Annotated in this window: 57 protein-coding genes and 1 tRNA gene (1 of these 58 only partly in view); 27 read left to right on the top strand and 31 right to left on the bottom strand. The window is 67.0% G+C overall.

Annotated features, from left to right (window positions below):
- The 3 genes in view from GGR40_RS18325 to GGR40_RS18335 are tightly spaced (at most 34 nt apart) and all read left to right on the top strand, a layout consistent with a single transcriptional unit that may run on beyond the window.
- On the top strand, positions 1-120 hold the end of the coding sequence (locus GGR40_RS18325; RefSeq protein WP_429277694.1) for an EF-hand domain-containing protein. The gene continues 504 nt to the left of window position 1, outside the view; 120 of the gene's 624 nt are visible here — the last part of the coding sequence; the start codon falls outside the window, past its left edge; its stop codon occupies positions 118-120.
- A gap of 34 nt (positions 121-154) precedes the next feature.
- Positions 155-898, top strand: a complete 744-nt coding sequence (locus tag GGR40_RS18330) for a response regulator (protein ID WP_429277765.1) — start codon at positions 155-157, stop codon at positions 896-898.
- Positions 898-2334 carry a sensor histidine kinase gene (locus tag GGR40_RS18335; RefSeq protein WP_429277695.1) on the top strand — a complete coding sequence of 479 codons (1437 nt, stop codon included), beginning with the start codon at positions 898-900 and terminating at the stop codon, positions 2332-2334. Before GGR40_RS18330 ends, GGR40_RS18335 begins: the two co-directional genes overlap by 1 nt.
- A gap of 33 nt (positions 2335-2367) precedes the next feature.
- On the opposite strand, the gene GGR40_RS18340 is transcribed toward GGR40_RS18335, so the two are convergent.
- Positions 2368-3966, bottom strand: coding sequence for a helicase HerA-like domain-containing protein (locus GGR40_RS18340; RefSeq protein ID WP_429277696.1), 1599 nt, complete (start codon positions 3964-3966; stop codon positions 2368-2370).
- A 152-nt stretch (positions 3967-4118) separates the two neighbouring features.
- Here GGR40_RS18340 and pabB point away from each other — a divergent pair, with 152 nt between their 5' ends.
- From pabB to arfB, 4 genes are read left to right on the top strand one after another with little or no spacing between them, the layout of a single operon-like run.
- The gene (gene pabB, locus GGR40_RS18345; RefSeq protein WP_429277697.1) at positions 4119-5912 is read left to right on the top strand and encodes an aminodeoxychorismate synthase component I; all 1794 of its coding nucleotides are present in this window, start codon (positions 4119-4121) and stop codon (positions 5910-5912) included.
- 12 nt (positions 5913-5924) lie between these two features.
- A complete protein-coding gene (locus GGR40_RS18350) occupies positions 5925-7091 on the top strand; it encodes a pyridoxal phosphate-dependent aminotransferase (RefSeq protein WP_429277698.1) in 1167 nt (388 codons plus the stop codon).
- 59 nt (positions 7092-7150) lie between these two features.
- Positions 7151-7837 (top strand): RluA family pseudouridine synthase, encoded by a 687-nt coding sequence (locus GGR40_RS18355; RefSeq protein ID WP_429277766.1) that lies wholly within the window; start codon positions 7151-7153, stop codon positions 7835-7837.
- Complete coding sequence (gene arfB, locus GGR40_RS18360) at positions 7834-8250, top strand: alternative ribosome rescue aminoacyl-tRNA hydrolase ArfB (RefSeq protein ID WP_429277699.1); 417 nt, start codon at positions 7834-7836, stop codon at positions 8248-8250. The genes GGR40_RS18355 and arfB overlap by 4 nt, the downstream gene beginning before the upstream one ends.
- Positions 8251-8252: 2 nt before the next feature.
- On the opposite strand, the gene GGR40_RS18365 is transcribed toward arfB, so the two are convergent.
- The 5 genes from GGR40_RS18365 to dksA all read right to left on the bottom strand — a co-directional run bounded on the left by GGR40_RS18365 (position 8253) and on the right by dksA (position 11655).
- Complete coding sequence (locus GGR40_RS18365; protein WP_429277700.1) at positions 8253-8453, bottom strand: hypothetical protein; 201 nt, start codon at positions 8451-8453, stop codon at positions 8253-8255.
- A gap of 25 nt (positions 8454-8478) precedes the next feature.
- Positions 8479-8868 (bottom strand): DUF4112 domain-containing protein, encoded by a 390-nt coding sequence (locus tag GGR40_RS18370; RefSeq protein WP_429277701.1) that lies wholly within the window; start codon positions 8866-8868, stop codon positions 8479-8481.
- 75 nt (positions 8869-8943) lie between these two features.
- Positions 8944-10473, bottom strand: coding sequence for an ABC transporter substrate-binding protein (locus GGR40_RS18375; protein ID WP_429277702.1), 1530 nt, complete (start codon positions 10471-10473; stop codon positions 8944-8946).
- Between the two features lie 87 nt (positions 10474-10560).
- On the bottom strand, positions 10561-11001 hold the full coding sequence (locus GGR40_RS18380; RefSeq protein ID WP_429277703.1) for a PilZ domain-containing protein: 441 nt from the start codon (positions 10999-11001) through the stop codon (positions 10561-10563).
- A gap of 195 nt (positions 11002-11196) precedes the next feature.
- Positions 11197-11655 carry an RNA polymerase-binding protein DksA gene (gene dksA, locus GGR40_RS18385; RefSeq protein WP_103096581.1) on the bottom strand — a complete coding sequence of 153 codons (459 nt, stop codon included), beginning with the start codon at positions 11653-11655 and terminating at the stop codon, positions 11197-11199.
- A gap of 324 nt (positions 11656-11979) precedes the next feature.
- Between dksA and GGR40_RS18390 the strand changes: the two genes are divergently transcribed.
- Positions 11980-12315 (top strand): SEL1-like repeat protein, encoded by a 336-nt coding sequence (locus GGR40_RS18390; RefSeq protein WP_429277704.1) that lies wholly within the window; start codon positions 11980-11982, stop codon positions 12313-12315.
- Positions 12316-13076: 761 nt separating this feature from the next.
- Here GGR40_RS18390 and GGR40_RS18395 read toward each other — a convergent pair.
- The 5 genes from GGR40_RS18395 to GGR40_RS18415 are packed head-to-tail and all read right to left on the bottom strand — an operon-like array spanning position 13077 to position 16409.
- Entirely contained in the window at positions 13077-14213 is a 1137-nt protein-coding gene (locus tag GGR40_RS18395; RefSeq protein WP_429277705.1) for a GNAT family N-acetyltransferase, read from the bottom strand.
- The gene (locus tag GGR40_RS18400) at positions 14210-14992 is read right to left on the bottom strand and encodes a glycerophosphodiester phosphodiesterase family protein (RefSeq protein ID WP_429277706.1); all 783 of its coding nucleotides are present in this window, start codon (positions 14990-14992) and stop codon (positions 14210-14212) included. The genes GGR40_RS18395 and GGR40_RS18400 overlap by 4 nt, the downstream gene beginning before the upstream one ends.
- Entirely contained in the window at positions 14973-15437 is a 465-nt protein-coding gene (locus tag GGR40_RS18405) for a RidA family protein (protein WP_429277707.1), read from the bottom strand. Before GGR40_RS18405 ends, GGR40_RS18400 begins: the two co-directional genes overlap by 20 nt.
- Entirely contained in the window at positions 15421-16071 is a 651-nt protein-coding gene (locus GGR40_RS18410) for an HAD family hydrolase (RefSeq protein ID WP_429277708.1), read from the bottom strand. The genes GGR40_RS18405 and GGR40_RS18410 overlap by 17 nt, the downstream gene beginning before the upstream one ends.
- A complete protein-coding gene (locus tag GGR40_RS18415) occupies positions 16068-16409 on the bottom strand; it encodes a DUF3572 domain-containing protein (protein ID WP_429277709.1) in 342 nt (113 codons plus the stop codon). Before GGR40_RS18415 ends, GGR40_RS18410 begins: the two co-directional genes overlap by 4 nt.
- Between GGR40_RS18415 and GGR40_RS18420 the strand changes: the two genes are divergently transcribed.
- The 4 genes from GGR40_RS18420 (at position 16403) to GGR40_RS18435 (ending at position 20070) form a co-directional block, all read left to right on the top strand.
- Positions 16403-16765: a response regulator gene (locus GGR40_RS18420; protein ID WP_429277710.1), complete on the top strand. Its 363-nt coding sequence runs from the start codon at positions 16403-16405 to the stop codon at positions 16763-16765. The two genes, GGR40_RS18415 and GGR40_RS18420, sit on opposite strands and share 7 nt — an antisense overlap.
- 184 nt (positions 16766-16949) lie before the next feature.
- Complete coding sequence (locus GGR40_RS18425) at positions 16950-17189, top strand: acyl carrier protein (protein ID WP_429277711.1); 240 nt, start codon at positions 16950-16952, stop codon at positions 17187-17189.
- A gap of 5 nt (positions 17190-17194) precedes the next feature.
- Positions 17195-18427, top strand: a complete 1233-nt coding sequence (spt, locus tag GGR40_RS18430; protein WP_429277712.1) for a serine palmitoyltransferase — start codon at positions 17195-17197, stop codon at positions 18425-18427.
- Between the two features lie 158 nt (positions 18428-18585).
- Entirely contained in the window at positions 18586-20070 is a 1485-nt protein-coding gene (locus tag GGR40_RS18435) for a PQQ-dependent sugar dehydrogenase (protein WP_429277713.1), read from the top strand.
- A 101-nt stretch (positions 20071-20171) separates the two neighbouring features.
- On the opposite strand, the gene yihA is transcribed toward GGR40_RS18435, so the two are convergent.
- The 6 genes from yihA to GGR40_RS18465 form a co-directional block, all read right to left on the bottom strand.
- Complete coding sequence (gene yihA, locus GGR40_RS18440) at positions 20172-20813, bottom strand: ribosome biogenesis GTP-binding protein YihA/YsxC (protein WP_429277714.1); 642 nt, start codon at positions 20811-20813, stop codon at positions 20172-20174.
- 11 nt (positions 20814-20824) lie between these two features.
- Positions 20825-22591: a membrane protein insertase YidC gene (yidC, locus tag GGR40_RS18445; RefSeq protein ID WP_429277715.1), complete on the bottom strand. Its 1767-nt coding sequence runs from the start codon at positions 22589-22591 to the stop codon at positions 20825-20827.
- 82 nt (positions 22592-22673) lie between these two features.
- A complete protein-coding gene (yidD, locus tag GGR40_RS18450; protein ID WP_429277716.1) occupies positions 22674-22919 on the bottom strand; it encodes a membrane protein insertion efficiency factor YidD in 246 nt (81 codons plus the stop codon).
- A 14-nt stretch (positions 22920-22933) separates the two neighbouring features.
- Complete coding sequence (rnpA, locus tag GGR40_RS18455) at positions 22934-23323, bottom strand: ribonuclease P protein component (RefSeq protein WP_429277717.1); 390 nt, start codon at positions 23321-23323, stop codon at positions 22934-22936.
- A gap of 145 nt (positions 23324-23468) precedes the next feature.
- Positions 23469-23603, bottom strand: a complete 135-nt coding sequence (gene rpmH / locus GGR40_RS18460; RefSeq protein WP_008831762.1) for a 50S ribosomal protein L34 — start codon at positions 23601-23603, stop codon at positions 23469-23471.
- A gap of 67 nt (positions 23604-23670) precedes the next feature.
- The gene (locus GGR40_RS18465) at positions 23671-24423 is read right to left on the bottom strand and encodes an alpha/beta hydrolase (RefSeq protein WP_429277718.1); all 753 of its coding nucleotides are present in this window, start codon (positions 24421-24423) and stop codon (positions 23671-23673) included.
- Positions 24424-24611: 188 nt separating this feature from the next.
- Between GGR40_RS18465 and GGR40_RS18470 the strand changes: the two genes are divergently transcribed.
- Complete coding sequence (locus GGR40_RS18470; protein ID WP_429277767.1) at positions 24612-26120, top strand: YifB family Mg chelatase-like AAA ATPase; 1509 nt, start codon at positions 24612-24614, stop codon at positions 26118-26120.
- 151 nt (positions 26121-26271) lie between these two features.
- The gene (locus GGR40_RS18475) at positions 26272-27009 is read left to right on the top strand and encodes a hypothetical protein (protein WP_429277719.1); all 738 of its coding nucleotides are present in this window, start codon (positions 26272-26274) and stop codon (positions 27007-27009) included.
- A 22-nt stretch (positions 27010-27031) separates the two neighbouring features.
- Here GGR40_RS18475 and GGR40_RS18480 read toward each other — a convergent pair whose 3' ends face one another.
- The gene (locus tag GGR40_RS18480) at positions 27032-27805 is read right to left on the bottom strand and encodes an esterase/lipase family protein (protein ID WP_429277720.1); all 774 of its coding nucleotides are present in this window, start codon (positions 27803-27805) and stop codon (positions 27032-27034) included.
- Between the two features lie 166 nt (positions 27806-27971).
- On the opposite strand from GGR40_RS18480, the gene uvrB reads away from it, so the two are divergent.
- From uvrB to GGR40_RS18495, 3 genes are all read left to right on the top strand, one after another.
- Positions 27972-30158: an excinuclease ABC subunit UvrB gene (gene uvrB, locus GGR40_RS18485; protein WP_429277721.1), complete on the top strand. Its 2187-nt coding sequence runs from the start codon at positions 27972-27974 to the stop codon at positions 30156-30158.
- A gap of 108 nt (positions 30159-30266) precedes the next feature.
- The gene (locus tag GGR40_RS18490; RefSeq protein ID WP_429277722.1) at positions 30267-30521 is read left to right on the top strand and encodes a type II toxin-antitoxin system HicA family toxin; all 255 of its coding nucleotides are present in this window, start codon (positions 30267-30269) and stop codon (positions 30519-30521) included.
- Positions 30518-30742, top strand: a complete 225-nt coding sequence (locus GGR40_RS18495) for a type II toxin-antitoxin system HicB family antitoxin (RefSeq protein WP_429277723.1) — start codon at positions 30518-30520, stop codon at positions 30740-30742. The genes GGR40_RS18490 and GGR40_RS18495 overlap by 4 nt, the downstream gene beginning before the upstream one ends.
- Positions 30743-30745: 3 nt before the next feature.
- Here the strand turns inward: GGR40_RS18495 and GGR40_RS18500 are convergent, their stop codons facing one another.
- On the bottom strand, positions 30746-32014 hold the full coding sequence (locus tag GGR40_RS18500; RefSeq protein ID WP_429277724.1) for an MFS transporter: 1269 nt from the start codon (positions 32012-32014) through the stop codon (positions 30746-30748).
- Positions 32015-32440: 426 nt separating this feature from the next.
- Positions 32441-32531 (bottom strand) — tRNA-Ser (locus tag GGR40_RS18505).
- A gap of 78 nt (positions 32532-32609) precedes the next feature.
- Here GGR40_RS18505 and GGR40_RS18510 point away from each other — a divergent pair.
- Together GGR40_RS18510 and GGR40_RS18515 are read left to right on the top strand one after the other, a co-directional pair.
- Entirely contained in the window at positions 32610-33557 is a 948-nt protein-coding gene (locus tag GGR40_RS18510; protein WP_429277725.1) for a peptidylprolyl isomerase, read from the top strand.
- Positions 33554-33880: a DUF1905 domain-containing protein gene (locus tag GGR40_RS18515; protein ID WP_429277726.1), complete on the top strand. Its 327-nt coding sequence runs from the start codon at positions 33554-33556 to the stop codon at positions 33878-33880. Before GGR40_RS18510 ends, GGR40_RS18515 begins: the two co-directional genes overlap by 4 nt.
- A gap of 39 nt (positions 33881-33919) precedes the next feature.
- Here the strand turns inward: GGR40_RS18515 and GGR40_RS18520 are convergent, their stop codons facing one another.
- Positions 33920-36013, bottom strand: coding sequence for a RelA/SpoT family protein (locus GGR40_RS18520; protein WP_429277727.1), 2094 nt, complete (start codon positions 36011-36013; stop codon positions 33920-33922).
- Between the two features lie 290 nt (positions 36014-36303).
- Between GGR40_RS18520 and GGR40_RS18525 the strand changes: the two genes are divergently transcribed.
- Both GGR40_RS18525 and GGR40_RS18530 read left to right on the top strand, forming a co-directional pair.
- The gene (locus GGR40_RS18525; protein WP_429277728.1) at positions 36304-36768 is read left to right on the top strand and encodes a PilZ domain-containing protein; all 465 of its coding nucleotides are present in this window, start codon (positions 36304-36306) and stop codon (positions 36766-36768) included.
- A gap of 451 nt (positions 36769-37219) precedes the next feature.
- The gene (locus GGR40_RS18530) at positions 37220-38092 is read left to right on the top strand and encodes a response regulator transcription factor (protein ID WP_429277729.1); all 873 of its coding nucleotides are present in this window, start codon (positions 37220-37222) and stop codon (positions 38090-38092) included.
- Positions 38093-38096: 4 nt separating this feature from the next.
- On the opposite strand, the gene GGR40_RS18535 is transcribed toward GGR40_RS18530, so the two are convergent.
- The 5 genes from GGR40_RS18535 to tsaD form a co-directional block, all read right to left on the bottom strand.
- Positions 38097-38747: a hypothetical protein gene (locus GGR40_RS18535; protein WP_429277768.1), complete on the bottom strand. Its 651-nt coding sequence runs from the start codon at positions 38745-38747 to the stop codon at positions 38097-38099.
- Positions 38748-38888: 141 nt separating this feature from the next.
- Positions 38889-39611, bottom strand: a complete 723-nt coding sequence (locus GGR40_RS18540) for an OmpA family protein (RefSeq protein WP_429277730.1) — start codon at positions 39609-39611, stop codon at positions 38889-38891.
- A gap of 31 nt (positions 39612-39642) precedes the next feature.
- Positions 39643-41211 (bottom strand): lipopolysaccharide biosynthesis protein, encoded by a 1569-nt coding sequence (locus tag GGR40_RS18545; RefSeq protein WP_429277731.1) that lies wholly within the window; start codon positions 41209-41211, stop codon positions 39643-39645.
- A complete protein-coding gene (locus GGR40_RS18550; protein ID WP_429277732.1) occupies positions 41208-42206 on the bottom strand; it encodes an NAD(P)H-dependent glycerol-3-phosphate dehydrogenase in 999 nt (332 codons plus the stop codon). Before GGR40_RS18550 ends, GGR40_RS18545 begins: the two co-directional genes overlap by 4 nt.
- A complete protein-coding gene (gene tsaD, locus GGR40_RS18555) occupies positions 42203-43237 on the bottom strand; it encodes a tRNA (adenosine(37)-N6)-threonylcarbamoyltransferase complex transferase subunit TsaD (protein ID WP_429277733.1) in 1035 nt (344 codons plus the stop codon). Before tsaD ends, GGR40_RS18550 begins: the two co-directional genes overlap by 4 nt.
- A 44-nt stretch (positions 43238-43281) precedes the next feature.
- Here tsaD and hemC point away from each other — a divergent pair, with 44 nt between their 5' ends.
- From hemC to GGR40_RS18570, 3 genes are all read left to right on the top strand, one after another.
- Complete coding sequence (hemC, locus tag GGR40_RS18560; RefSeq protein WP_429277734.1) at positions 43282-44232, top strand: hydroxymethylbilane synthase; 951 nt, start codon at positions 43282-43284, stop codon at positions 44230-44232.
- 11 nt (positions 44233-44243) lie between these two features.
- The gene (locus GGR40_RS18565) at positions 44244-44945 is read left to right on the top strand and encodes a uroporphyrinogen-III synthase (RefSeq protein ID WP_429277735.1); all 702 of its coding nucleotides are present in this window, start codon (positions 44244-44246) and stop codon (positions 44943-44945) included.
- A 96-nt stretch (positions 44946-45041) separates the two neighbouring features.
- Complete coding sequence (locus GGR40_RS18570) at positions 45042-45902, top strand: hypothetical protein (protein ID WP_429277736.1); 861 nt, start codon at positions 45042-45044, stop codon at positions 45900-45902.
- 12 nt (positions 45903-45914) lie between these two features.
- Here GGR40_RS18570 and GGR40_RS18575 read toward each other — a convergent pair whose 3' ends face one another.
- Genes GGR40_RS18575 through GGR40_RS18585 form a run of 3 tightly spaced genes read right to left on the bottom strand, consistent with a single transcriptional unit; the run spans position 45915 to position 50116 of the window.
- Positions 45915-46718, bottom strand: coding sequence for an SPOR domain-containing protein (locus GGR40_RS18575; RefSeq protein WP_429277737.1), 804 nt, complete (start codon positions 46716-46718; stop codon positions 45915-45917).
- Positions 46719-46721: 3 nt separating this feature from the next.
- Complete coding sequence (gene argS / locus GGR40_RS18580; RefSeq protein ID WP_429277738.1) at positions 46722-48470, bottom strand: arginine--tRNA ligase; 1749 nt, start codon at positions 48468-48470, stop codon at positions 46722-46724.
- Between the two features lie 53 nt (positions 48471-48523).
- Positions 48524-50116 (bottom strand): hypothetical protein, encoded by a 1593-nt coding sequence (locus tag GGR40_RS18585; protein WP_429277739.1) that lies wholly within the window; start codon positions 50114-50116, stop codon positions 48524-48526.
- 87 nt (positions 50117-50203) lie between these two features.
- Here GGR40_RS18585 and miaB point away from each other — a divergent pair, with 87 nt between their 5' ends.
- Positions 50204-51553, top strand: coding sequence for a tRNA (N6-isopentenyl adenosine(37)-C2)-methylthiotransferase MiaB (gene miaB, locus GGR40_RS18590; RefSeq protein WP_429277740.1), 1350 nt, complete (start codon positions 50204-50206; stop codon positions 51551-51553).
- Positions 51550-52245, top strand: a complete 696-nt coding sequence (locus tag GGR40_RS18595) for an alpha/beta fold hydrolase (protein WP_429277741.1) — start codon at positions 51550-51552, stop codon at positions 52243-52245. Before miaB ends, GGR40_RS18595 begins: the two co-directional genes overlap by 4 nt.
- A gap of 56 nt (positions 52246-52301) precedes the next feature.
- Here the strand turns inward: GGR40_RS18595 and GGR40_RS18600 are convergent, their stop codons facing one another.
- The gene (locus tag GGR40_RS18600) at positions 52302-52793 is read right to left on the bottom strand and encodes an RcnB family protein (RefSeq protein WP_429277742.1); all 492 of its coding nucleotides are present in this window, start codon (positions 52791-52793) and stop codon (positions 52302-52304) included.
- Between the two features lie 262 nt (positions 52794-53055).
- Here GGR40_RS18600 and GGR40_RS18605 point away from each other — a divergent pair, with 262 nt between their 5' ends.
- Positions 53056-54075: a PhoH family protein gene (locus GGR40_RS18605; RefSeq protein WP_429277743.1), complete on the top strand. Its 1020-nt coding sequence runs from the start codon at positions 53056-53058 to the stop codon at positions 54073-54075.
- A 39-nt stretch (positions 54076-54114) separates the two neighbouring features.
- On the opposite strand, the gene GGR40_RS18610 is transcribed toward GGR40_RS18605, so the two are convergent.
- A complete protein-coding gene (locus GGR40_RS18610; RefSeq protein ID WP_429277744.1) occupies positions 54115-54855 on the bottom strand; it encodes a DUF2059 domain-containing protein in 741 nt (246 codons plus the stop codon).
- Positions 54856-54964: the final 109 nt, after the last annotated feature.

Consider the following 54964-nt stretch of genomic DNA (forward strand, 5'->3'; position numbering starts at 1 on the left):
GCCGAGGCGCTCAAGCGCTTCGATGCTCAGGACGCCAACCACGACGGCAAGGTGACGCCTGAAGAGCGCAAGGCCCGCTGGGAAGCGCGCAAGACGGCTGACAAGAACGCCACGAACTGACAGGAAGGCGCGGATTGACGTCATGGATCCGGAAATGAACGACACCGCGCCTACCCCTGCGCCTCCCAAACTGCTCCTCGTCGATGACGAGGCATCCCTTCGCGAACCCCTGGGCGACTACCTGTCGCGGCAGGGGTTCGCCGTCGTTCAAGCATCCAGCGCCGCAGAGGCCCGCTCGCGCCTGAAGGACGTGGCCTTTGACCTCGTCCTGCTGGACATCATGATGCCGGGCGAGGATGGGTTGTCGCTGTGCCGCCATCTGGTGGAGGCGCAGGATCTGCCGGTGATCTTCCTGACTGCGCGCGGCGAGGCGACCGACCGCATCGTCGGGCTTGAGATCGGGGCGGACGATTACGTCGTGAAGCCGTTCGAGCCGCGCGAACTGGTCGCCCGCATCCGCAGCGTACTGCGCCGTGCCTCGCGCGCCGCGCCCGCCGCCCCGGAAAACGAGGCGTTCGAGTTCGAGGGCTGGCGCCTCGATCCGCTCAAGCGCCGCCTGATCGACAGCGAAGGCGCGGTGGTGGCGATCTCATCGGTCGAATTCCGGCTGCTGATGGCGTTCCTCGAACACCCGCGGCAGGTGCTGAACCGCGATCGCCTGCTCGACATGGTGCAGGGCCGCGAGGCGCACCTGTTCGACCGTGCGGTGGACAATCAGGTCAGCCGCCTGCGCCGCAAGATCGAGCAGGACAGCCGCAACGCGCAGCTGATCCAGACGGTGTGGGGCGGCGGCTACATGCTGGCTGCCGACGTGCGCCGCGTGCCGATCGAGGAATGATGAGCCCGTTTCGCTTGCTGCGCCCTCGCAGCCTGATGGGGCAGACGCTGCTGGCGGTCGCCGTCGCGCTGCTGCTGGTGCAGGGCATCGGCGCCATCCTGGTCTACCGTGCCCAGCGCGAAGGCTACGAAGCAGGCATGACCAACGCCGTCGCCTTCAAGCTGATCGCCGAAACGCGGGGCCGAGGCGCACTGGGACGGCTGCTGCGCAAGGGGGAGCATGATCGCTCGCCGTTCGGCGGCCCGCCGGTGCGCGGCTTTCCGCTGCAGTTCAGCAATACCTCGCCCCAGCAGCCCGGCGAGCGGCGCGACGGCGATACCGAGGACCGGCTGAAACGCACGCTGGTCGATCAGGATTTCCCCACTTCGCAGATCGTCGCCATTCACCGCACCGTCGCCCGCGATTCCTTTGCACGCGCGCATCTGCAAAGCCGTGCCGATCGCGGCCGGCTGGACGGCCCGGACATCCGCGAGATGATGGACGACCATCTGCTGGTGATCGGCCTGAAGCAGCCCGGCAAGCCGAACTGGATGATCGCCCGCGTGCGCAGCCCCCGCGCCTTCGCACTGATGATCCGTCCGCTGATCGTGCAGACGGTCATCATCTACCTCGTCCTGGTTGGCGCGGTGGCGCTTATCCTGCGGCGCATCACCCGTCCGCTGGCCGCGCTCACGCGCCGGGTGGAGCAGTTCGCGTACAGCCCGGGCTCCGCTGGCCAGCTGGCCCCCAGCGGGCCAGAAGACATGCAGCGCCTGATCGTCGCGCACAACGCGATGGAGGCGCGCATCGTCGCCATGCTGGATGAAAAGGACGTGATGCTGGGCGCCATCGGCCACGACCTTAAGACGCCGCTGGCCGCGCTGCGCGTCCGCATCGAATCGGTGGAGGACGATGCCGAGCGCGGGCGCATGGCCGCCACCATCGAGGACATCGTGCGCACGCTGGACGACATTCTCTCCCTCGCCCGCGTCGGTCGGCCCAGCGACCCGCGCGAGCGGACCGAACTCTCCGCCCTCGTCGCCTCGGTGGTGGAAGAGTACGAGGACATGGGCGAGCCGGTGGAGCTTGGCGATACCCGGCGCGTCGTGCTGGAACTGCGCCCCACCTGGCTGCGGCGCGCGCTGCGCAACCTCATCGACAATGCGCTGCGCTATGGCGGCGGCGCGCGGGTGACGCTGGAGAAGGAGGGCGAGCACGCCGTGATCCGCATCGACGACGACGGCCCCGGCATCCCCGAGGAGGAGATCGAGGCGATGACCAACCCCTTCGTGCGCGGCGACCCTTCGCGCAACAAGGCGACGGGCGGTGCAGGCCTCGGCCTTGCGCTGGCCCGCGCCATCGCGGACCAGCACGGCGGCGCACTGGTGCTGGCCAACCGGCTGGCGGCGGACGGGTCGGTGGAAGGGCTGACGGCACGGCTGGAACTGCCCGTCTGACGTCATCCCGGACTTGATCCGGGACGACGGCCCCTACCGCATCAACCCGCCGATCAGATTGCGCGCGAACCGGCCGAGCCCCGGAAAGCCGATGGCCTTGCCCAGCACGTCGCCCACGGTTCCGGCAGCGGCGCTCGCGGCGGAAGCCTTGGGGTCGGCGCGGCTTTTCTTGCCCTGCACCGTCTGGGCCAGGATCGAGCCGGCGCTGGCCGCCGCCGCGCCTGCCGCCGCCTTGGCCACCTTGCCGCCGATGCCGTCCCACAGGCCGGGACTCTTCCGCTCCTGCCTGCCTACTTCCTCGCGCCCTTTTTCTGCCACTTCCTGCGCGGTTGCGGCGGCGTCGGCGGCCTTGGCGGCCAGCACTTCCTCGGCACTTTCGCGGTCCACGCGGGTGTCGTACTTGCCGTCGAACGGGCTGATCGACTGAACGATGGCCCGCTCCTTGTCGGTGATCGGCCCCAGCCGCGACCGGGGCGGCGCCACCAGCGTGCGCTGCACAACCGAGGGCGAACCGTCATCGTTGAGCGTGGAGACGAGCGCCTCGCCCACTTTCAGCTCGGTGATCGCGGCCTCGACGTCCAGTTCGGGGTTGATGCGGAACGTCTCCGCCGCCGCCCGGATCGCCCGCTTGTCGCGCGGGGTGAAGGCGCGCAGGGCATGCTGGACCCGGTTGCCCAACTGCCCGGCAATCTCCTCGGGAATGTCGATGGGGTTCTGCGTCACGAAGTAAACGCCCACGCCCTTGGAACGGACCAGCCGCACCACCTGCTCCACCTTGTCCTGCAGCGCCTTGGGGGCATCGTCGAACAGCAGGTGCGCCTCGTCGAAGAAGAATACCAGTTTCGGCTTTTCCGGATCGCCGATCTCGGGCAGTACCTCGAACAGTTCGGACAGCAGCCACAGCAGGAACGTGGCGTAAAGCTTGGGGCTGCGCATCAGCCGGTCGGCGGCGAGCACGTTGATATAGCCCCGGCCCTGATCGTCCGACCTGATGAAGTCCGCGATTTCCAGCGCCGGTTCACCGAAGAACTGCGCCGCGCCCTGGCTGTCCAGCGCCAGCAGCTGGCGCTGGATCGTGCCGACGCTGGCCTTGGAGATGTTGCCGTACTTCGCGCTGAGGTCCGATGCGTTCTGCGCGGCATGGGCCAGCATCGCCTGCAGGTCTTCAAGGTCCAGCAGCAGCAGGCCCTGTTCGTCGGCATAGCGAAAGACGATGTTGAGCACGCCTTCCTGCGTCTCGTTCAGGTCCATCAGCCGCGCCAGCAGCAGCGGCCCCATTTCCGAGATGGTGGTGCGGATCGGGTGGCCCTGTTCGCCGTAGATGTCCCAGAACACCGCCGGATTGTCGGCATAGGCATAGTCGGCGAGGCCGATTTCCTTCGCCCGCGATTCCAGCACCGCTGCGTTTCTGAACTGCGGGCTGCCCGCCATGCAGATGCCCGAAAGGTCGCCCTTCACGTCGGCCAGGAACACGGGCACCCCGGCGGCGGAGAACTGTTCCGCGATGGTCTGGAGCGTCACGGTCTTGCCGGTGCCGGTCGCGCCCGCGATCAGCCCGTGACGGTTCGCCCGCCCCAGCCGCAGCACCTGCCGTTCGCCATCGCCGCCAAGTCCGAGGAAAATCTCGCTCATGCCACCGTCTCCAAGCCTGCAGGATGAAAGATGTAGCGCCATCGCATTCGATGGCAACATGCGTCGTCGCGGACCCGATCGGGGACCGCTGGCTGTCTTCAGGCGCAAGGTGTACGCCGCAGGCAACACCCGCTAAAGCCCGCCGCGATCCTATGACCGAACCCTTCGTCCTCCTTGATGACGCCCGCAAAAACGGAGCCGATGCGCGCCTGTACCGGGCCCCTCGCGAAATCGTAACGGCGCGGCGTGGCGAGGACGTGGCCCCTGCGCTGGACCGCCTGCAGGCGCTCACCCGCGAAGGGCTGCACGTCGCCGGATACCTGACCTACGAAGCCGGCTTTGCCCTTGAACCGCGCCTTGCCGGGCGCCTGCCAGACACCGGTGCGCCACTGCTGTGGTTCGGCGCGTTCGACGGCTATGAAGGGATCGCGCGCGCGGAAATGCCGCAATGGCTAGCCGCCCACGCCAAACCCGAGCGCCCTGCCATCGGCCCGCTGGAACCGCAGGTCGACCTTGGCGGCTACCAACGGGCCTTCGCCGCGATCCACGGTGCGATCCGGGCGGGCGACATCTATCAGGCCAACCTCACCCTGCCGCTTGCCGGTCCGTGGAGCGGCGATCCGCTGGCGCTGTACGCCGCGCTGCGTCCCCGCGCGGCGGCGGGCTATGGCGCGGTGATTCACGACGGCGCGCGCTGGCACCTCAGCTTCTCGCCCGAACTGTTCTTCACGCTTCACGGACGCGAAGTGGAAGTGCGCCCGATGAAGGGCACCCGCCCGCGCGGCCGCACGGCGGCAGAAGACGCCGCCTTCGCCGCCGACCTCGCCGCCAGCGCCAAGGACCGGGCCGAGAACCTCATGATCCTCGACCTCATGCGCAACGACCTTTCGCGCGTGGCGCAGGCGGGCAGCGTCCGGGTGGAAGATCCTTTCGCCATCGAAAGCTATCCCACCGTCCACCAGATGGTCTCCACCGTGCGCGCCACGCTGCCGCCGGAACGCGGCGCGGTGGACCTGCTGCGCGCGCTGTTTCCCTGCGGTTCGATCACCGGCGCGCCCAAGATCCGGGCCATGGAACTGATCGACGAGGTGGAATTGGCACCGCGTGGGCTCTATTGCGGTTCCATCGGCCATGTCGAACCCTCTGGCGATGCGGCGTTCAATGTGGCAATTCGCACACTTCGACTGGACCGTGACGGGCGTGCAACGTTAGGGGTCGGGTCCGCGGTGGTCGCGGATTCGCAAGCGCTTCCCGAATGGCGGGAATGCCTGGTCAAAGGGGGTTTCGTGCGAGAGTCGCAAGTGCAGGTTGCCGAAAACGTCGTGTCGCCTGCCAGCTTCGATCTGATCGAGACGATGCGCTTCACGCCCGAGGACGGCATCGCGCTTCTCGACCTGCACCTGCAACGCATATCCGCCAGCGCCGCCGCGCTGGGCTTCGGGTTCGACCGGCACGCGGTGCGCAACGCCATCCAGGCCCTGTGCTTCGAGGCGGATGCCCCGTCTAAACTGCGCCTGCTGATCGGGCGCAGTGGCGCCTATTCGCTGGAACTGACCGCGCTTCCCCCGGCGCTGCCCGATCCGGTCACCGTGGCGGTGCTGCCCCTGCCGGTGGACAGCGGCGACTGGCGGCTGGCGCACAAGACCACCGACCGGGGCTTCTACGAGCGTGGCCTTGAAGTGGCCCGCGCGCATGGCGCCGACGAGGCGATCCTGCTGCGCGACGACGGTCTGGTCACCGAAGGCTGCTTCACCAACATCTTCGTCGAGCGCGGCGGTGCCCTGCTGACCCCGCCCGCCACGCTGGGCCTGCTGCCCGGCGTGCTGCGCCGTTCCCTGCTGGAACAGGGCAGCGCGGTGGAAGCGGAGCTGACGCTGGACGATCTGGCCGCCGGGTTCCTCATCGGCAACGCCTTGCGCGGGCTGGTCCCGGCGCGGCTGTTCTAAGGAATCGGCATAATGCACCTGTCCACCGCCCTTGCCCGCATCGCCCCGTCGCAGACCACGGCGATGACCGACCGCGCCACCCAGCTTCGCGAAGCCGGGCGCGACATCATCTCGCTGTCCGTGGGCGAACCCGATTTCGCCACGCCGCCGCATGTGCTGGACGCCGCAAAGGCCGCGCTCGACGGTGGGCAGACGAAGTATACCCCCGTCGGCGGCACCTCGCGCCTGAAGGAAGCCGCCGCGCTGCACTTCGCACGCGATCTGGGCATCGAAACGCCATCGTCGCAGGTCACGGTCAGCGCGGGCGGCAAGCAGGCGATCTTCCACGCGATGCTGGCGACCCTGAGTGACGGCGACGAAGTCATCGTCCCGGCGCCGTGGTGGGTCAGCTACCCCGAAATCGTGCGCTTCGCGGGCGGCAAGGTGGTGCCGCTGCTCACTCGCGCCAAGGACAACTTCCGTTTCACCGCCGCCGACCTCGAGGCGCAGATCGGGCCGCGCACGCTGTGGGTGCTGCTCAATAGCCCCGGCAACCCGACCGGCGCCTGCCTGCCCGCCGAGACGCTGCTGGCCATCGGCGAAGTGCTGCGCCACCACCCGCGCGTAATGGTGCTGTCAGACGATATCTATGCGCCGATCAACTACACAGGCGGCCCTCACGCCACGCTGGGGAACCTGTGCCCGGACCTTGCCGACCGCATCCTGACCGTATCGGGCGTGTCCAAGAGCCATGCGATGACCGGCTTTCGCATCGGTGTGGCCACCGGTCCGGAATGGCTGATCAGGGCGATGGAGCGGCTGCAGTCGCACTCTTCGGGCAACCCCTGCTCGATCAGCCAGGCCGCCGCCGTCGCCGCGTTCGAGGGGCCGCAGGACTTCCTTGCCGACTGGTGCGAACGCTTCCGCGCCCGGCGCGACCTGGTAGTGGCCGCGATCAACGCCATCCCCGGGCTGTCGACGCCGGTGCCGGACGGCGCGTTCTACTGCATGGTCGATGCCGCCCCGCTGATGGACCGCTTCGGCGACGATGCCGCGCTGGCGCTCCACCTGCTGGACCACGGCGTGGCGATCGTGCCCGCATCGGCGTTCGGCAGCCGCGACGGCTTCCGCATCAGCTTTGCAGCGGACGAGGCGAAGCTGGTCGAGGCCTGCTCGCGGATCGCGGCGGCAGTGGCGTAAGCTCGCGCCGGAAAAAACCCGTGTTTGCTGCCCGCAACGGCACGACGAAAGAGATTATGATGCAACTGGAAATCCTCTTCGAAGACGGCGAAGCGCTGGTCATCGACAAGCCCGCCGGCCTTCCGCTGGATCGTCCCCGTGCCGGTGGCCCCTGCCTTGAAGACCGGCTGGACGAACTCAAGCTGGGCTTCCAGCGCGAACCGTTCCCCGTCCACCGCCTTGACCGCGATACGTCGGGCTGCCTGCTGCTGGCGCGCAATCCCAAGGCGCTCAAGCGCTTCGCCTCTGCCTTCGAGGAGCGCGTGGTGGAAAAGCGCTACCTTGGCATCGTGGCCGGTGAAGTCGCGGACGAGGAAGGCACCATCGCGCTCAACCTGTCGAAAGTCAGCACCGTGAAGGACGGCTGGCGCATGATCCCGGCCCGCAAGGGCAAGCCCGCCGTCACCCACTGGCGCAGGCTGGATGTGCGAGGCGGCCTGACGCTGGTGGAGTTCCGCCCCGAAACCGGCCGCACCCACCAGATCCGCGTCCATGCCGCGTCGGGCCTGGGCTTCCCGCTGCTGGGCGATCCGGTGTATGGCAGCAAGAGCGGCGCCCCGCGCACGATGCTCCACGCAGCAGGGCTGACCGTGCCGCGCGGCGAGAAGGAGCCCATCGTTGCCGTGGCACCGCTGCCCCGCGATTTCGCCGCATTCGGCTTCACCGATGCCGCGCCACAGGTCTCGCCCGAATCCCCTGATGAATGAGCGACCTTGAGGCCACGATAAGCCGGGCGCAGGCGCTGGCGAGCGAGAGCTTCATCGCCTCTACCGGCCCAGGCGGCCAGAACGTCAACAAGGTCGCCACGGCGGTGCAGTTGCGCCTCGACGTCTACGCCCTGCGTCTGATCCCGCCGGTCTTCGCGCGGGTGAAGGAACTGGCGGGCAGCCGCATGACGTCGCGCGGGGAACTGGTCCTCACCGCCCGCCGCTTTCGCACGCAGGAAGCCAACCGTGCCGACGCCCGCGAACGGCTGGCCGAACTGCTGACCGAAGCGCACAAGCTGCCGGAAAAACGCGCCAAGAGCCGCCTCAACCGCGTAGGCAAGGAACAGCGCCTGAAGGGCAAGAAGCTGCGCGGCTCGGTCAAGGCCGGGCGCGGCAGGGTCAGCTTCGACTGACGTTACCGCTCCGGCTTCGGCGTGTCCGTCCCCGTCACCGAAGCGGGCGGGCGCCGTTCGTCCAGCATCGCCGCAGCCTGATCCAGCGCGCGCGCTTCGCCCATGGTCACGCCTCCGGGACCGGGCGCGGTATCGGGCTTGGAGCACGCGGTAATGAGCAAAGCGGGCGCCAGCGCCGCAGGGATCAGGATCAGCCTCTTCATCGCCGCCGTCATAGCGCAGCGCGCGTCAGGCGTCGATGATGCGCGTGTGCGGATGGTGCTTGTCCAGATGCTTGCGGATGATCTTCAGGTTGCGGGTGTTCGACCGGAACAGGAAGTCCAGCACGTCACCTGCAATCGGCACCGCGCCCACCAGCGTATCGAACCCGACATTGGCGGTCATCCGCGCCAGCTGCCACTTCGACATGCCCAGGTTGCGCGCTTCCCAGACGAGGTAAAGCCCCAGCGCCGCGCCCACCAGATCGCCCGCCACAGGGACGAGGCCGACGATGGCGTCCAGCCCCACAGGGCGGTTGATGCCGGGTACGGTGACGGCGCGTTCCAGCACGCGCTCCAGCGCTTCCACGCGGCGGCGGATGGCGACGGGGTCGTTGCCCAGCGGCAGATCGTATTCCATGCGTCGCGCGGATTGCGGTCCTGTCGCCACGGCTTGCCCTCTCGTCCAGACGCGGCTCCGATGCGCCGCACTGCCTTATTTGGGAAGCCAGGCCAACGGCATCAAGGGATGCCACCCCCAGGCATTGGGGGAGAATCCGCTGACGCTGCCGCGCACCAGCGACCAGCGGATGGGCGTGCCGAAGGGGATGAAGACGTTGGCCGTCGTCAGCTCCGTTTCCGCCTGCGTCAGCAGCGCGGCGCGTTCCGCTGGCGTGGGGGCGATGGCAGCCGCAGCGACGTGGGCATCCGCCTCCGGCGAGCACAGGCCGTTCCTCCCACTGCATGACAGGCGGTTGAGGTACCAGCCCGCGCGCGGATAACCCGCGACATCGTCGACCAGCACAAGATCCGCCCCCGACTTACCTGCTTCGGGCTTACCCTCCGCCCGGTCCAGCGCGATGCCGATGGCAGCAAAATCCGCCGCCAGCCGGTTGAACAGCACGGTCGAGCCGCCACCCTCAGGCAGCCACAGGCTCAGCCGCACCGGCCCACCCGCATCCGGCCTGCCTTGCCAAGCCCGCACCCGGGCCACGCCGACGGCACGGCGCTGCTCCAGCGTCTGCCCGGCCCAACGCTCGCCGATGGTGCCCAGATCGCCGTCAAGGCTGGGCGTCACCACGCGTGTGGTCGCCTGCCAGCCGCCGACACCGAACGGCGCCATCAGGCCCTCACGGTCGACAGCCATCGCCAGCGCCTCGCGGTTGGCCGGATCGCCAAGGAACCCGTCGCTCCGCATCACGCGCAGGCCGAACAGGCCGACGACCGGGTCGATCTGGATGGTCCCGCGCAGGATGCCTACGGAGCGAGTCAGCGCGAAATCCTGAAGCCGCCCGCCCAGCACCAGATCCACGCTGCCGTCGTTGAACGCGGCCACCGCCCGGCTGCCGGGGAGTTCACGCATTCGTACCGGGCGGGTGCGGCGATCCCAGTTCTCGATCGGCGGCAGGCCCAGCTGTGCAGGATCGATGGCGGAAAGCGTCGCGACGCCTCCGGCTCGCACCACGGTCATCGAGCCGGTCCCCCGCCCCCGGTGGATCAGGCCCAGTTCCGGCTGGGCCAGCAACTGCAGCAAGTAGGGCATGGGGCGGGCGAGGCGAACCTCGATCACCCGACCCGCCATGGCGCGCACTTCGTCGATCCCCTCCAGATCGGCGGCAAGCGCCTGCCGTTCGGGAGAGCGGGAATCGGCGAGCGCCTCGCGCGCGGCGTTGAAGGCACGGCGGGCGGTGTCGGCGGTGATGGGATCGCCATTGGCCCAGTGGCCGTCACGCAGGCGGAAGATGTAGCTCTGGCCGTCATCGGTCACGATCCAGCGGTCGGCCAGCGCGGGGATCACCCGCCCGGCATCGTCGAACGCCACCAGCCCTTCCACCGTGGAGGCGCGCAACAGCATTGCCGCAGTGGCGCGGTCGTCCTTGCCCTGCCCGGTGCTTTCGACGACCGCGACATCGAGGGGAGAATTGTCATAGCGGCTGCAGGACGCCAGCGTGAGCATCAACGCGGGCGCAAGTATCAGGCCGGAGGGGATGGCCGGCAGCCGCATGGCTTTGCGCTTCGACAGCATGACACCGAAGTAGCCGTTTTCACGCCGCCGTCCAGCGCGCCCGGCAAATTTCCGGCTCGCTGACTAACCGCCGACCGGGCCTTGTCGTCAGATCTTGCGCATCACCGACGTGTCTGACGATTGCGCCCCGTAGTTACGCAGGTAATCAGGCGCCGTGTGCTCCACCCTTGCGGCAGGCGCGCCTGGCTGATCGCCGGTCGCGCTACCGGCTTGTCCGCGGGCCATGCGCGGGTCGATGTCTTCGCGGAAGGCGACGCCGAAGCGGTTGTCCTGAACCCAGGCCACCGACCCTTCGACCCAGCCGATATTGCGGATGTTCACGGAAACCACGGTGCCGCGCACGACGCGCACGGTGCCTTCGCCCATCATGCCGCCGGCCGACAGGTTGCGGACCTTGATGCGGAAATCGCCGTCGAGACCGTCCACGCGAAGGTCAGCCATGAGGAACAGGCTGTCGCGCGCGAGCTGCCGATTGTCACCTTGGTTCATGCGATAGTCGTCCGGGCGTTCGTCACTGCACGTCATCATCGTGCCGCCAATGCACGAAAATTACCGTGCCGCGAAAGCGATTCCTAGCCCACAATGGCAAACAAAGGCTTAATGTCCCGGCTCCGGACAGTTTCGCAAAGCCCGCTTGACGCCGATTCAGGCACGGCTCGGCCTGCCCCCGCGCACGATGCGCCGGGACAGGCCAGTCAGTGTCGTCAGCCAGCTAAGCCGGCGTCAGTCGTCGCGGGATACCTTTTCGCGCCGTTCGTGCGCTTCCTGCGCTTCCACCGTCATCGTCGCGATCGGACGGGCTTCCAGCCGGCCCAGGCCGATCGGTTCGCCGGTCACTTCGCAGTAGCCGTATTCGCCCTCTTCGATGCGGCGCATGGCCGAATCGATCTTGGCGATCAGCTTGCGCTGACGGTCGCGGGTGCGCAGTTCGATGCCCCAGTCAGTCTCGCTGGAAGCGCGATCGTTGAGGTCGGGTTCGCGAATCGGACCATCCTGCAGCTGCTGCAACGTACCCGCTGCGGCATCCAGAATGGACTTCTTCCACGCGAGAAGCAGCTTGCGGAAATAATCCTGCTGCGACTCATTCATGTATTCTTCGTTCGGTTCGGAAATGTAGGCGCCGCCAATTGCACGTTTTGCCTTGGCGAGAACATCGATTTCGTCAGCTAGGGCCGTTGCCATCCAGAGAAACTCCGCAGTGCTTCCACGGATCGCCAACGCCCTGCAGTCCCGGATTTTTTCCGGCAACCGTACAACGATCCGCAGTTGACGCGGCCTATAAGTCGGCGCTCTTCACCGCACAAGCGGATAAGCGCGGCCTTCGAAGATTTATGAACGGGTTTGTCGGAAGTGACACAAAGTTAATCCGGGCGCCGGATCTGCGCGCAAGCAGCATTAACCATTTCTTGATCGGCCTGGTCCAGATTCGCCATATCAAACGCACGGGCCATTGCAAACGATTGAGGTCCACGCGGTCACAACCTTTTCAAGGGCACGGGGATTACGATGGAAACTGTCTGCATTAACCAGGATCTGGCCGCACCTGCCGCCGCGAACGACTTTGCCGGAGACATGCTGATCGCCGAAGCGCTGGCATCTGCCGCGCGGGGCGACGCTTCGGCCTACTTCGACCTCGGCGTCGCGTTCTCGACAGGCAGCCATGGCGCGGCCTGCGACCTTGTCGAGGCGCACAAGTGGTTCAACCTTGCCGCCGTAGGCGGGCACGGGGAAGCCGCCGTCTGCCGCGCCGAAGTGGCCGACGACATGACCGCCCGCGAGATAGCCGAAGCCCAGCGCCGCGCGCGCCAGTGGCTGGGCGCGGGCCTGCGCAAGGCGGCCTGACCTTCCGGCTGTGCGGGGGAGTTACGTTTTTCTTCGCTGCGTTGCCGCTTCACCGTTACCCCACACCCCCGTCACCCTGAACTTGTTTCAGAGTACATCGGGCGGTCAGTGCCGGAGTGTGGTGTCACCGGCGGCGCTGTCGGTTTGCTGTTCCACGCTTCGGGTGAGACTGCACAATGGACCCTGAAACAAGTTCAGGGTGACGAAGTATGGCGTGATGGGACAGCGTACCGACGGCACGACCATGCACCCGCTGGCGAGTGCGGGCATAACGCCAGGGGTAAGAACGCGGACGGGTGCGGTCGGCGCGTGTTGGGTCGCCGGCGTCAGGCGACAGTGCCGGGTGCTGCCTTCGTATGCGAATGGTCGAAGGAGGGGCAGACCAGCTTGGATCACTCTTCCGACACGGCCCTTCGGTGCGCGGGGATGATGGTGCGGGCTCGCGTCCTTGCCATCGACCCTGGAGGCATACCTCCGGTTCATCCGCGCATCCGGTAGTGTGGCTTTGTCCGGAGTTCCACGACCGGACGCCGACCGCGTGCGAGGATGAGGAGCATCAGCTACACGCCCTCGCCCCGCCGCTGCTGGAGCATATAACCTAAATGGTTATTAAAGTCAAGGTGCCGGTTCAAACTGCGTCATCCCAGTGACAGCTGGGATCGCTGGCTGTGAACAGCCCACCTCGGGTCAGGGCGTTTTAACGCGGGCTGGGCTTGGCCCGGCCAGCGATCCCGGCTTTCGCCCGGATGACGGCACGGCCATCAATCTTCCCTGAATGGCGAATGCCCGTCGAGATCGGTCTGCTGCTCGGCGATGCCGGCGCGTTCCTGTTCGAGGTAGTCGGCGATGGCGGCGCGCAGGCCGTCGTGGATGATGTAGTGAGCCGAAACTGTGCGCACCGGTTCGTACCCGCGCGCCAGCTTGTGGCCGCCCTGCGCGCCGGCCTCCACGCGCTTCAGGCCCAGCCGGATCGCGGCGTCGATCGCCTGGTAATAGCACAGTTCGAAGTGCAGGAACGGCTTGTCGACCACCGCGCCCCAGTACCGACCGTAAAGCGCCTCATCGCCGATGAAGTTCAGCGCTCCGGCCACCGGCTCCCCGTCGATATAGGCCAGCACCAGCAGGATGCGGTCGGCCATGGTCTGGCCCAGCAGGGTGAACGCCTCACGCGTGAGGTAGGGGCGGCCCCATTTGCGCGCGCCGGTGTCCTGATAGAAGTCCCAGAACGCGTCCCAGTGCGCCTCGGTGATGTCCGCGCCGGTCAGCGAGCGGATATCGACGCCATCTTGCGCCTTCTCACGCTCCTTGCGCAGATCCTTGCGCTTGCGAGACGACAGCGCGCCCAGAAATTCGTCGAAGCTGGCGTAGCCGCGGTTCTCCCAGTGGAACTGGATATCTTCGCGCAGGAGCCATCCGGCCTGTTCGAACACCGGCACCTGCGCGGGTTCGATGAAGGTCGCGTGGGCAGAGGACAGGCCGTTGTCGCGGCACAGCGTCTCTGCCGCGCGCAGCAGGGGCAGCATCAGTTCGGGATGAGGCGTCAGCAGGCGCGGGCCGGTGGCCGGGGTGAAGGGCACCGCGATCTGCAGCTTGGGGTAATATTCGCCCCCCGCCCGGTGCCAGGCATCGGCCCAGGCATGGTCGAAGACGTATTCGCCCTGCGAATGCTGCTTGAGATAGGCCGGAAGCGCGGCGGCAAGAGTGCCGTCGGGTCCGTCGATCACCAGCGGCAGAGGGGTCCAGCCGCTGCGCCCGCCGACGCTGCCCGAACTTTCCATGGCGGTGAGGAAGGCGTGGCTGACGAAGGGATTACCGCCATCTGTCAGCGCATCCCACTGATCGGCGGGCAGGTCGCCCACGGCACCCAGCAGGCGGGCGGTGAATGTGCCCTCGCTCACGCAGTCCCTTCGACGATCTCGAAGATCGCGGCGTCGGCGTGGGCGGCGGCGCGTTCGTCATGCTCGGGTTCGCGCACGGTCCAGGTGGCGACCGGCAGCCCCCGGCGGCGCTGGGCGGCGGCGAAGCGGCTTGGCAGGTCGCGCACGTCGTAGGCGAGGAAATCGGGCCGGGCGTGCCACAGCCACAGGCGGCGGCGGATCTTGCCGGCAAGCGCGCGGTCCTCCCCCTCCGACACGATCAGCCCGCGCACGGTGTGCGGCGAATGGCGCCAGTACCAACGCGAAACGCGCGGGTCGAAGCTCATCACCGCGTGCTGGCCGGTATACCCTTCGAGCACGCGGCGCACCGCCAGGCACAACGCCGCGATGCGCGTCCTGCGATCCGACTTGATCTCTATCAGCACCGGAACTCTGCCGCCGATCTGGGCCAGAACCTGCCGCAGGGTGGGGATCGTCTCGGCGGTGCCGGCCCCTCCTGCAAGTTTCAGGGTGATCGCGCCAAGCTGGGCGGCGCTGCGGCGCTCGGTAGGGCCGGTTTCACCGGTCAGGCGGTCCAGCGTATCGTCGTGGAAGACCACCGGCTGCCCGTCGCTGGAACGCTGCACGTCCAGTTCGATGCCGTTGCCCGCCGCGATCGCCCTTGCAAAGGCCGCGCGCGAGTTCTCCGGCACGCCGGAACCGTGCAGCCCGCGATGGGCATAGTCCTGCGCCCCGATCCACACCACCTTGCGCGGATCGGGTGCAGGCGAACGCCAGCGATCAAGCAGGGCGAACGGCAACGATGGCGTCCACTTCGACGGCGGCGCCCAGCGGCAGGACCGGCACGCCGACCGCGCTGCGCGCATGTTTGCCCGCATCGCCGAACACCGCGACCATCAGTTCGGAAGCGCCGTTGATGACCTTGGGCTGGTCAGTGAAATCGCCGGTCGAGTTGACGAAGCCGCCCAGCTTAACGATCCGCTCCACCCGGTCGAGCGAGCCGAGCGCGGCCTTCAGCTGCGCCAGGATCATCACGCCGCAAGCCTGCGCCGCTTCGGTGCCCGCCTCGATGCTGACGTCTTCTCCCAGACGGCCGGTGACGAGCTTGCCGCCGACGAACGGCAACTGGCCCGAAACGTGCGCAAGGCCGCCCGTCTCTACCACGGCGACATAGGCGGCCACCGGTGCTGCGGCTTCGGGCAGGGTCAGGCCGAGTTCGGCCAGGCGGTCATCGATCTTGCTCATGGAATTCCTTCTCTTCGCAGGTCAGGCTGTTCACCAGCCAGGGAAGCGCGGTCTTCCAATCGTCGATCCGCGCATGGGCGTGGCCAAGCTGGAGGGCGCACTTGATGTTGGGGGCGATCTTCGGTTCGCCGCACAGGTGCAGGCGGCGGACATGGGGCGACACCTCGAAGACGGAGCCGTGGTGCTGCGACAGGTCGTCGATGAAGACGGCGCGGCTGGGCTGGTATTCGTCCAGGATCGCCTGAAGCGCCGGGCCCTTCGGCCCCTGATTGGTGAACACCCGCAGCGGCATGCCGTGTTCGACCAGCTGCGCCTCGCGCGCTTCGCGGCGAAAGTCCATGAGGTTGGTCAGCACCACCACGTCGGCATGTTCGCGGATCGCGGCGATCGCCTCCACCGCGCCCTCGATCGGGGTCTGGCGGTGCATCTGCGAATCGAAGAAGCCGTTGAGCAGCGCCCACATCTCCGCCTGTTCCAGCGGCACGTCGCTGCCGATCCGGCGCATCGCCTTGTAGAACTCGCCGTTCTCGATATCGAAATCGACGCCCTCTTCCTCGGCCAGCCAGTCGCGGAAGTGCTTTATCATGTGCAGCAGCACTTCGTCGCAGTCGGTGATGAGCAGCGGTTTCGTCACGCGCCCAGCCTCCGCCGCGCGGCGACCATGGTCTCGGGCGGCACCCCCAACGCATCGGCGGCGGCCAGAAGGTCCGGCTCGTGCGAGCACAGAAAGTCCAACACCGCCCCCAGCGTGCCCGGTTCGCCCAGCGACGCGCGCAGTTCCTCAGGGGTCAGGCCGGTCAGCGCCAGAAAGCGCTCTGCCCGGTCCTGATCGGCGAGCACCCAGCCCAGCGCGTTGAGGGCCAGGGCCTGCGGGTCGGATGGGGATGAGGGTTCTCGAAGAATTGTAAGTCTCGCTCGGAGGGCATAGGAGGGGTCCAACACCCAGATGGTCATCAGGGCTTCGAATGGCAAAGCGAATCCTCGTTGTCGAGGACAACGATCTCAACCGGAAGCTGTTTTGCGACGTGCTTCGCAGTCAGGGCTATGCGGTGGAGCCCTGCGCCGACGGCCTCGACGCGCTCGACCGGGCGCGGCAGTTCGTGCCCAATCTGGTCATCATGGACATTCAGCTGCCCAACGTCTCGGGCCTCGACCTGATAGAGGCGGCGAAGAACGATCCGGTGCTGCGCTCCATCCCGGTGCTGGCGGTGACCGCCTACGCCGGCAAGGGCGACGAGGAACGCATCCGCGAGGCCGGGGCGGAAGGGTATCTGGCGAAACCAGTGTCGATCGGCCCGTTCATGCAGGCGGTGCGGGCGCTGGTTTAAGCGCAGGCAGAAGGCAGTTCCGCGCGGGCCTCAGCAAGTTGAGGGTGACAGCGGGCAACACCATAACGCTCTCCCCCACCGAGGCGGATTGCGCTACACCCCGCTTGACATGTAGCCCCCGCGCCGCTTTTGCGCCGCAATTCCCGGCCAGAGAGCCGCCCGACGCATTCGGAGACACATACCCATGGACCGCGCAGAGACTTCGGCCCGCATCGCCGCCCTGATCGAACCCTTCAACAAGAAGGGCGTCGAAGTGACGGACGCCACCCGCTTCACCGACGATCTGGAATTCGACAGCCTGACGGTGATGGACTTCGTCGCCGCGATCGAGGACGAATTCGACATCATCATCTCGATGAACCAGCAGGCCGAGATCGAGAACTACGGCCAGCTCGTCGATGCGGTCGTGAAGCTGCAGGCTTGAGCGCGATGACTGAGACCGTCAAAACGACCGAAACTTCCGGCGACCTGTTCAGCAAGTTCGACCCGCTGATCAAGATGCGCGCCGACCTGCTCTCCACCGGCGTGACCGATCCGTTCAACATGGTCATGGAAAAGGTGATCTCGCCCACCGTGGCCCTGTGCAACGGACGCGAGACGATCCTGCTGGGCACCTACAACTACATGGGCATGACCTTCGACCCCGACGTGATCGCGGCGGGCAAGCAGGCGCTTGACGATTTCGGCTCGGGCACCACCGGCAGCCGCGTGCTGAACGGGACGTATGCGGGCCACAAGGCGGTCGAGGAGGCGCTATGCGACTTCTACGACATGAAACACGCCATGGTGTTCTCCACCGGCTATCAAGCCAATCTGGGCATCATCTCCACCATCGCCGGCAAGGGCGACTACATCGTCCTCGACATCGACAGCCACGCCTCCATCTGGGACGGCTGCAAGATGGGCGACGCCGAAGTCGTGCCGTTCAAGCACAACGACATCGAGGCGATGGAAAAGCGCCTGCGCCGTATTCCCGAGGGCGCGGGCAAGCTGGTGATCCTCGAAGGCGTCTATTCCATGCTGGGCGACATTGCCCCGCTGAAGGAAATGGTCGCCGTCGCGAAGAAGTACGGCGCCATGGTGCTGGTGGACGAAGCGCATTCTATGGGCTTCATCGGTCCCAACGGGCGCGGCGTGGCAGAGGAGCAGGGCTGCCTCGACGACGTGGACTTCGTGATCGGCACGTTCTCCAAGTCGGTCGGCACCGTCGGCGGCTTCTGCGTCTCGAACCATCCCAAGTTCGAGATCATGCGCCTTGTCTGCCGCCCCTACGTGTTCACCGCCAGCCTGCCGCCCAGCGTCGTGGCCACCGCGACCACCTCGATCCGCAAGCTGATGAACGCGGGCGAAAAGCGCGCGCACCTGTGGGAAAGCTCGCGCACGCTGCACAAGGGGCTGACGGACGCCGGCTTCCAGCTGGGCACCACCGAGCCGCAGAGCGCGATCATCTCGGTCATCATGCCCGATCTGGAACGCGGCGCGATGATGTGGGAAGCGCTGCTGCGCGAAGGGCTCTACGTCAACCTGGCCCGCCCGCCGGCAACCCCGGCCAACATGACCCTGCTGCGCTGCTCGCTGTGCGCCGAGCATTCGGCAGAACAGGTCCAGCAGATCATCGGCATGTTCACGCGCGCGGGAACCGCGGTCGGCATCATCGGCTGACGGTTCGGCACTGCCGGACAGGCATCAAGGGCGCGTCGCTTCGGCGGCGCGCCTTTTTCATGACTGTCATCAAACCGTCATGGTAGCGCGCCAGCACTGACCCCGAGCATCTTTTAAAACGGGGCAATTACAATATGTTAACATGGGGAGCTCGCGGCGTGCTGCGTCGTGGCTTGGGGATGGCCGCGTCGTCGGTCCTGCCGGTCGCACTGGCAGCATGTGGCGGCGGCGATGGCGATTCCGGCAATTCCGGTACCGCCAACAGCGCGCCGGTGTTTTCCTCGTCGGCCAGCGCGTCCGTTGCCGAGAACACCACTGCCGCATACCAGGCAGGCGCCAGCGATGCGCAGGGCGATGCGGTGACCTATTCCATCGCGGGTGGCGCCGATGCCGCCGCCTTCGCCATGGGCACCGGGGGCGCGCTGACGTTCGTGACCGCACCCAATTACGACCTGCCGACCGACGCCAACGGCGATAACGTCTATCAGGTCACGCTGCAGGCCAGCGACGGCAAGGCAAGCAGCACGCTGGCGGTATCGATCACTGTCACCAACAGCCGCGAAGGCATTCGCGTCCAGCGCATGGCGCAGATGGACGGAGCTGTCGCCATCGCCAGCTTCGAGGAAGCGGGCATCGAAGGCTCTCCCAACATGCTGGTCGCTTTTCAGAACGGCGCCATCTTTCATCTGGATCGCGCTGACGGATCGCTGTCGAGCTACGCCCGCATCACCGGTTTCTCGGAGAATTTCAAGGTTCTGGGAATGACGCGCGCCCGCGCGACTGCGGCAGGATCGCGGATGGCCACCTACGTCCTGGCGCAAGACCGAACACAGGTCTGGATGCTGTGCCTGGGGTGTCTCAACAGCCCGACGGCGTCCATCTCGGGGAGAGTGGCCAACATCACTGATGGCAGCCCGGTGGCCATCGGCACCGGACCCGACGGTTTCGCCTATGTCGCCATCGGCGATCTTACCGGCACACATGCGCAGACCGTGCAGAACGACGACCGGCAGGGGAAGCTCTACCGCTACTCGATGGATCCCGATCCCTACGCCGGCGCATCCTTGCCCGAAGACTTCTTCATCCGGCGGCTCATCGGGCTGGGCCTGCGGGCGCCAACCGGTATCGCCGCGATGCCGGGCAGAAGGATGCTGATCTCGGATCGCGGCGAAAGCGGTTTCGATGAGGTATCCCTGGTGTGGCCACAGGAACCGCTCAACTTCGGCTGGCCTTACTACGAAGGTCGGCAGGAGCGCCGCGCCGGCAGTGCCGGACTTTCCGGAATGGTCAGCCCCCAACTGGTCATCGCACACGGATCGGGCCAGCGCCAGAGCCGGGGCATCGTCGGCGGCGTAGCATACGGCGGACCGATCGCAGGCATACGCAACCACTACGTGTTCGCCGACAAGGAGGGCCGCATCTGGTCCATCCCGATCGACAAGCTGATGGCAGCGCCGCTCGATTCGGCTGCGCTGGAAGTGCGCGACGAGGACTTCGCTCCCGATACCGGCAAGATCGATCATCCCATTGCGATGACCGTCGATGCCATGGGTCGCCTCTACATCCTCGATGCCGATGGAGACCTTTTCCAGGTACAGACCGCCGAACAGGGCAGTGTCGTGATCGTTTCACCGAAGCCGTAAGCGCCCGAATCCGATCCCTCGAAAACAAAGGGCCTCGCCGGAATGCCGGAGAGGCCCTTTGTTCATTGTCACCCCGGATCAGGTCCGGTCTGACGGCATTCTCAAAGCTCCGAATCGCCCAGCACGGCGGCGCGCAGTTCCTCGATCCCCATGCCCTTTTCCGAGCTGGTGACGTGGACCACCGGGAAGGCCGCCGGGTGCTTGCGCGCTTCTGCGATGGTGGCGGAGTGGACTGCTTCCAGTTCGCTTGCCTTGATCTTGTCCGCCTTGGTCAGGACAAGGCGATAGCCCACGGCGGCCTGATCCAGCATCTCCATCATGTCCAGATCGACCTGCTTCACGCCGTGGCGCGAATCGATCAGCACCAGCGTGCGCTTGAGCACCACGCGGCCGCGCAGGTAATCGCGCACCAGCCGCCGCCACGTTTCCACCACTTTGGGCGGGGCCTTGGCGAAGCCGTAGCCCGGCATGTCGACAAGCCGGAACTTCAGCGGATCGGCCACGTCGAAGAAGTTCAGCTCCTGCGTGCGGCCCGGCGTCACCGATGCGCGCGCGATGGCCTTGCGGCCCACCAGCGCGTTCACCAGCGACGACTTGCCGACGTTGGACCGGCCCGCGAACGCGATCTCCGGCGCGTCGGGGTCGGGCAGGAACTGCAGCGCGGGGGCCGATTTCAGGAACGTCACCGGTCCGGAAAACAGCTTGCGCGCGCGTTCGGTCAGGTCTTCGATATTTTCGCTCACTCTATCATCACTCACTTGGGACGCGCCGTCGCCCGCGCCTTGTCCGCCGCGTCCTTCTCGGCCTGGGCCTTGAGCTGCGGGTGTCGGCTGTAGAGGAACTTCTGCTGAGCGATCGTCAGCAGGTTCGACGTGATCCAGTAGACCAGCAGGCCCGACGCGAAGGGTGCCATGACGAACATCATGAACCATGGCATCAGCTTGAACACCTGCTGCTGGGCGGGGTCCATCTGCGCGGGATTCAGCTGGAACTGCAGGTACATGGTGATGCCCAGCAGCAGCGCCAGCACGCCGATCGCCAGGAAGCTGGGCGGATCGAAGGGCAGCAGGCCGAACAGGTTCAGGATGTGCAGCGGATCGGGCGCGGACAGATCCTTGATCCACAGCACAAACGGCTGGTGGCGCATCTCGATCGCCAGGATCAGCGTCTTGTAGAGCGCGAAAAACACCGGGATCTGCAGGAACATCGGCAAACAGCCCGCCAGCGGATTTACCTTCTCCTGCTTGTAGAGGGCCATGATCTCCTGCTGCTGCTTCTGCTTGTCGTCCTTGTAGCGTTCCTGGATCGCCTTCATCTTCGGCTGGATAGCGCGCATCGCAGCCATCGAGGCGAACTGGCGCTGGGCGACCGGGAACATGATGCCGCGCACGATCAGCGTCAGCAGGATGATCGCGACGCCGAAGTTGCCGACGAGGCTGAACAGCTTGGTCAGCAGCCAGAAGATCGGCTTCTCGAACCAGCGGAACCAGCCCCAGTCGATGGCGAGGCCGAAGTTGGCGATGCCCTGCGCTTCGTAGGCGTCGAGCACGCCGTGCTCCTTGGCACCGGCAAAGATGCGGGTCGTCACGCTCTGCTGAGTGCGCGGCTGGACGATAGCCTGATCGTAGACGACATCGGCACGGAAGATCTGGTTGCCCAGCGAGCGGAACGTGCTGGTCGCCTTCGCACCCGAGGGGATCAGCGCCGACATCCAGTAGACGTCGGTGAAGCCGATCCAGTCGGTGTTGCCCGCTTCGTTGACGGTGCCGGTCTCGGCCACGTCCTTGTAATTGGTGGCGAAAGTCACCGAACCGTCGAACGCGCCGATCGGACCGGAATGCACGTTCCAGGTGTCGAGGCTAGCGGTCTTCTCGGTCCGGTTGACGACCGCGAAGGGCTTGACCGACACCGCATTGCCGCCTGCATTCGCAACGGTCTGCCTGGCCGTGATGAGGTAGTTCTGGTCGATGGAATAGGTGATGCCGAAGCGCTGGCCGGTGGGATTGGTCCAAGTCAGCGTGACCGGCGTGGTCGGCGTCAGCACCGCGTTGGCGGGCGCAGTCCAGACACGCGGGTTGTTGGTGTCCGGCGTCTCGATGCCCTGCCCGACCCAGCCCAGCTGCGTGAACTGCTGCGCGGGCGTGCCATAAGGCGAGAAGATGCGGACCGGCCCGGAATTCTTCTCCACCGTTTCGCGGTGGCGGTTGATGACCAGATCGTCGATGATCGCGCCGTTCAGGCTGATCGAGCCCGAAAGGCCCGGCGCCTTGATCTTCACACGGCCGGCGGCGGCCAGTTCGGTCGCCAGATCCTTTGCCTCAAGCGAGCGGTCGGCAGCGTCGATCAGCCCGCCTTCACGCGTGGGTTTGCCGGGCTTGGTCGCGTTTTCCGCGCCGCCCGCCGCGACGGTCTGCGTCGGCGTCTTGGCTTGCGGATAGAAATAGCCGACCCCGGCCTCCCAGCCGAAAAGCACGAGCGCGGTCAACAGGACCGCGAGGATGATGTTACGCTGGTTTTCCACGAAAGCCTGTTTCCTGCTCGTATTCCGGTCGGCGGCGGCCATGGGCGGCCACCGGTTTCACTTCGCTAGTCTGGTCTGGCGGTCAGTCCGGCACGGGATCGTGCCCGTGCCCACCCCACGGATTGCAGCGCAATAGACGCCACAGCGCCAGCAATCCACCCTTGATCGCACCATGCCGGCGCACCGCGACGATCGCGTACTGCGAACAGGACGGGGAATAGCGGCAGGTGGGGGGCATGATCGCCGAGGGGCCGATCTGCCAGAGCCGGGCAATGCCGATGATCGCCAGTCCCGGCAAGGAGACGAGGAAGGCGCCAATTCGCTTCATGCGCCCGTTGCGCGTCACTTACGCGGCCCGCGTCGGCGATTCGGCGGGCGGGGCGCATCGCCCTTGCCGTCGCGCGCCCGGCCCAGTGCCGCGACCAGTTCGCTGCGCAGCAGGGCAAAGTCGCGCTCCACCCCGCCTTCGCGGCCGATCAGCACATGGTCGGTATCGGGCAGGCCGTGTTCGGGCAGCAGTTCACGCAGGAGCGCGCGGAACCGGCGCTTCATGCGGTTGCGCACCACGGCATTGCCGATCTTCTTGGTCACCGTGATCCCGGCGCGCCGCCCCAGCCCGTCATTGCGATTGGCCAGCAGCACGAACCCGGCACGCGCGACTCGCAGGCCGCGATTGGCAGCCAGAAAATCCGAGCGTTTGCTCAGGACCGTATAGGCGTCAGCCTGATTCATGGCAGCATCGGCCTGGGGCAATGGCGAATCACGAAACAAATCACGCCAAAGCAAAACGGCGCCAGCCCATGCCCTCGCGCAAGGCGAAAGCGTGGGCTGGCGCCGCTTATGGCAGGAGCGTGTCGCCCCTGCCGATCCCGGCAGATCAGGCCGAGAGCTTGGCGCGGCCGCGGGCGCGGCGGGCACGCAGAACCTTGCGGCCACCGACGGTCGCGGTGCGGGCACGGAAACCGTGGCGACGGGCGCGAACAAGGTTGCTCGGCTGGAAAGTGCGCTTCATGTCAGTCCTCGAAATCTAACAAAAAGGGCCGCCCGAACCGGACGACCATGTAAATCGTTGGCCGCCGTTACTGGAACCACGCGGTTGAGTCAACAAGAGCCGCGAGCTGGGCGAAGCGAAAACGAGGACTCACGTCCACTTTCACGTCGTCCAGTTGCACCCATGTACCCATCTCGCCCGCATCGAACCAGCGTGCCGAGGCGAAAGGCACCGAATTGGTCATCGCATAGAACGCCTGCGCCTGCGCCGCGTCCATGCCCATCAGCCGGTAATAATCGATGTAGCGGCGATTCTCCGGGGCGCTGGCGGCATAGTCCGCAGGCTCCATGCCGGTATCGTCCTGCCAGGAATGGACCGCGAACTCGGATCCGGGGTCGGCATAGCGCCGCACGCCCGCCAGGAACAGCTCCACCCCGCCCGATCGCACCGAGCCGCCCGCCGGGACATGCGTGACGATGCCATGCGCGCGAATCATCCGCCCCACTTCGAGGTTGGCAAGGTCGTCCTCGGTGCCGGGGCAGTCGATCATCTCGATCGTGGCTATGCCGGGATGCTCGCGCAGCATGCGCGCGAACTGGCCGGGGCTGAGCGCGTCCGTAACGTCCACCAGCGCCGCGCGGCCTTCGTCCATCACCCGGAACGGGCCGTAGACCGGCCCCTGCGGGATGGCGGGGGCGTGGACCGGGCCGGGAATGGACATCGTGAAGAGGGTGCGCTCGCCTCCGGTGGGTGCTCCGTCGACGACAGCGGGATCGAAATCCCCGTCCCCGGCTCCATCCACGACCTCGTACCCGATCTCCTGCGCGTACAGGGGGGACACAGCGAACAGGCTGACAAGTGCAAGGCATGCGGAGAGCGAGCGCATCGCCAGCCTATGCCCGCAGCTCCCTTACCCACTGCCTCACAGGTGCGGTTAAAGTGCTGTAAGGGATGATTTTGCAAATGGCGCAGGCGCGATCGGCCGCTACTAGGATGATCCTCTTTTCTGGCTATCGGGGATTTTCCAGGTTGGTCGCCATCGTCTCGACCGTCGCATACCTCGGGCTGGAGGCGCGCGCCGTCGAAGTGCAGTGTCAGGTGGCGCCGGGGATGCCGGGCTTCACGCTCGTCGGCCTGCCCGACAAGGCGGTGCGCGAAAGCACCCAGCGCGTCAGCGCCGCGCTGACCGCGATGGGGCTGGCGCTGCCGCCCAAGCGGATCATCGTCAACCTTTCCCCCGCCGACCTGCCCAAGGAAGGCAGCCACTTCGACCTGCCGGTGGCGCTGGCGCTGCTCACCGCGATGGGCGTGCTCGACGCCGAACAGGTCGGCGATTTTCTGGCGGTGGGCGAACTCGCGCTGGACGGACGGGTGATCCCCTCGCCCGGCGTGCTGCTGGCCGCGATCCACGCCAGCGAGCAGGAAAAGGGCCTGATCTGCCCTGCCTCGCAAGGGTCGGAGGCGCGCTGGGCCAGCGGCGTTCCGGTGATCGCCGCGCCCAACCTCATCAGCCTGCTCAACCACCTGCGCGGCCAGCAGGTTCTGCCCCCGCCGCCGATGGGCGAAGTGGAGCCGCCCGTGCGTGGCCCGGACCTCAAACAGGTCAAGGGGCAGGAAGTGGCCCGCTGTGCGCTGGAAATCGCGGCGGCGGGCGCGCACAACCTGCTGATGGTGGGGCCACCGGGCGCGGGCAAGTCGCTGCTGGCCTCGTGCCTGCCGGGCGTCCTGCCCCCGCTCACCCCGGCAGAGGCGCTTGAGGTATCGATGGTCGCCTCGGTTGCGGGCACGCTGGAGAATGGCCGCATCAGCCGCGCCCGCCCCTATCGTGCGCCGCACCACTCCGCCTCGATCGCGGCGCTGACCGGCGGCGGCATCAAGGTGCGTCCGGGCGAAGTCTCCATGGCGCATCTGGGCGTCCTGTTCCTTGACGAACTGCCCGAGTTCCAGCGTCAGGCGCTCGATTCGCTGCGCCAGCCGCTGGAGAGCGGAGAGGTCACCGTGGCCCGCGCCAACGCCCACCTCACTTACCCCGCGCGAGTCCAGCTGATCGCGGCGATGAACCCGTGCCGCTGCGGCCACATGGCGAACCCGGCGCTGGCCTGCAGCCGCGCGCCGCGCTGCGGGGCGGATTACCAGAGCAAGGTGTCCGGCCCCCTGCTCGACCGTATCGACCTGCATGTGGAAGTGGACCCGGTGCGTGCCGTGGACCTGGCGCTGCCTCCGCCGACCGAAGGCAGCGCCGAAGTCGCCGCCCGCGTCGCGCAGGCCCGGCAGGTACAGTCGGAGCGCCTCAAAGGCACAAAGCTACGCACCAACGCCGAACTGGACGGCGACCTGCTGGAAGCCCACGCCACGCCTGACGAGGCAGGCCGAAAACTGCTGATGCAAGCCGCCGAAGCGATGCGCCTCTCCGCCCGCGGCTACACCCGCATCCTGCGCACCAGCCGCACGATAGCGGACCTCGCGGGATCAGAGCAGGTCACGCGAATCCATGTGGCCGAAGCGCTGAGTTATCGGCGACGGGCGCCGGTGGGGTGAGGGTCAGCGGCGCCATTCATAGATTGCGTTGAACTACGCTAGTGATCTAGACTTGGCAGCAAAACGCTCTTTAACCACCATCAAACCAAGTCCAGCCACTTCCGGGCCTTATCAATAATAACCACCAATACCGTTTTCGCAAAGGGACAATATGCAGCATAACATTGGCGGCATCCTAAACCTGAAAAGCCTGTCGAAAACGCTGTTTATAGTTACTATTTGCGCATCCAGCAATATTCATGCGAAGGATATTCAGTTCTACTTGGCGGAAGCGTTTGGTAACCGCGCTATTCCAACCGAAAATGCCGAGATCAAGCGAGCGCATCAATACACAGATTGCCTGATCGATTATCCAAGAACCATACGAATTATGTCCAGAAAACCAGCGTCGCGCGCCAGTTCAGATGCGATATGGAATCTGGCTTACGCAAGTCCTGAATGTAACAAGGACGCGCCCAAAATTCAGTACGGCCCCAACGCACTTCGAGGAGCCTTGGCCGAGCATCTGTTGCGCAAATTTGTTAGCGACTTGCAAGTTGCGCGTCGTACTAAGCTAAGCATGCTTTATGATGCCCCCAGCGCTGCTGAAATGCAGAAATTGCCGGAACAAGTGCGCGCGTCTGTCACCATGGTCGAATACGGGTCTTGTGTAGCCAACGCAGATTGGGATGGTGTATTTCAGCTTTTCGCGACCGAAGCGGCTAGCTCAGACGAAACTCGCGCCTTTGCGTCGTTGAATACGGCGATGAGCAATTGTTTGGCTCCGAGTAACAATATAAAACTAACAAAGTTTCAATTGAGAGGCTTTCTTGCCGAAGGCGCGCTGCGCAACGCAGTCCGGAAAAACAACACCACCTCCTTGGAAAGAGGACCATCTCCTACTGGCTGACAAAAAACCACACGGGTGCCCCCTACTCCCGCACATCCAGCTGTCGCAGCACTTCGGCCACCACCTTGGGCGAACTTGAAAAGTCCAGATGGCTGCACCGGATCGCTACTGCCCGGTCCCGCTCATGCGGCCAGCCGGCGGCGGCGCGGGGCTGGATGATGCCGTCGCGCGGGCTCCACAGGGCGATCGTGGGCACGGCGGGTTTGGCCGAGAAGTCGCAGTCGATCGGCGGGCTGTCCACCGAATGGCCGGTCACCACCTGATAGGCCTTCCACGCATTGTTGGCGCGCGGGTCGCCGGAAAACGGGGTGCCCATGGTGATGACCTTGGCTACCAGATGCGGTTCGCGCCGGGCGATCTCGCGCGCGAAGAGGCCACCCAGCGACCAGCCGACCAGCGCCACCGGGTGCCAGTTCTCCCGCGCGATCACCGCCACGCGGCGCATCAGGTACGAGAAGTTGCGTTCGTTCGGACCAAGGTTCAGCCCCAGTCCCCACTGGTGAACATGGTGCCCGGCGGCGGAGAGCGCGTCGGCCATCGGCTTCATTCGCTTGGGATGCGCGCCGAAGCCGGGCAGCAGCATCACCGGCATCGGGCTGGCCGCCGGCTTCACCCGCTGGCCCAGCCGGATTCGATGCCCGCCGCGATAGAGCGAGCGCAGTTCCGCCCACATCAGCTCCGCCGGCGGCTTGCGCACGCCTTCGGGATGCTGCTCGCGCGCGAAGGCGGCGCGCCGGGCGATGGCCGCGCGCAGCGATCCTGCGAAGCGCTCCTGTTCCTCGTCCAGCGGTTCCATCGCCTGCGTTTTCTGCCACCTTGACCGGCCCGCGATGAACCATCGCCGCTGGCCGTACCGTTAACCCTGTGAAAGTAGGGGCTCGCATCCGCCCTGCCAACACATAAGCCAACGCACAGGCGCGCGCCCTGTTGCCGATGCGCGGGCCATACCCCATATGTTCCGCATGGCAGAGCTCATCATCCGTCGCGGCCTTGAAGAACCGGACACTTCGGGCAACTTCGTCCCTCACAAGCCACAGCGGCCCGACAAGTCAATGCCGGGCAAGCCGTTCAAGATCGTATCGGACTATGCGCCCGCCGGAGACCAGCCGACCGCCATCGCCGACCTCGTCTCCACCGCCAGCGAGGGCGAGAAGACGCAGGTGCTGCTGGGCGTGACCGGCTCGGGCAAGACCTTTACGATGGCCAAGGTGATCGAGGAATTGCAGCGCCCGGCGCTCATCCTGGCACCGAACAAGATCCTGGCCGCACAGCTCTATGGCGAGTTCAAGGATTTCTTCCCTGACAACGCGGTAGAATATTTCGTCTCGTACTACGATTATTACCAGCCGGAAGCCTACGTCCCCCGGTCCGACACGTACATCGAGAAGGAAAGCTCGGTGAATGAGGCGATCGACCGGATGCGCCACTCGGCCACGCGCGCATTGCTGGAACGGGACGACGTCATCATCGTCGCCTCTGTATCGTGCCTCTACGGCATCGGCTCGGTCGAGACCTATTCGGCGATGATCTTCGACCTGGAAACCGGCAAGGCGCAGGACCAGACAGAGATCATCCGCAAGCTGGTGGCCCTGCAATACAAGCGCAATGACGTGGCCTTTTCGCGCGGCAACTTCCGCGTGCGCGGCGACAACCTGGAATTGTTCCCCAGCCATCTGGAGGACGTTGCCTGGCGCATCAGCTTCTTCGGCGACGAGATCGAGGAAATCGCCGAATTCGACCCCCTCACCGGCAAGAAGGGCGCAGTGCTGCCCAAGGTGCGCGTCTATGCGAATTCGCACTACGTCACGCCCGGGCCGACGATGCGGCAGGCCAGCGAGGCCATCCGCTTCGAACTGACCGAGCGGCTGAAGGAGCTTGAGGCCGAAGGCAAGCTGCTGGAGGCGCAGCGGCTGGAGCAGCGCACCAACTTCGACCTTGAGATGATCGCCGCCACCGGATCGTGCAACGGGATCGAGAACTACAGCCGGTTCCTGACCGGTCGTCTGCCCGGTGAACCGCCGCCGACCTTGTTCGAATACCTGCCCGACAACGCGCTGCTGTTCATCGACGAAAGCCACCAGACCGTCCCGCAGATCGGCGCGATGGCGCGGGGCGACCACCGGCGCAAGATCACGCTGGCCGAGTACGGCTTTCGTCTGCCGTCCTGCATCGACAACCGCCCGCTGCGCTTCAACGAATGGGACGCTATGCGCCCGCAGACTTTCGCGGTATCCGCCACGCCGGGCGGCTGGGAGATGGAGCAGACCGGCGGCGTCTTTGCCGAACAGGTGATCCGCCCCACCGGCCTGATCGACCCGCCAGTGGAGATCCGTCCGGTCGAGGATCAGGTGCAGGACTGCATCGCGCAGTGCAAGGAGACGGCGGCCAAGGGCTACCGCACCCTCGTCACCACCCTGACCAAGCGCATGGCAGAGGATCTCACCGAGTTCATGCACGAACAGGGCGTGCAGGTGCGCTACATGCACTCCGACGTGGAGACGCTGGAACGCATCGAACTGATCCGCGATCTGCGCATGGGCGTTTACGACGTGCTGATCGGCATCAACCTGCTACGCGAAGGTCTGGACATTCCCGAATGCGGGCTGGTCTGCATCCTCGACGCGGACAAGGAAGGCTTCCTGCGCAGCGAGACGTCACTGATCCAGACCATCGGTCGCGCCGCGCGCAACGTCGACGGGCGGGTGATCCTCTATGCCGACCGCATCACCGGCAGCATGGAGCGGGCGATGGCCGAAACCGACCGCCGCCGCGCCCGGCAGGAGGAGTACAACGCGCTCCACGGCATCACCCCGCAGACGATCAAGCGCCGCATCGCCGACATCGTTGCCGACACCGCCAGCCGCGACGGCGTTGTGGTGGACCTTGAGGACGATGCCACCAACAACCTCGTCGGCCACAACCTGCGCGGCTACATCGAAGACCTCGAAAAGCGGATGCGCGCCGCCGCCGCCGACCTCGAGTTCGAAGAAGCCGGCCGCCTGCGCGACGAAATCCGCCGCCTCGAACAAAGCGAACTGGGCCTCCCCGAAGCCGAGCACAAGGCCCCCCGCGTTGGCCGCAGCAACGAAGGCAAGCCGGGCACGCGCAAGATGCGGTACGGCAAGACGCAGAGGAAGTTCGGGAAGTGAGGCCAAATCGCATTTCGCTGAGCGATCACCGAAGTGCCGTCCGTAGCCGGCGATTTCACGCCGAGGTTAAACCCCGTTATCACGTCGCAAACGGGTAACGGGGTTCCGATGATCAAACCTGCCAAACTTTACGCTCAGCTACTCGAATCCCGAAATCGCACCATTCCCTTTCGGGACTTCGAGCGACTGCTCGTGGCTTTCGGCTTTGAACACGTTCGAACCAAAGGCAGCCACCAAATATGGACGCACCCAACTCTTTTGCGTCCATTCCCGGTGCAGCCTAGCGGTAAGGATGCCAAACTCTACCAGGTTCGCGAGTTCCTTGAACTGGTAGAGCAACACGCGCTATACATAGCCCCGTGAACGAACCGCATTACCACATCAACCTGTTCTGGTCGGACGAGGACGCGTGCTGGATCGCGGACGTACCAGATCTTAAGCCTTGCTCCGCGCATGGCGATACGCGCGCGGAAGCGCTGGCCAATATCGACGATGCCATAGAAGGCTGGCTGGAGGTCGCTACCGAACGTGGCCTTGCGATCCCTGCGCCTCGTTACCGTCCCGCGATATACGCCGCCGCCTGACCCCTACTCCGGCCGCGTTTCCGGCAGTTTCAGCAGCACCGGCAGCACGCATAGCGCCACCACCGCGATCATCGCGCCCGGTGCGCTGGCAGAGGCGGTGCGCGTGGTCAGCACTTGCGCCAGCCATGGGGTCAGGCCGCCGAACAGCGCGGTCGCCGTCGTCGCGCCCAGCGCCAATCCGCTGAGGCGGCCTTGCGCAGGCACCTGCTCAGCGGTCGCCACGGCCCCGACCGCGCTGACCCCTCCGGCCAGCATCGCCAGCACGACGGCGCCTGCCAGCGCAGCCATGGGCGAGGCCCCGCCCAGCAGGCGGAACAGCGTCCAGGGCAAGGCGGCGGACAGCACGGCCAGCGCCACCAGCACCGGGCGCCGTCCGAACCGGTCAGAAAGCAGGCCAACGAACGGCGTCACCACGATCACCGCCAGCGCCGCGATGGTTGCAAGCTGCAGCGCCTGCGCCTCGCTCAGGCTGCCCATGGAGGTGAGATAGACCGGCACATAAGTGATGCCGACGTAGTAGGTGATCGACCCCAGCGCCGAAATGGCGAAGCCGCGCAGGATACCCGTGCGGTGGTGGACCAGCGCGTTGCTCAAAGGCCGCTTCGCCAGAGTACCGGCGGCGCGATGCGCCTCGAACTCAGGCGATTCGGCCATCGCGGCGCGGGCCAGCAGGATCGAACCGGCCAGCGCCCCGCCGAACAGGAACGGAATGCGCCACCCCCAGCTCTCCAGCGCCGGGGCGGGCAGCAGGCTGACAGTCAGCGCCGAGACGGCGGCAGCCAGCAACCCGCCGATCTCGCTGGTCGCCGCCGCCAGTGACGTGACGAAACCCCGCCGCCGCCGGGGCGCGCCTTCAAGCAGATAGGCGACGACGCCGGTATACTCGCCGCCCACAGCAAAGCCCATCACGCAGCGCAGGGCCAGCAGCAGCACCCCCGCCACCGGCCCCGCCTGCCCCGCCGTAGGCAGCAGCGCAGTCAGCAGCATCGCCACAGTCATCAGCGCCATGGAGGCCAGCAGGGTCGCCCGCCGCCCGCGCCGGTCGCCGAAATGGCCAAATACCATCGCTCCCACAGGGCGCATCAGGTACGCCATCGCAAAGCCCAGCAGCGCTGTCAGCACCGCGTCCCCGCCCAGGAAGAAAACCCGCGACAACACCGTCGCGAGGTAAAGGTAGAGCGTGAAGTCGTACCATTCGACCACAGTGGACAGGGCCGCAAGGACAAGCGAGCGCCTGTCGAGTGCAGAAGGACCGGGCGATGCGTGGTTCATGCCCGCAGCCTAGACGCGCGCCCCCGGCAGCCTCAAGGCCCTCGTTGCCGGTGCGGCTCAGGCAACGATCACGACCCGCAGCCCGCCGCTGCCGGACGAACCGCTGTGTGCACAAGTGCGTTGCGTCACACGTATCGTTGCGCCTACCGGCACGCCCAGCGAGCGCGGCAATTTGCAGGGGACTGACGCGCTCGCCACCTCGCCAGTCGGCTCTTGATGGCTCGAAACCGGCCCAAGATCGCCGTTGATCGGTAGCAGCAATGCGACGAGTTGATGACACTGCGTCGGAACGATCGGGCGCCCCTCTTGGTTGAGATGGCAAAGAAACCAGTCACAACCTCTACGGCCCGGCGCACCAGTCACCCCACCCTCTCGCCGGGCCGACACTTTGCGATAAGTGCAGGCTGTTTTCGCGATCTGGGCAGTTGGCGGAGCGGGAGGGATTCGAACCCTCGATACGCTTTTGACGTATACTCACTTTCCAGGCGAGCGCCTTCGACCACTCGGCCACCGCTCCGCATGCACTGGTAAGGAGGCGGCCACTAGCGGGTCGCGTGGGGTTTCGCAAGCGGTGTGGTGATGGCATGAAGCCTTCATGCGCAAATTCTTTCCTGCACTTGCCGTGCTTTCGGTTTTCGCCCCGCTTGGACTGTCTGCAACCGGGCTGGCGGCGGAGGACAAGCCGGTCACGCCCAGCGATGTCGTCGGTGCGGCCCCGGCTTCCGACTGGACCCGAATCGCCGCTGCCGATCTTGTGGTCATGGACCTTGCGCCGGGGACCGGGGGCAAGCCGCGGCGGGTGGTGATCCAGTTGATGCCGCCCCCCTTCTCGCAAGGGTGGGTCGGGAACATCCGCAAGCTGGTGGCCGCGCACTGGTTCGACGGGATTGCGGTGGTGCGAGTGCAGGACAACTATGTCGTGCAGTGGGGCGATCCCGATGGCGAGACGCCGGGCAAGGCAAAGGCGCTGCCTGCCGGGCTGCGGCAGCCGGGCGAGGCCGAATACGTCGTGGCGGGGCACACCGTGCCGCAAAGGAAGAACGGCGGCCGCGATGCCTACGCCCTGCACACCGGGTTCGAGGCGGGGTGGCCCGTGGCGGGAGACGGTAACGCGACGTGGCCGGTCCATTGCTATGGCATGGTCGGCGTGGGGCGCAACCTGTCGCCCGATACCGGCACCGGGGCGGAGCTTTACACCGTGATCGGGCAGGCGCCGCGCCAGCTGGACCGCAACATCGCGCTGGTCGGCAGGATCATCGCCGGGATGGAGCACTTGTCCTCCCTGCCGCGCGGGACCGGCCCACTGGGCTTCTATGAGACGGCGGCGGAGCGCACGCCGATCGTGTCGGTGCGGCTGGGCAGCGACGTGTCGGACCTGCCCGCCTACGAATATCTGTCCGACAAGAGCGCCAGCTTCGTTGCCTATCTGGACAAGCGGGCCAACCGCCGGGACGACTTCTACATCCAGCCTGCGGGCGGCGTGGACATCTGCAACGCGCCGGTGCCGATCCGCCCCGTGAAAGCCCCGACGAAGGCGCAATGAGCGGTTACGACGAGCACCTGCGCCACACTGCCAGGCTCTGGCGCTGGACGGGCGGGGCGAACGGAGGAAGCTGGCACTTCGTCACCATCGACGGGGCGGCGGCAGAGGCGCTTTCGGGCACGGCGCTCATGCGCAAGCTGGAAGGCACATCCCGCGGCTTCGGGTCGCTGAAGGTCGAGGCACGGATCGGCGGAAGCACTTTCGCCACTTCCGTCTTCCCCAGCAAGGCGGATGGCGGCTGGCTGTTGCCGGTCAAGGCCGCCGTGCGCAAAGCCGAAGGCATCGGCGAAGGCGACGAGGTGGAGATTTCCCTGCGATTCTGACGGCATGCGGGCGGCGTTTCGGCCCGCCCGGTCTGCCCGCTAAAGCCGCTGCGCCTCGGCCACGGCCTCGCTGGCGCGCAGGGCGCCGACGATGCGGGTGAGGTGCGCCAGGTCGGAGACTTCCAGATCCACCTCGTAAGTGCCGAAAAGGTCGTCGCGCTGGGTCATCTGCAGGTTGGTGACGTTGGCGCGGGCAGCGGCGAGGATTTGCGTCACGTCGGCCAACGTGCCGGGGCGGTTGTAGAGCACCAGCCGCAGGCGGCCCACAGCGCCGGTGGTCCGTTCGCCCCATGACAGGTCCAGCCAGTCCGCATCGACGCCACTGGCCAGCGTCATGCAGTCTATCGCGTGGACTTCCACCTTATGGTCGGGACGGCGCAGTCCGACGATGCGGTCTCCGGGGACGGGGTGACAGCATTCCGCCAGCTCGAAGCCGACGCCCGCCGTCAGGCCGCGGATGGAGATGGCGCGTTCGGTGCGGGTCCATTCCGGATCGTCCGGCAGTTCCGCCGTGCTGCCGGGCACGAGCGCTTCCATGACCTGCCGGTCGGACAGGCGGCCCGATCCGATGGCGAACATCAGGTCTTCCTCGTCGCGCAGGTCCAGCCGCTCCACCGCGTGGGCGAGCGCCTTCTTGCCGACCTTCTGAGGCAGGCGACCGACTATCTCGTCGTAGAGCTTGCCGCCGATCTCGGCTACTTCGGCGCGCTCCTTGGCCCGCACGGCGCGGCGGATGGAAGCGCGCGCCTTGGCGGTGACGACGAAGCCCAGCCACGGCAGCTGCGGTTCCGACGTGCTGCTCTTGATGATCTCCACCACGTCACCATTGGCCAGCCGCGTGCGCAGCGGCACATGGCGACCGTTGATCTTCACGCCTACCGTGGCGTTGCCCAGGTTGGTGTGGACGGCGTAGGCAAAGTCCACCGCCGTCGATCCCTTGGGCAGCTGGAACAGCGCGCCCTTGGGCGTGAAGGCGAAGATGCGATCCTGGTAGACCGCCATTTTGGTGTTTTCGAGCAGTTCCTCGGCGTCGTGACTGGCGTCGACGATCTCGATCAGGTCGCGCAGCCAGCCCACCTGCCCGTCGGGCCGGACGCCGCCCTGCTTGTAGGCCCAGTGCGCGGCCAGCCCGAATTCGTTCAGGCGGTGCATGTCCTGCGTGCGGATCTGCACCTCGATCCGCATGGAACGCTGGAAGATCAGCGAGGTGTGCAGCGACTGGTAGCCGTTGGACTTGGGGGTGGAGATGTAGTCCTTGAAGCGGCCCGGAATCATCTGCCATTCCTGATGCAGCTTGCCCAGCGCGCGGTAGCAGTCGTCCACGTTGTCGGTCAGGACGCGGAAGGCCATGATGTCGGTGATCTGTTCGAAGTTGACGTGGCGCTCGGCCATCTTGCGCCAGATCGAGTAGGGGTGCTTCTCACGCCCCGAAACCTCGACGTTGAGGCCCGCTTCGGCCAGCACCTGCTTGATCGCCAGCGCCAGTTCGTCGACCTGCCCGCCCTCTTCGCTGCGGATCTGCGCCAGACGGCCGGTGATCGTTGCGTAAGCTTCGGGTTCCAGCTGCTCGAACGCCAGCAGCTGCATCTCGCGCATGTATTCGTACATGCCCACGCGCTCTGCCAGCGGAGCATAGATCTCCATGGTTTCGCGGGCGATGCGGCGGCGCTTCTCCTCCTTGCCGATGTAGTGGAGGGTGCGCATGTTGTGCAGCCGGTCAGCCAGCTTCACCAGCAGGACGCGCAAGTCCTCGCTCATGGCCAGAAGGAACTTGCGCAGGTTTTCCGCCGCGCGTTCGCTTTCGGTCATCACCTCGATCTTGGAGAGCTTGGTCACGCCGTCGACCAGCCGCGCGACATCGGGGCCGAACAGCTTGTCGATCTCCTCGATCGTCGCCAGCGTGTCTTCCACCGTATCATGGAGCAGCGCGGTGATGATGGTCTGCTGATCCAGCTTCAGCTCGGTCATCAGGCCGGCGACTTCGACCGGATGGCTGAAATACGGGTCGCCGCTGGCCCGTTTCTGGCTGCCGTGCTTCTGCACGGTGTAGACATAGGCGCGGTTCAGCAGGGCCTCGTCGGCCTCGGGTGCGTATTCCTTGACGCGTTCTACAAGTTCGTACTGGCGGAGCATGTGTCCGTCTCATGTCAGGTTTTATTGCGCCGCGACAAGAGGCACGGCACCGATATGCAAATTTTGCAACAGGTAGTGCCGCGTCGCCACAGCCTCCATACCGCCGATCTGCAGCGTCCGGCGATTCAATCGTTTTCACAAGGCATGCTACGTAAGGGAATGGTTAATCATTCGGGAACCGCGTTTCGGCACACTGCCTTGCGAACCGGGTGGCGTCTACTTAACCCCCCATCGCAGCGCCTCCGGTTCAACCTTATGCGACGGGGCACGAATTCGAGGTAGCCGAACACATGGCCGACATCGACGATTTCGCCACGAGTGAACGCCCGGAATGGCTGAGGGCGCTGGCACGGCGCGCTGCTGCGTCATCCGAGGCTGCACCGGGCGGAGAACGTCCGCATCGCGCGCCGCGCGTCCGTACCCTGATCCGCGCCGTAATCGGCACCGAAGGCCGCGCCGCAGAGGACGTCATCGTCCGCAACGTGTCGCCGGGGGGCATGTGCATCGCCTCGCGCACGCTGCAGCCCAGCACCGGAGAGATGCTGCGCGTCTCGCTGCCCGGACAGGCGGACCTTCAGGCGCAGGTGCGATGGGTGGGCAAGGGCGAGTTCGGCGTGCTGCTGACCGGCAGCGGAGGGCTGGACGTCGATCGCATCCAAGCGACCAACCGCCAGCGCAATGCCGGGTTCGCCGCCGCACTGGAGAAGCTGCTGGGCGTTCGTCCGCAGGGCCCGCGCGCTCCGGCCGGCGCCTAGCCAACCCTTTTCCCTGCAAGAAGAATACCCGGAGCCTGCGGGCAGGCCCCGGGCAAGGTATAAAGGATCGCAAACGTAGGCCGATCCTTCGGGTCGCCCCAAAGCAATGCCCGAATATCCGAGTCGATACATACCACGATCTTGGTACGGTCGCCTTTTCCCTGCCGCTTTACATGGGCTTGCACAAAGTTGACGCGCGGTTCACACAGATTCCCGGTCGCAGTCGGGGGGCAGGACCATACGAATCGAAGAACTGGGGGCTCTGTTCGCACGGGCTCCATTCGAACAGGCGGGATGGGACACTGCGCTGAAGGGTCTGGCCAGCGCGACCGGATCGTCGCGCGCCCAGCTGCTGGCCATCGGGGAACGGCACACCCTGTTCAACTGGGTCACCGATCTCGACGACGGGTACCTTGAGGATTTCCTTGCCATCGAAGGGCACCGGGCGGACGTGAACTACCGCGTGGCTGCCGCACGCGGGGCCGAAGTCGCGTGGGAACAGCATTACGACGCAGTGCGCGCCGTCTCCACCAATGACGCCTACATGGACCATGTCCGCCGCTGGGACGCCGAACATGGCGCGCAGCTTGTGCTGGCCGACGAACCGCAGGGCTTCTTCGGACTGGCTGCGCTTCATTCCGCCAGCGACGGGCGCACCACCGAGCAGGACCGGCAGATGCTGGCCGACGCGGCGCCGCACGTCATGGCGGCGATCCGGCTGCAGCGGGCGCTGGAGCATCAGGGCGCGGAACTGCTGCGCGGATCGCTGGATGCGCTGCGCACCGCCGCGGTCCTGCTGGACGCCACCGGCCGCGTCTGCGCGGTAACAGCTGCGGCAGAGCGTCTGCTTGCGCCCGATACGCTGCAGGTCCGCGCCGGCAGCCTGCGCGCCGCGCGCCCGGACCTGGACCGTGCGCTGCACATGCGGATCGGCCTTGCTCTTGCCAGCCACCGGGCATCGCCGTTCGAGATGTGGCTGCAGGCAGCGCAGGGGCCGTTGCTGGTAGAAGTCTGCGCCCTGCCCCGGCAAGCCTGGAACTTCGGTTTCGCGCCCAGCGTGATCGTGACGCTGAAGGCCCCGCTGGGGTTCACTGGCGAGCAGGGCGCGCGCCTGTCCGCCGCGCTGGAACTGACCCGCGCCGAAGGTGAGATCGTGGCCCTGCTGGCGCAAGGCCATTCCCGGCAGGACATCGCCCGGATGCGCGGCGTCAGCGCGCAGACCGTCACCAGCCAGCTGCGCACGATCTTCCAGAAGGCGGGGGTCAACCGCGAAGCCGAACTGGTATCGATTGCCCGCGCTGTGGTGGAGATGGCGGGACGGTAAGCCGTTACAGCTTGCCGAACTTCGCCTCGTAAGCGCCGGTTTCGCCGCTGGAGAGCAGCCGGGCCTGTTCCACCCAGTTGTCGCGGCGGGGGCGACCGGCAAAAGCGCCCAGCTTGCCGTCCAGTTCGTCCAGATCGGCGTCGGTCCAAGCCGCGATCTGCGCGTATGTGGTGACGCCCAGCGCGTGGAGCAGCGTCAGCATCTTGGGGCCGAGCCCCTTGATCCGGCGCAGATCGTCGGCGGCGACTTCGCCGTCCGCCGTGTCGACCACCGGCGGCGCGGCGGGGGCAGGCGTGGGGTCCGGTTCTGCCGCGATCGTCTGCGGCGGCTCTTGCTCCGTTGCGGGGGCGCGAGCGGGAGCGGGGGGCGCCACATAGCGCGCCTCGTCCGCTTCTTCCTGAGCGGCAACGGCGATCACTTCGCCGATACCCGCCATGCCGCCGGCCATCGCGGGCGGATCGAGGTGATAGCGCGAGGCCGGTGGCGCTTCGTCCAGCAGGGCCTGGTTGCGCTGTGCCGGTGCCGCGCCTTCGTCCAGCACGTCAGGGCGATGTTCGCGCCGCGCCGGCTTCGAGCCGTGCACGAAGACCCAGTAGGCCACCGCAATGCCCACCAGCAGCGCGGCGATGAAGACCAGCCAGTTCGCCTGAACCATTTCCAGCACGTCAGTTCACCTTCCTGCGATTCCAAATCAGGGCGCCGATGCCAAAGCCGATCCCGTAGGACGTCAGCACGGCGACAGCCATTTCCAGCCATAGCGGCAAGGCAGCGTCCTTTCCTAGTGTTAAGCGCGCGGTCAGCCCGGCCCCGGCGTGTCGATCGGGGTGGGCTTGACCGGCGCGGTATAGAGCACCGAAAATTCGATGCGGCGATTGGCGGGGTCCATCGGGTCCAGCCCCTGCACCGGCCGCGCCGATCCCAGCCCCGCCGCGCGCAGGTTAGTGCCAGGAATGCCCCGCGCGATCAGCGACGAGCGCACCGCTTCCGCCCGCGCCTGCGACAGCGCGACGTTGACCTTCTGGTTGCCCGAGGCGTCGGTATGGCCGGTGACCGCGATCACGCTGCCCACGCACGGGCGCAGCGCGCGCGCGACTTCGCCCAGCAGCCGCTCGCTCGACGGTTCCAGCCGCGTGCTGGCTTCTCCGAAACGGATGGTGCGGGTTTCGAGGATCCGTTCCACATCGTCCTGGCAATGGGCCGACACGCTGCGCCCATCGGCATCGCGCGCCCAGCTAACGCCGGAGATGCCGGGGATCGCCGCGATGCGCGCCGCCACCGTCTTGCGCACTTCTGCCGACAGGTGCTTGCCGCCTGATAGCGTGGGATGCCGGGTCAGCCAGCCGTAACGGTCGCGAAAGGTGATGCTCACCCCCCGGCCCCCGGCAGCGTCGCGCGCGGCGACCGCACGGTCCTTCAGGTCGCCGATGAACAGCAGCCCCTGCGCCCGCGTCACCGCAAAGGACATGACGAGGGACAGCGCGGCTCCGGCGACGATCATCGATGCGCGGCGGGGATTCATGAAAACAGCCTAGAAGTTCACGCCGCGGATGTCAGCCCGGCAGTTGCCCGGTGGTATGAGGAGCGACAGCGGCGGCATCGACCTTCTTCGCCTTCTGGAACAGACGGCGGTCCTCGGGACCGAAGGCCTTCTTCCAGATGACGAGGAAATAGGCCCCAAGGATGGCAGGAATGCCTACCGCCAACGCCGCCCATTCCGGCAGGAAACGCACCGCCAGGAAGCCGAGGACCACGGCGGGCGCAGCGGCCCAGATCAGTGCCCAGCGCCAGTTGTTGATCGGCTCGCCGAGGATGCGCGAAAGCATCATCGACTTGACGATGGATGACAGGCCCAGCGCCAGCATCAGCGCGCAGGCGGCGGCGGCGGCCTGCCACAGCGGGTTGAAGCCCAGCCGCTGCATCATCAGGATGCCGCCCAGCGTCAGCACCGCCTGCAGCGCAATGGTGCCGATGGAGACCCACAGGTTGCGCAGCCGCGCCACGTAGATCAGCGCGGCTTCGCTCACCACGGCGGTTGCGGCGACGACTTCGGCGGCCAGCAGGAACGCCAGCGCGCCGGTGCCGCCCACGAACTCGCGCCCGACAAGGCCCATCACGCCGTTGCCGGGAATGCCCAGCGCCAGCGCGATGCCCGCCTGCGACGCGGTGATCCAGAACCCCACCTGACAGACCTGCCGGGCGATGGCGGCATAGTCCTTTTCCTTCAGGTTGCGCGTGATGACCGGGCCCAGCACCGGCTCGAAGCTGGTCTTGAGCTTCTGTGGAAGGCTGGCGACCTGCTGGGCGGCGTAATAGACGCCGACCGCCGATGCCGGGGCCAGGAAGCCGAGCAGGAAGATGTCGACGCGGCGGGTGCCCCATTCGATCGCGTCGGCGATGGCGATGGGCGCGGACCGCAGCGCCAGCTTGCGCATCGCGCCGAGCCGGGGCTTCCACCCGCTTGGCAGGCCGTATTCGCGAAAGAAGGGGATAAAGGCGGTGATCGCGGCGGCGTAGATGGAGGCGATATAGGCCAGCGACAGCCCGCTTTCGGGCGCCAGCCAGATCATCGCGCCCGCCATGATAGAGATCGTCCACGGCTCCACGATGGCGCGCGACCACACGGTAGGCGCCACGCGCAGGCGATAGGCCAGCGCGGCCAGCCAGATCTCGGTCATCGTGAAGGGCGGCAGCGCGATCACCATCAGGCGATCGATCCAGGTATAGTGCCCGCCGGGGAACAGCACGCCGGGCACGAACCAGAACAGCAGCGCCGCCGCGCAGCTGGCGGTCAGCGCGATGATCGATCCGTCCGCGATAACGTTGGCGGGCCGGACCTGCCCCTCCGTATCCGACAGGCGCTGCGCCAAGCCGCGCTTCTCGCCCATCGTGCACAGCATCGAGGTCAGTTCGATCAGCACCAGCGCCGAGGCGAACCGCCCCAGCGCGGCCGGACCATAGGCTGCGGCACGACCGGCGATGAACAGGAACGGGATGCGCGCCGCCAGCCGCAGGAAGAAGCCGAACAGGTTGGTGCGCCCGCCCTTGGCCAGCGCGGCGATGTCGTCGCGCTCCTTGTCGCCCTGTGGCGCGTGGGCGGGATCGCCGTAGGACGTGCTCAAAGAGCGTGCTCCTGCTCGTCACGAAGCGGGCGCGACAACAGATCGCTGACCACGGCAGCGGCAGGCGCCTCCCCGGCCAGCAGGCGGTGCACCGCCTCGACGATCGGCATCTGGATGCCGTCCCTGCGGGCAAGGTCCGCCAGCACCGGTGCCGTCGCCGCGCCCTCGGCCACGCTGTTCTTGCCCGAAAGCGCCTCGGCAGCGGTCAGCCCCTGCCCCAGCGCCAGACCCAGCGAGAAATTGCGGCTGGAGGTGGACGAACAGGTCAGCACCAGATCGCCCAGCCCGCACAGGCCCGACAGCGTTTCCGCACGGGCGCCGCGCGCCAGCCCGAAGCGCAGCATTTCGGCATAGCCGCGCGCGATCAGCGCGGCGCGGGCGTTCTGGCCCAGGTTCAGCCCCTCCACCACGCCGCAGGCGATGGCGAGGACGTTCTTCACCGCGCCGCCGATCTCGGCACCGACGACGTCGTCAGAATAATAAGGCCGCAGCGCCGGGCGGGCCAGCAGCGGGGCCAGCCGGTCCCACTGCGCGCGTCCGCCCCCGCAGGCCAGCGTCACGGCGGTGGGCAGCCCGGCAGCCACTTCGTGCGCGAAGGTCGGGCCGGACAGCACCGCCAGCCGGTCCGCCGTGCAGGCGCTCAGCGCCACGTCGGCCATCAGCCTGCCGGTGCCCGCCTCGATCCCCTTGGCGCAGAGCACCAGATCGCGCTCTCCCATAGGCAGCCCCGCAATCACGGAGGCGAGGAACTGGGCCGGGACCACCACCAGCAGCACCGGCAGCGAGGCGAGTTCGGCAAGATCGCTGGTGGCGCGCACCCCCGCCGCCAGCGCGGCGCTGGGCAGGTAGGTGCCGTTGCGGCGTTCGCTGTTTATCTGTGAGACAAGGTCCGCCTCCCGCGCCCAGAGCAGCACGTCCGATCCATCGCTTGCCAGCGCCTGCGCCAGCGCGGTGCCCCACGCCCCCGCGCCGACGACGCCCACTTTCGCGCTCATGCCTTCACTCCCGCACCGCGCACCGTTTCGGCCTCGGGGTCGAGCGGCCAGCGGGGCCGCGCCACGACGTCGAGCGGGTCGGACTGGCCCAGCGCCAGCCGCTCCACCCCGGCCCACGCGATCATCGCCGCGTTGTCAGTGCACAGCTGAAGCGGCGGCGCGATGAACGGCAGCCCGTGGTCGGCGGCCAGCTTTTCCAGCGCGCCCCGGATCGCCTTGTTAGCAGCCACGCCGCCGGCGACGACCAGCGCCTCTATCGCGCCGACTTTGGCCAGCGCCCGGCGGCTGCGGTCGATCAGGCAGTCTATCGCGGCCTGCTGGAACGATGCAGCGATGTCGGCATCGGTATAATCGCCCGACTGCTTGGCGCGCAGCACCGCGCTTTTCAGCCCGGCAAACGAGAAATGCGGTTCGTCCGACCCCTTGAGCGGGCGCGGCAGCGGGACTTTCTTCGGGTCGCCTTGCAAGGCCAGCCGCTCCAGTGCGGGACCGCCCGGATAGCCGAGACCCAGCACCTTGGCGGACTTGTCGAACGCCTCACCCAGCGCGTCGTCGATGGTGGTGGCAAGGCGGCGGAAAGCGCCCACCCCTTCCACCAGCAGGATCTGGCAATGCCCGCCCGACACCAGCAGCAGCAGGTAGGGATACGCCAGATTCCCGTCCGCAAGGCGCGGCGACAGGGCGTGCCCTTCGAGATGGTTGATCGCGATCAGAGGCTTGTCGGTGGCCATCGCCAGCGCCTTGGCCGTGACGAGGCCAACCATGACGCCGCCGATCAGGCCCGGCCCGGCGGTGGCGGCAATGGCGTCCACCTGGTCCAGCGTCATCCCGGCATCGGCCAGCGTCGCCTCTATCAGGGGGGCCAGCCGCTCGGCATGGGCGCGCGCGGCGATTTCGGGCACGACGCCGCCATACGGGCGATGCGCCTCGTCCTGCGAGGCGATCCGCTGCGCGAGGATCACCCTGCCATCGGTGACCAGCGCCGCCGCCGTCTCGTCGCACGAGGATTCTATGCCGAGAACTATGCTCATCCGGCCTTCCCCTGAACGACAATGACCGGTAGCACAAGCCGCCGATGACCTACGATGAACAACGCGAACCCTTCCGCCCGGAGCGTTACAAATTGGGCACACGCCGCTCTCCGCTGGCGATGGCGCAGGCCCACGAGGCGCGGGACCGGCTGGCGCAGGCCCATGGCATCGATCCGGCGCATATAGAGATCGTTCCCGTCACCGCCAGCGGCGATCGCATCCAGGACCGCGCGCTGGCCGAGATCGGCGGCAAGGCCTTGTGGACGAAGGAACTCGACGCCTGGCTGGCGGAAGGCGCGATCGACTTCGCGGTGCATTCCGCCAAGGACGTCGAGACGATCCGGCCCGATACCATCACGATCGGCGCGATCCTGCCGCGCGAAGACGTGCGCGACGTGCTGATTGGCGCGCAGAGCATCGCCGCCCTGCCGCAGGGCGCGGTGGTTGGCACCAGCGCCCCGCGCCGCGCCGCGCAGCTGCTCCACGCCCGCCCCGACTGCAAAGTGGTGACGTTCCGGGGCAATGTCGCCACGCGGCTGGCCAAGCTGGCCGCGGGCGAGGCGGACGCCACCTTCCTTGCGCTGGCCGGACTGGTGCGGCTGGGCGAGACCGGCACCGGCCACCCGCTCGACGCCGAGGAGTGGCTACCCGCCCCGGCGCAGGCCGCGATCATGATCGAGTGCCGCACCGAGGACGCGCGCACCCGCGCCTTCCTGTCCGCCGTGGACCATGGCCCCAGCCGCGCGCAGGTCATGGCGGAACGGGCATTGCTGGCGGGACTTGGCGGCAACTGCCACAGCCCCATCGCGGTGCTGACCCGCGAAGACGGCGCCGACCTGTTCATGCGCGCGGCGCTCTACAGCCCCGACGGTGCCGAACACGTCACCGGAGAGGCCCGCTTCGCCGCCGACGATCCGGGCGGCCCCGCCCGCCTTGCCGCTGACCTCCTCGCCCGCGCGGTACCGGCCATCGCGGTTCATTTCGCCGGCGTGTGACTTCCGGCGCCATGATCCTGATCCTGCGCCCCGAACCCGGCGCTTCCGCCACACTGGCCGCCGCGCATGACTGCGAGCTGAAGGCGCGGGCCATTCCCCTCTTCACGGTGCGCCCGCTGGTCTGGGCGCCGCCTGCTGCGGACACGATCGACGCGCTTCTGCTCGGCAGCGCCAACACCCTGCGCCATGGCGGCCCGGCGCTTGCCGCCTACCGTAGCCTACCCGCCTATTGCGTGGGTGAAACCACCGCCGAGGCAGCACGACGGGCCGGGCTGGAGGTCGCCGCCACCGGCCACGGCGGCTTGCAGAACCTGCTGGGAGTGCTGCGCCCCGATCACCGCCGCCTGCTGCGCCTTGCCGGGCGGGAACGTGTGGATCTGGACATTCCAGCCGGTGTCACGATCACCCTGCGCGAAGTCTACGCTAGCGAAGCCCTGCCGATGCCGACGGGACTGGCAGACGCGCTGGGGGGTTGGGGGGCCGATGGCCCTGTGGCCCTGCTACATTCGGGAGAGGCCGCCGCCCGGTTCGCCGCGCTGGTCGATGAAGCGGGGCTTGACCGCGCCTGCATCCGGCTTGCCGCCATCGGGCCGCGCGTGGCCGCGCGTGCCGGAACCGGCTGGGCGGACCTGCGCAGCGCCAGCCGTCCGGACGACGCCGCATTGCTGGCCTTGGCGCAGGAGATGTGCCAAGACGTTCGCCCCGGACACTGATCCGCGACATACTGCGATTATAGGGACTTGATGCAGGACATTCCGCCGCCTTCGCCCGCACCCGTATATCATGCTCCGCAAGGACGTTCGGCAGGGTTGACCCTGTTCGTGGCACTGATCGCCTTCGTCGTCGGCGCCGGGCTGGTCGGCTGGCTGGCGACGCGCGGCTATCTGCAGACCCTGCTCGAGGCCGAGGGCGCGCAGCCCGAAACGGTCGCCACGGCGCCCGCTCCCGTGGTTACCCCCGCTCCGCCCGCACAGCTGTCTCAATTTGCCACGGTCGAAGGGCGGCTGGCGATGATCGAGGATCGCATGTCCCGCATCGACCTGCAGACCAACGCCGCCGCCGGCAATGCCGGGCGCGCCGAAGGTCTGCTGATCGCCTTTGCCGCGCGCCGCATGGTCGATCGCGGCGAACCGCTGGGCCATGTCGCCGACCAGCTGCGCCTGCGCTTCATGAACGCCCAGCCGCGCGCGGTGCAGACGGTGGTGGACTTCGCCGCCAACCCGGTCACTATCGACGGGCTGAGCGCCCGGCTGGAAGCCCTCTCGCCAGACCTGACGACGAACACCGCGAACCAGAGCCTGTGGGAACGCACCCGCCGGGAAATCCGCTCGCTCTTCGTGGTGCGCCGCGATTCGGCAGCACTTGCCAATCCCACCGCCCGGATCGAGCGCGCGCGGCTGATGCTGACGGCGCGGCGCATGGATTCGGCCATCGGCGAAGTGCAGCGCCTGCCGGGCGCCGCCGCCGCCGATACCTGGATCGCCGACGCCCGCCGCTACGAAGCGGTGCAGAAGGCGCTGGACCTGCTGGAAACGACCGCGATGCTGGAGCCGAACAAGCTGCAGGATTCGACCGGGCAGGCGGTGGACCAGCCCAGCCCGCTGGCCCCCGCCGCACCGACGCCGGAACCGGAAAGCGAACCCGCGCCGGAAGCGACCGAGGGCGCCTGAAGCGCCTGTCCTTCAGTTCTTGACCTGGCAGCTCATGCCTGCGGCCTTCATGCCCGCGCACAGCGCGCGGGCGGCCGCCGCGTCGCCGGGGACTGCCTGAAGGCGATAGACCGTGCCGATGTCGGCCTGGCCCTGCACGATGCGATGACCGATGGCCGCGAGCGGTTCATGCTGGCTCTTGAGCGTAGCCCAGCCTGCTTCGGCCTGTTCGCGCGAGGCATAGGCGCCCACCTGCACGCCGACGCCGCTCACTACCGGCGCAGCTGGGGCGGACGACGCCTTCGGTTCGGGGGCGGTGGTGGTCTGGAAACCGGGCCTTGCCGCATCGCCGCTCTTGTCGATCTGGACGGGGCGCGACTGGCCTTCCGCCACGGCAAAGCTGGTATCGCCGGTGCCTGCGACCACTTCGCCGCCCGGATTGTCGGGTCGGACCTTGTACGGAGCCTTGGGCGCGGCAATCACGCCCCCATCGGCCACCAGCGGGGTTTCAGGGCGGCTCTTGATCGCCCAGACCACCCCGCCGCCGATCACCACCAGCGCCAGCAGGCCCAGCGCGCCCAGCAGCACGCCCTGACCGATGCCGGAACGCTCGTCCCGGTAATCCTCGTCATCACCCTCAAGCCACGGGAGGCGCACGTCCTCGTCCAGCGCAAGCTGCTGCGCTTGTGCGTGATTCTGCGACGGCACCTGTTCCGGCGTGCTGCCGAACGCCAGCGGGGCATCGTCCTCGAAGTAGGGACTGCCCTGCCTGCCGGTGCCGAAAACCGGGTTCTTCTTTTCCGGTTTCGGGAAATAGCCGTCGTCAGCGCCTGCCATGAATCACATTTCCTCCACCGCCTCGACCCCCAGCAGAGCCAGGCCGTTGCGGACAAGTTGCCCGATCTGCGCCGCCAGGAAAAGCCGCGCTCCGGTCAGCTTGGCATCCTGCGCGTTAACAAACCGCTTTTCCACCCTGTCATTTCCGAGGTTCCAATAGCCATGGAACGCGGCGGCCACGTCGCCCAGGTAGAAGGCGATGCGGTGCGGTTCGCGCGCGGCGGCGGCAGCCTCGACGATGCGGGGGAACTGCGCGGCCAGCTTGACCAGCTCCAGTTCCTCTTCGCCCAGCAGCTCGACATGCTCGGCAGACGGGGTGAAGCCGCCTTCCGCCAGCCCCTTGCGCAGCGTCGAGTGGACGCGGGCATTGGCGTACTGCACGTAGAACACCGGGTTGTCCTTGGACGCCTCGACCACCTTGGCGAAGTCGAAGTCCATCTGCGCTTCGGGCTTGCGGGTCAGCATGGTGAAGCGCACCACGTCCTTGCCCACTTCGGTGACGACTTCGGCCAGCGTGACGAAGTTGCCCGAACGCTTGGACATCTTCACCGGTTCGCCGTCGCGCAGCAGCTGGACCATCTGGACCAGCTTGATCTCGAACGGGGTCGGTTCGCCGTCGGCGCCGGTCATGGCAGCGACGGCGGCCTTGATGCGCTTCACCGTGCCGGCGTGGTCCGCGCCCCAGATGTCGACGAGGGCATCCGCCCCCTGCGCCTTCTGGAAATGGTACGCCAGATCGGCGCCGAAGTAGGTCCAGCTGCCGTCCGACTTCTTGATCGGGCGGTCCTGATCGTCGCCGAACTGCGTGGAGCGGAACAGCGGCAGTTCCACCGCTTCCCAGTCCTCCAGCGTCTTGCCCTTGGGCGCTTCCAGCACGCCGTCGTAGACCAACTCCTTCGACCGCAGCCATGCTTCGGCCTCGTCGGGCTTGCCGCTGGCCTGAAGTTCCGCCTCGGAGCTGAACACGTCATGCCGGATGCCGAGCAGCGCAAGGTCGGCGCGAATCATGTCCATCATCGCGGCGACGGCCTTTTCGCGAAACAGCGTCAGCCATTCCGATTCGGGCGCCTTTGCGTAGCGGTCACCGAACTCGGCGGCCAGTTGCTGGCCCACGGGCACCAGATAGTCGCCCGGATAGAGCCCTTCCGGGATCGCGCCCACGTCCTCGCCCAGCGCTTCGCGGTAGCGGACGTGCGCCGAGCGGGCGAGCACCTGCACCTGCGCGCCGGCGTCGTTGACGTAGTATTCCTTGACGACCTTGTGGCCCGCGAACTCCAGCAGCGTCGCCAGCGCATCGCCGACCACCGCGCCGCGGCAGTGGCCCATGTGCATCGGGCCGGTGGGGTTGGCGGAGACGTATTCGACGTTCACGGTGGTGCCGCCGCCCACGGTGGAGCGCCCGTAGTCCGCGCCCTGCTCTGCGATGGTGCGCAGTTCGGCCAGCCACGTCGCGCTCGACAGGCGCAGGTTGATGAAGCCCGGCCCGGCGATCTCGGCAGAGGTCACCGCGTCCAGCTTCGACAGTTCGACCACCAGCGCTTCTGCAAGGTCGCGCGGCTTTAGGCCCGCAGGCTTGGCCAGCACCATCGCCGCGTTGGTGGAAAGGTCACCGTGCGAAGGATCGCGCGGCGGCTCGACCGTGATTGCGCCTCGCTTGAGGCCGCCCGGCAGCGTGCCCGCTGCTTCCAGCGCATCCAGCGCGGCGGAAAGGTGGCCTGCAAAGGCGGCGTAAAGGGTCTGCGTCTTGCTCATGACGCGCGCGGATAGCGGATGTGCGGGCAAAGGGAAACAGCGGCGATGCGCCGTCAGCGAGGAAGCGCCGATTGCCGGGGCGGGGTCACCGCAATCCATCCCGTGCCGATGCGCGTGAAGGTAAGCGGGACGTCAGGGAAGCCGGCGGCGCGCAGGCGCTGCTTCACGCGGGCGGCATCGAAGCGGTGGCGGGTGTCGTGCTCACCCCAGAAGATCGTCGGGCAGCGGGCGGACAAGGCGCGCGACCCGTCGGGCGCAAGCCGTATTCCGAGAGTATCGGCCACCGACCGGTAGGCAAAAGGCACCACGCGCGCGTTGTCGTGAGGAGGCAGGCCGGTGACGTCGTCGTTCCACATCGGCCCTGCGTAAACCAGCGTACCGGGGCAGAGCGCCGCCTCTGCCGCCACCGCACGGCCGCTGGCGAACCAGCTGGTGTGGAAGATCGCCGCGCCCGTGCCCGCCATCATCCCCGGTACGCTGCCCGCCGCTGCAAGAGCCAGCGCGATGGCCCGACCCCTTGCGTGCAGGCCCTGGAACATGCGGGCGAAAGCCAGCGCCAGCCCCATCGATTCCGCCGCGACAAGGCCGACCAAATACTTCTCGATTAGCAGCGGACGCAGCATGTGCAGCGTGACCAGTGCGGCGATGGCGATACCCACGCCGCAGACCAGCAGGGCCAGCGCGCCTGTTTGCGCCGAGCGTTTCCTCCGCAGCAGCAGGTCGCCGGCTAGCCCCGCCGCGCCAGCCAGCGCGCCCGCCAACAGGACGAGGTTCGCCTCCGCAGTACGCACTACCGCCCAGTAGATCGCGAAACGCGCCTGATCGAAGCCGGGCGTGATCCAGAACGCGGTGGTGTTCGCCAGCCACAGCGGCAGCTGGACGGCAGCGACCGCCACCAGCACCACCCCTGCGGCCAGCGGCGCTGCCGCGATCGCCCGCGCCTCTCGCCAGTTCCGCCGGGCAAGGGCCGCGACAAGGAACGGGGCGACCAGCGCCGCCGCCGTCAGCGAAGTGACAATGTGGGTGTTGAACGCGACCAGCGCCGCGCCCCAGTAGGCCACGCGCCGGGCGGTGCCACCGGCGCTTCCGGTCACGCGGATCGCACACAGGCCCAGCACCAGCACCGCGGTGGCGCAAAGCGAGAGGAAGTAGGACCGCAGTTCCGTGCCGGTAATCAGCGTCCAGTGATTCGCCGCGAGCGCCAGCGCCAGCGCCGTGCCCGCAGGGGCCAGCTTCGGCACGTCACGCACCACGGCCACGCCGCCCGCCACCGCCAGCACGCCCAGCATGAGGTTGAGCAGGCGGTGATAAGGGATCGCCCCAAGGAACGCGGTCAGCCGTGCCAGCGCGTAATAGAGCGGCGGATGGTTGTCCGGCAGCCAGCTTTCGCGCAAGGCCTGCCCCCACGACAGGTCGGGGCGCGCGACGAACTGGGTGTAGAACTCGTCATACCACGGCCCGCGCTGCAGGTCGGCCCAGACCAGCACCATCGCCAGCAGCCCCAGCACTGCGATGGTGACACCGCGCAGCGACAGCAGCGCGGCCAGCGGGCGAAGGGCGGCGGTGAACGGCAGGACGGAACTCCGGAAGTGTTCGGGACACGCCCGATTTCTAGGCCCGATGCCTGGGCGATGAAGGCAAACCAAGCGTTAACCGCCCGGTGATCGCGCGCTGTTATGGACGAATCCCGCCCCCTCTGTCCACGCGCGCGGTTTTCCGGTAACGGCGCGCCGATGGAAACGACGACCGCGACTCCGAAAACCTACCGCGTCAAGAGCTTCGGCTGCCAGATGAACGTCTACGACGGCGACCGCATGGCCGAACTGCTGGCCGAGCAGGGCATCGCGCCCGCGCCCGAAGGCGAGGAGGCGGACCTTGTCGTGCTCAACACCTGCCACATCCGCGAAAAGGCGGCGGAGAAGGTCTATTCCGACATCGGGCGTCTGGTGAAGAACTGGGACGGTGCGGAGGGCACTTCGCCGCTGATCGCGGTCGCCGGCTGCGTCGCGCAGGCAGAGGGCGAGGAGATCATGGCCCGCGCGCCCGCCGTGAAGATGGTGGTCGGCCCGCAGGCCTATCACCGCCTGCCCGAAATGGTCCGCGCCGCCACCGCCGGACAGCGCGTCACCGACACCGACATGCCGGCCGAGACCAAGTTCGACGCCCTGCCCCGGCGCAAGCGTTCCGGCCCCACGGCGTTCCTGACGGTGCAGGAAGGCTGCGACAAGTTCTGCACGTACTGCGTGGTGCCCTATACCCGCGGCGCGGAAGTATCGCGCCCTTACGCGGCGCTGATCGACGAGGCGCTGCGCCTGGTCGAGGCTGGCGCGCGCGAGATCTCGCTGCTGGGGCAGAACGTCAACGCGTGGACGGGAGAAGATGCGAAGGGTCGGACCGTGGGTCTGGACGGGCTGGCGCGCGAACTGGCCGCGATCCCCGAACTGGCGCGCATCCGCTACACCACCAGCCACCCCAACGACATGACGCAGGGGCTGATCGACGCCCACGGCGAAAACGCCAAGCTGATGCCGTTCCTCCACCTGCCGGTGCAGGCGGGCAACGACCGCGTGCTGAAGGCGATGAACCGCAGCCACACGGTGGAAAGCTATCTGAAGATCCTGGACCGCGTGCGCGCGGTGCGGCCCGACATCGCACTCTCGGGCGACTTCATCGTCGGCTTCCCCGGCGAGACCGAGGCCGAGTTCGCGGATACGCTGAAGCTGGTCGACGCGGTTGGCTATGCGCAGTGCTTCAGCTTCAAGTATTCGCCCCGCCCCGGCACGCCCGCTGCGACGATGGGGGATCAGGTTCCCGCTGCGGTGATGGACGAACGGCTGCAGCGCCTGCAGGCATCGCTCAACCGCGATCAGCTGGCGTTCAATGCCGCCACCGTCGGGAAGGTGTGCGACGTGCTGGTGGAGCGCAAGGGCAAGCTTCCCGGCCAGTGGCTGGGCAAGTCGCCGTGGCTGCAGTCGGTGCACTTCACCGGAGAAGCGGAAATCGGCCAGCTGGTGCGCGTGGAGATCACCAGCGCCGGGCCGAACAGCCTGGGCGCGCACCCGGTCGGCGCGCTCGTTTCTTGAGCGCGCGCCAGCCGCTTGTCCTCGTCCCCGGCCTGACCTGCGACGGCGAAGTCTTTCGCGCGCAGACGGCGGCGCTTGCCGACCTTGCGGACATGACCGTGGCCGATACGCTGAGCGACGACAGCATCGCCGCCATGGCCGAAAGGCTGCTGGACGATGCGCCCGATCGCTTCGCCCTCGCCGGGTTTTCCATGGGCGGCTATGTGGCCATGGAAGTGATTGCCCGCGCGCCGGAGCGGGTCACGCGCCTTGCCCTGCTGGACACCAGCGCCACCGCAGACGATGCTGGCCACGCCGCCGTGCGCCGTGCCGCGGTGAAGACCGCACGGGATCGCGGCTTCGAAAAGGTTCTGCGCGGCAGCCTGGGCCTGCTGGTCCATCCTCAGGCAGACCCGGCCATTGGCGATGCCGTGGTGGCGATGGCCCTGCGCGTCGGCATAGAGGCCTTCGAACGCCAGCAGGGCGCGATCATCGGTCGCGCCGATCCGCTGCCCGGCCTTGCCACCATCGCGGTGCCGACGCTGGTGCTGGTCGGCGCGGACGATCGCACCACCCCGCCCCACTATGCCCGCGCCATCGCTTTGGCGGTGCCGGGCGCGGTGCTCGTCACCGTGCCCGACTGCGGCCACATGGCGCCGATGGAGCGGCCCGAAGCCGTCAGCGCGGCGTTGAGAACGTGGCTGCAAGACTGACACGAAAAGGCCCCGGAGCGCGAACTCCGGGGCCTTCTGCCGAAAGATAGGGCGTCTTACCAGAAGAAGCCGTTGTAGACCTGCACCACGCGGCCCGAACGCGGATTCACCATCACCACGTCGTTGTTGTAGCGGATCCAGCGGTGGCCGGCGCGCGGCGCGGGCAGGCGATAGCGGGCATAGTCACGCACGACGTAACGGTCGCCGTAGTAAGCGCGGTCGAAACGATGGCCGACTGCGACCGGGCGATAGGCATAGCCGCGCGGGCCGACATAGGCGGGGCGGTGGAACGCCTGACGGTTGCTGCGGCGATAGTCGCGCCAGTCTTCGCGCAGTTCGCGGCGCGAATCGTTGAGGTTGCGGCGGGCGTCGCGGACATCGCGGCGATCGCCGTAGCGCTGAGCCTGGCGCAGGTCGCGCTGGTCGCGGCGCACCTCACGCGCGCTGTCGCGAACCTCGCGGGCGCTCTGCGCCGACGCCGTCGTGGGAGCGGCCATGGTCGGCAAGGCGACGCTGGCGGCCAGGGCGATCATGAAGAACTTGCGCACCTTTATTCTCCTTCGTTGCAAACAGCCGTATCCGGCCTTGTGGTTGTGAAACTGCACACATCCTCCTGAACGGTCAGCGAATGTGGCGTGCAGCGTGCGGACATAAGTGTCGCTCGGCTGCGACAGTTTCGCGAAGAAGGCGCAAAACCCGCAGTTATCCCCGGCGAACCGCAGTATTTTTCCGACCTGCCTTCTTGCAGGCTGCGCCGTGCAGAGCCATCTTCGGGACAGGACGAGAAATCATCTCGCACGAAAGGAGCGCATGGCCCGTAAAGCAGCCCGTGCCGTAGATCCGGCGCAGCTTCGCCCCGAAACGCACCGCAGGGCGCGTGTCGAAATCGACTTCGACGAACCCGTCCTGCTGGGGACCCTGTTCGGCCAGTTCGATTCGAATCTTGTGCAGGTGGAGAACCGCCTCGGCGTCTACATCTCCGCCCGTGGCAGCAAGATCCAGATAGAAGGGCCGGACGACGCCGTAGCCCGCGCCCGCGACACCCTCAAGGGCATGTACCACCGGCTGGAAATGGGGCAGGCCCTCGATTCCGGCGCCATCGAATCCCTGATCGCCATGTCATCCGAACCCACTCTCGAAGGCATCATCACCGGCGACGCCGGTGCGCCGCCCATCATGATCCGCACCCGCAAGAAGACGATCGTGCCGCGTTCCGCGACGCAGATCGACTACATGCGCCAGCTGGCCAGGTCCGACGTGATCTTCGCGCTGGGTCCGGCAGGCACCGGCAAGACCTATGTCGCGGTGGCGCAGGCGGTCAGCCAGCTGATGACCGGGTCGGTCCAGCGCCTGATCCTGTCGCGCCCTGCGGTCGAGGCGGGCGAGAAGCTGGGCTTCCTGCCCGGCGACATGAAGGACAAGGTCGATCCCTACCTGCGCCCGCTCTACGACGCGCTGTACGACTGCATGCCACCCGAACAGGTGGAACGGCGTCTGGCGAACGGAGAGATCGAGATCGCGCCGATCGCCTTCATGCGCGGACGCACGCTGGCTGATGCCTTCGTCATCCTCGACGAAGCGCAGAACACCACGCGCGAACAGATGAAGATGTTCCTCACCCGCTTCGGCCAGAACAGCCGGATGGTGGTGTGCGGCGATCCGCGCCAGGTCGATATCCCCGGCGGCGACCGTCATTCCGGCCTTGCCGACGCGGTATCGCGGCTGGAGGGCGTGGACGGCATTGCCGTCACCCGCTTCACCGCGGCGGACGTGGTGCGCCACCCGATCGTCGGCCGCATCGTCGAAGCTTACGAGGGGCCTGACGCCTGACGCGCGCGTCCCGGACCAGGTCCGGGACGCACGTCCATCTTACTCCTCTTCGGCCTTCTCGGTCTTCTCCGCTTCGGCCTTGTCCAGATCCTTGCGCGACACGCCGACCAGCCCGGCCAGCTTGTCCTTCTCCGCATTGCTGAGATCGGCATAAGTGCGCGGCGCGGGCAGGCTGCCGCTGGCGGCCTTCACCTTCTCGACGATGGCGGGCATCGCCTGCATCAGACGGGGCATCGCCTGCTGCATCTTGGCCATGACTTCGGGCGACATCATGATGATGTAGGCATCCGCCGCATAGGCCTTGCCGGTCGGCGTCGCGAAGAAGGCGTTCATCTCCTGCAACTGCTTCGCATCGTAGCGCCCGGCGTAAGCGCTGGTCAGACCATCGCGAATGTCGGGTTCGAACTGCGTCATCAGCGCCATCATGTCCGTCATCATCGTGCGCGTGGTGATCTGCATGCGCTGTTTGTAGGCCGGGTCGTAGATTTCCATGATCTGGGCGGTGGTGGCGCTGCCCAGCTTGTCGGTTTCGATGCCGCTGACCCCGACCAGATCCTTGAGCGGCATCTGCATCATGGAATCCATGATGGAGTCCATCATCTTGTCCATCGTGCCGTTCATCATCCGCGCGTAAGTGCCCAGCGGAAATACGAAATCGACGGTCTGCTTCGCGGCTGCCACCCGCGCCGGGTCCAGCGGCGCAACGCTGGCGGTTTCAGCGGCAAGCACGGGCGAAGAGCAGGCGAGCAGAGCCGCGCCGGCGGTGAGGATGAAACGCATGGGTAAACTCCCTGTTGTCGCACGAACGGGACAGGGCCAAGGCATATCGCGTTAGCCCAAAAGGGAAAACGAAAAGCTTGGGGGTGCCGCCACGCTCTGCTCCCCTGCC

This window comes from Novosphingobium gossypii (genome assembly GCF_050433305.1).
GTDB lineage: Bacteria > Pseudomonadota > Alphaproteobacteria > Sphingomonadales > Sphingomonadaceae > Novosphingobium > Novosphingobium gossypii.

What these genes read in the sequence shown, in the direction of transcription:
- GGR40_RS18500 (WP_429277724.1), bottom strand. Translation starts at nt 32,014, where the DNA reads ATGAACCACGCATCGCCCGGTCCTTCTGCACTCGACAGGCGCTCGCTT.
- GGR40_RS18375 (WP_429277702.1), bottom strand. Translation starts at nt 10,473, where the DNA reads ATGCTGTCGAAGCGCAAAGCCATGCGGCTGCCGGCCATCCCCTCCGGC.
- GGR40_RS18605 (WP_429277743.1), top strand. Translation starts at nt 53,056, where the DNA reads ATGGCCCGTAAAGCAGCCCGTGCCGTAGATCCGGCGCAGCTTCGCCCC.
- GGR40_RS18425 (WP_429277711.1), top strand. Translation starts at nt 16,950, where the DNA reads ATGGACCGCGCAGAGACTTCGGCCCGCATCGCCGCCCTGATCGAACCC.
- GGR40_RS18390 (WP_429277704.1), top strand. Translation starts at nt 11,980, where the DNA reads ATGGAAACTGTCTGCATTAACCAGGATCTGGCCGCACCTGCCGCCGCG.
- rpmH (WP_008831762.1), bottom strand. Translation starts at nt 23,603, where the DNA reads ATGAAGCGCACTTTCCAGCCGAGCAACCTTGTTCGCGCCCGTCGCCAC.
- yidD (WP_429277716.1), bottom strand. Translation starts at nt 22,919, where the DNA reads ATGAAGCGAATTGGCGCCTTCCTCGTCTCCTTGCCGGGACTGGCGATC.
- GGR40_RS18475 (WP_429277719.1), top strand. Translation starts at nt 26,272, where the DNA reads ATGCAGCATAACATTGGCGGCATCCTAAACCTGAAAAGCCTGTCGAAA.
- GGR40_RS18340 (WP_429277696.1), bottom strand. Translation starts at nt 3,966, where the DNA reads ATGAGCGAGATTTTCCTCGGACTTGGCGGCGATGGCGAACGGCAGGTG.
- GGR40_RS18535 (WP_429277768.1), bottom strand. Translation starts at nt 38,747, where the DNA reads ATGGTTCAGGCGAACTGGCTGGTCTTCATCGCCGCGCTGCTGGTGGGC.
- uvrB (WP_429277721.1), top strand. Translation starts at nt 27,972, where the DNA reads ATGGCAGAGCTCATCATCCGTCGCGGCCTTGAAGAACCGGACACTTCG.
- rnpA (WP_429277717.1), bottom strand. Translation starts at nt 23,323, where the DNA reads ATGAATCAGGCTGACGCCTATACGGTCCTGAGCAAACGCTCGGATTTT.
- GGR40_RS18335 (WP_429277695.1), top strand. Translation starts at nt 898, where the DNA reads ATGAGCCCGTTTCGCTTGCTGCGCCCTCGCAGCCTGATGGGGCAGACG.
- pabB (WP_429277697.1), top strand. Translation starts at nt 4,119, where the DNA reads ATGACCGAACCCTTCGTCCTCCTTGATGACGCCCGCAAAAACGGAGCC.
- GGR40_RS18520 (WP_429277727.1), bottom strand. Translation starts at nt 36,013, where the DNA reads ATGCTCCGCCAGTACGAACTTGTAGAACGCGTCAAGGAATACGCACCC.
- GGR40_RS18330 (WP_429277765.1), top strand. Translation starts at nt 155, where the DNA reads ATGAACGACACCGCGCCTACCCCTGCGCCTCCCAAACTGCTCCTCGTC.
- GGR40_RS18510 (WP_429277725.1), top strand. Translation starts at nt 32,610, where the DNA reads ATGCGCAAATTCTTTCCTGCACTTGCCGTGCTTTCGGTTTTCGCCCCG.
- dksA (WP_103096581.1), bottom strand. Translation starts at nt 11,655, where the DNA reads ATGGCAACGGCCCTAGCTGACGAAATCGATGTTCTCGCCAAGGCAAAA.
- GGR40_RS18540 (WP_429277730.1), bottom strand. Translation starts at nt 39,611, where the DNA reads ATGAATCCCCGCCGCGCATCGATGATCGTCGCCGGAGCCGCGCTGTCC.
- GGR40_RS18350 (WP_429277698.1), top strand. Translation starts at nt 5,925, where the DNA reads ATGCACCTGTCCACCGCCCTTGCCCGCATCGCCCCGTCGCAGACCACG.
- GGR40_RS18380 (WP_429277703.1), bottom strand. Translation starts at nt 11,001, where the DNA reads ATGATGACGTGCAGTGACGAACGCCCGGACGACTATCGCATGAACCAA.
- GGR40_RS18365 (WP_429277700.1), bottom strand. Translation starts at nt 8,453, where the DNA reads ATGAAGAGGCTGATCCTGATCCCTGCGGCGCTGGCGCCCGCTTTGCTC.
- miaB (WP_429277740.1), top strand. Translation starts at nt 50,204, where the DNA reads ATGGAAACGACGACCGCGACTCCGAAAACCTACCGCGTCAAGAGCTTC.
- GGR40_RS18525 (WP_429277728.1), top strand. Translation starts at nt 36,304, where the DNA reads ATGGCCGACATCGACGATTTCGCCACGAGTGAACGCCCGGAATGGCTG.
- GGR40_RS18515 (WP_429277726.1), top strand. Translation starts at nt 33,554, where the DNA reads ATGAGCGGTTACGACGAGCACCTGCGCCACACTGCCAGGCTCTGGCGC.
- arfB (WP_429277699.1), top strand. Translation starts at nt 7,834, where the DNA reads ATGAGCGACCTTGAGGCCACGATAAGCCGGGCGCAGGCGCTGGCGAGC.
- GGR40_RS18480 (WP_429277720.1), bottom strand. Translation starts at nt 27,805, where the DNA reads ATGGAACCGCTGGACGAGGAACAGGAGCGCTTCGCAGGATCGCTGCGC.
- GGR40_RS18610 (WP_429277744.1), bottom strand. Translation starts at nt 54,855, where the DNA reads ATGCGTTTCATCCTCACCGCCGGCGCGGCTCTGCTCGCCTGCTCTTCG.
- GGR40_RS18550 (WP_429277732.1), bottom strand. Translation starts at nt 42,206, where the DNA reads ATGAGCGCGAAAGTGGGCGTCGTCGGCGCGGGGGCGTGGGGCACCGCG.
- argS (WP_429277738.1), bottom strand. Translation starts at nt 48,470, where the DNA reads ATGAGCAAGACGCAGACCCTTTACGCCGCCTTTGCAGGCCACCTTTCC.
- GGR40_RS18355 (WP_429277766.1), top strand. Translation starts at nt 7,151, where the DNA reads ATGCAACTGGAAATCCTCTTCGAAGACGGCGAAGCGCTGGTCATCGAC.
- GGR40_RS18575 (WP_429277737.1), bottom strand. Translation starts at nt 46,718, where the DNA reads ATGGCAGGCGCTGACGACGGCTATTTCCCGAAACCGGAAAAGAAGAAC.
- GGR40_RS18490 (WP_429277722.1), top strand. Translation starts at nt 30,267, where the DNA reads ATGATCAAACCTGCCAAACTTTACGCTCAGCTACTCGAATCCCGAAAT.
- GGR40_RS18420 (WP_429277710.1), top strand. Translation starts at nt 16,403, where the DNA reads ATGGCAAAGCGAATCCTCGTTGTCGAGGACAACGATCTCAACCGGAAG.
- GGR40_RS18370 (WP_429277701.1), bottom strand. Translation starts at nt 8,868, where the DNA reads ATGGAATACGATCTGCCGCTGGGCAACGACCCCGTCGCCATCCGCCGC.
- GGR40_RS18405 (WP_429277707.1), bottom strand. Translation starts at nt 15,437, where the DNA reads ATGAGCAAGATCGATGACCGCCTGGCCGAACTCGGCCTGACCCTGCCC.
- tsaD (WP_429277733.1), bottom strand. Translation starts at nt 43,237, where the DNA reads ATGAGCATAGTTCTCGGCATAGAATCCTCGTGCGACGAGACGGCGGCG.
- hemC (WP_429277734.1), top strand. Translation starts at nt 43,282, where the DNA reads ATGACCTACGATGAACAACGCGAACCCTTCCGCCCGGAGCGTTACAAA.
- spt (WP_429277712.1), top strand. Translation starts at nt 17,195, where the DNA reads ATGACTGAGACCGTCAAAACGACCGAAACTTCCGGCGACCTGTTCAGC.
- GGR40_RS18565 (WP_429277735.1), top strand. Translation starts at nt 44,244, where the DNA reads ATGATCCTGATCCTGCGCCCCGAACCCGGCGCTTCCGCCACACTGGCC.